The sequence below is a fragment of the Cryobacterium sp. TMT1-19 genome (genome assembly GCF_004403055.1).
GTDB classification, from domain to species: Bacteria; Actinomycetota; Actinomycetes; order Actinomycetales; family Microbacteriaceae; genus Cryobacterium; species Cryobacterium sandaracinum.
In genome coordinates this window covers 1-53186 of sequence record NZ_SOHB01000018.1, presented here as the reverse complement: position 1 = coordinate 53186, position 53186 = coordinate 1, and the positions used below count along the sequence as shown (strand labels likewise).

General features: G+C 67.7%; 48 protein-coding genes and 1 pseudogene. 21 read left to right on the top strand and 28 right to left on the bottom strand.

Features of this window, described 5'->3' with window-relative positions:
* From E3T40_RS04480 to E3T40_RS17275, 3 genes and pseudogenes are all read right to left on the bottom strand, one after another.
* Window positions 1-572: pseudogene (locus E3T40_RS04480) on the bottom strand (hypothetical protein); the annotation flags it as partial.
* A 692-nt stretch (window positions 573-1264) separates the two neighbouring features.
* The gene (gene pyrE / locus E3T40_RS04475; RefSeq protein WP_104170664.1) at window positions 1265-1813 is read right to left on the bottom strand and encodes an orotate phosphoribosyltransferase; all 549 of its coding nucleotides are present in this window, start codon (window positions 1811-1813) and stop codon (window positions 1265-1267) included.
* A gap of 52 nt (window positions 1814-1865) precedes the next feature.
* A complete protein-coding gene (locus E3T40_RS17275; protein WP_255408580.1) occupies window positions 1866-1988 on the bottom strand; it encodes a hypothetical protein in 123 nt (40 codons plus the stop codon).
* 137 nt (window positions 1989-2125) lie between these two features.
* Here E3T40_RS17275 and E3T40_RS04470 point away from each other — a divergent pair, with 137 nt between their 5' ends.
* A complete protein-coding gene (locus E3T40_RS04470; protein ID WP_134542789.1) occupies window positions 2126-3049 on the top strand; it encodes a LysR family transcriptional regulator in 924 nt (307 codons plus the stop codon).
* On the opposite strand, the gene E3T40_RS04465 is transcribed toward E3T40_RS04470, so the two are convergent.
* From E3T40_RS04465 to E3T40_RS04445, 5 genes are all read right to left on the bottom strand, one after another.
* Window positions 3046-4545 carry a CoA-acylating methylmalonate-semialdehyde dehydrogenase gene (locus E3T40_RS04465; RefSeq protein ID WP_134542788.1) on the bottom strand — a complete coding sequence of 500 codons (1500 nt, stop codon included), beginning with the start codon at window positions 4543-4545 and terminating at the stop codon, window positions 3046-3048. The two genes, E3T40_RS04470 and E3T40_RS04465, sit on opposite strands and share 4 nt — an antisense overlap.
* Window positions 4546-4601: 56 nt before the next feature.
* On the bottom strand, window positions 4602-5936 hold the full coding sequence (locus E3T40_RS04460; protein ID WP_233194020.1) for an aspartate aminotransferase family protein: 1335 nt from the start codon (window positions 5934-5936) through the stop codon (window positions 4602-4604).
* A 106-nt stretch (window positions 5937-6042) separates the two neighbouring features.
* Window positions 6043-7059, bottom strand: coding sequence for a TIGR03842 family LLM class F420-dependent oxidoreductase (locus E3T40_RS04455; protein WP_134542787.1), 1017 nt, complete (start codon window positions 7057-7059; stop codon window positions 6043-6045).
* Between the two features lie 12 nt (window positions 7060-7071).
* The gene (gene hydA / locus E3T40_RS04450) at window positions 7072-8508 is read right to left on the bottom strand and encodes a dihydropyrimidinase (protein ID WP_134542793.1); all 1437 of its coding nucleotides are present in this window, start codon (window positions 8506-8508) and stop codon (window positions 7072-7074) included.
* A gap of 10 nt (window positions 8509-8518) precedes the next feature.
* Window positions 8519-9367, bottom strand: a complete 849-nt coding sequence (locus E3T40_RS04445) for a nitrilase-related carbon-nitrogen hydrolase (protein ID WP_134416252.1) — start codon at window positions 9365-9367, stop codon at window positions 8519-8521.
* Window positions 9368-9840: 473 nt separating this feature from the next.
* Between E3T40_RS04445 and E3T40_RS04440 the strand changes: the two genes are divergently transcribed.
* From E3T40_RS04440 to cofD, 5 genes are all read left to right on the top strand, one after another.
* Window positions 9841-10626: a (S)-acetoin forming diacetyl reductase gene (locus E3T40_RS04440; protein WP_104194340.1), complete on the top strand. Its 786-nt coding sequence runs from the start codon at window positions 9841-9843 to the stop codon at window positions 10624-10626.
* 319 nt (window positions 10627-10945) lie between these two features.
* Window positions 10946-11983, top strand: a complete 1038-nt coding sequence (locus E3T40_RS04435) for a putative F420-0 ABC transporter substrate-binding protein (protein ID WP_134542786.1) — start codon at window positions 10946-10948, stop codon at window positions 11981-11983.
* Window positions 11984-12121: 138 nt separating this feature from the next.
* Window positions 12122-13144: a putative F420-0 ABC transporter permease subunit gene (locus tag E3T40_RS04430; protein ID WP_104170729.1), complete on the top strand. Its 1023-nt coding sequence runs from the start codon at window positions 12122-12124 to the stop codon at window positions 13142-13144.
* Window positions 13135-14001: an ABC transporter ATP-binding protein gene (locus tag E3T40_RS04425; protein ID WP_134542785.1), complete on the top strand. Its 867-nt coding sequence runs from the start codon at window positions 13135-13137 to the stop codon at window positions 13999-14001. Before E3T40_RS04430 ends, E3T40_RS04425 begins: the two co-directional genes overlap by 10 nt.
* Window positions 13998-14999, top strand: coding sequence for a 2-phospho-L-lactate transferase (gene cofD, locus E3T40_RS04420; protein WP_134542784.1), 1002 nt, complete (start codon window positions 13998-14000; stop codon window positions 14997-14999). Before E3T40_RS04425 ends, cofD begins: the two co-directional genes overlap by 4 nt.
* Window positions 15000-15163: 164 nt before the next feature.
* Here cofD and cofC read toward each other — a convergent pair whose 3' ends face one another.
* From cofC to E3T40_RS04405, 3 genes are read right to left on the bottom strand one after another with little or no spacing between them, the layout of a single operon-like run.
* The gene (gene cofC / locus E3T40_RS04415; RefSeq protein WP_104170674.1) at window positions 15164-15817 is read right to left on the bottom strand and encodes a 2-phospho-L-lactate guanylyltransferase; all 654 of its coding nucleotides are present in this window, start codon (window positions 15815-15817) and stop codon (window positions 15164-15166) included.
* Window positions 15814-16638 carry a coenzyme F420-0:L-glutamate ligase gene (locus E3T40_RS04410; RefSeq protein WP_198411930.1) on the bottom strand — a complete coding sequence of 275 codons (825 nt, stop codon included), beginning with the start codon at window positions 16636-16638 and terminating at the stop codon, window positions 15814-15816. Before E3T40_RS04410 ends, cofC begins: the two co-directional genes overlap by 4 nt.
* 2 nt (window positions 16639-16640) lie before the next feature.
* Window positions 16641-17642: a TIGR03557 family F420-dependent LLM class oxidoreductase gene (locus E3T40_RS04405; protein WP_134542783.1), complete on the bottom strand. Its 1002-nt coding sequence runs from the start codon at window positions 17640-17642 to the stop codon at window positions 16641-16643.
* A 200-nt stretch (window positions 17643-17842) separates the two neighbouring features.
* Between E3T40_RS04405 and E3T40_RS04400 the strand changes: the two genes are divergently transcribed.
* Entirely contained in the window at window positions 17843-18679 is an 837-nt protein-coding gene (locus tag E3T40_RS04400; RefSeq protein ID WP_134542782.1) for an exodeoxyribonuclease III, read from the top strand.
* A 453-nt stretch (window positions 18680-19132) separates the two neighbouring features.
* On the opposite strand, the gene E3T40_RS04390 is transcribed toward E3T40_RS04400, so the two are convergent.
* A complete protein-coding gene (locus E3T40_RS04390) occupies window positions 19133-19633 on the bottom strand; it encodes a hypothetical protein (protein ID WP_134542781.1) in 501 nt (166 codons plus the stop codon).
* Window positions 19634-19782: 149 nt separating this feature from the next.
* On the opposite strand from E3T40_RS04390, the gene E3T40_RS04385 reads away from it, so the two are divergent.
* A complete protein-coding gene (locus tag E3T40_RS04385; RefSeq protein WP_134542791.1) occupies window positions 19783-21150 on the top strand; it encodes a hemolysin family protein in 1368 nt (455 codons plus the stop codon).
* On the top strand, window positions 21143-22183 hold the full coding sequence (locus E3T40_RS04380; RefSeq protein ID WP_134542780.1) for a hemolysin family protein: 1041 nt from the start codon (window positions 21143-21145) through the stop codon (window positions 22181-22183). Before E3T40_RS04385 ends, E3T40_RS04380 begins: the two co-directional genes overlap by 8 nt.
* A 73-nt stretch (window positions 22184-22256) precedes the next feature.
* On the opposite strand, the gene E3T40_RS04375 is transcribed toward E3T40_RS04380, so the two are convergent.
* Entirely contained in the window at window positions 22257-22886 is a 630-nt protein-coding gene (locus E3T40_RS04375) for a TetR/AcrR family transcriptional regulator (RefSeq protein WP_370287870.1), read from the bottom strand.
* Window positions 22887-23056: 170 nt separating this feature from the next.
* Between E3T40_RS04375 and E3T40_RS04370 the strand changes: the two genes are divergently transcribed.
* Complete coding sequence (locus E3T40_RS04370) at window positions 23057-23758, top strand: DUF4386 domain-containing protein (protein ID WP_134542779.1); 702 nt, start codon at window positions 23057-23059, stop codon at window positions 23756-23758.
* Between the two features lie 48 nt (window positions 23759-23806).
* On the opposite strand, the gene E3T40_RS04365 is transcribed toward E3T40_RS04370, so the two are convergent.
* Complete coding sequence (locus tag E3T40_RS04365) at window positions 23807-26707, bottom strand: AMP-binding protein (RefSeq protein WP_370287868.1); 2901 nt, start codon at window positions 26705-26707, stop codon at window positions 23807-23809.
* Between E3T40_RS04365 and E3T40_RS04360 the strand changes: the two genes are divergently transcribed.
* Window positions 26696-27394: a CHRD domain-containing protein gene (locus tag E3T40_RS04360; RefSeq protein WP_158252160.1), complete on the top strand. Its 699-nt coding sequence runs from the start codon at window positions 26696-26698 to the stop codon at window positions 27392-27394. The two genes, E3T40_RS04365 and E3T40_RS04360, sit on opposite strands and share 12 nt — an antisense overlap.
* 225 nt (window positions 27395-27619) lie before the next feature.
* Here E3T40_RS04360 and E3T40_RS16300 read toward each other — a convergent pair whose 3' ends face one another.
* Window positions 27620-27769, bottom strand: a complete 150-nt coding sequence (locus E3T40_RS16300; protein WP_158252009.1) for a hypothetical protein — start codon at window positions 27767-27769, stop codon at window positions 27620-27622.
* 395 nt (window positions 27770-28164) lie between these two features.
* Between E3T40_RS16300 and E3T40_RS04355 the strand changes: the two genes are divergently transcribed.
* Entirely contained in the window at window positions 28165-28980 is an 816-nt protein-coding gene (locus tag E3T40_RS04355; RefSeq protein WP_104170683.1) for an alpha/beta fold hydrolase, read from the top strand.
* A gap of 124 nt (window positions 28981-29104) precedes the next feature.
* Window positions 29105-33808 (top strand): SCO7613 C-terminal domain-containing membrane protein, encoded by a 4704-nt coding sequence (locus tag E3T40_RS04350; protein WP_134542777.1) that lies wholly within the window; start codon window positions 29105-29107, stop codon window positions 33806-33808.
* 9 nt (window positions 33809-33817) lie between these two features.
* Here E3T40_RS04350 and E3T40_RS04345 read toward each other — a convergent pair whose 3' ends face one another.
* Window positions 33818-34636, bottom strand: coding sequence for a GntR family transcriptional regulator (locus E3T40_RS04345; protein ID WP_134542776.1), 819 nt, complete (start codon window positions 34634-34636; stop codon window positions 33818-33820).
* Between the two features lie 114 nt (window positions 34637-34750).
* Here E3T40_RS04345 and E3T40_RS04340 point away from each other — a divergent pair, with 114 nt between their 5' ends.
* From E3T40_RS04340 to E3T40_RS04330, 3 genes are all read left to right on the top strand, one after another.
* A complete protein-coding gene (locus tag E3T40_RS04340) occupies window positions 34751-36145 on the top strand; it encodes an MFS transporter (RefSeq protein WP_134542775.1) in 1395 nt (464 codons plus the stop codon).
* 56 nt (window positions 36146-36201) lie between these two features.
* Window positions 36202-37332, top strand: a complete 1131-nt coding sequence (locus E3T40_RS04335) for a nucleoside hydrolase (RefSeq protein ID WP_134542774.1) — start codon at window positions 36202-36204, stop codon at window positions 37330-37332.
* A 105-nt stretch (window positions 37333-37437) separates the two neighbouring features.
* Complete coding sequence (locus E3T40_RS04330; protein ID WP_134542773.1) at window positions 37438-39108, top strand: ABC-F family ATP-binding cassette domain-containing protein; 1671 nt, start codon at window positions 37438-37440, stop codon at window positions 39106-39108.
* Between the two features lie 467 nt (window positions 39109-39575).
* Here the strand turns inward: E3T40_RS04330 and E3T40_RS16295 are convergent, their stop codons facing one another.
* The 5 genes from E3T40_RS16295 to E3T40_RS04310 form a co-directional block, all read right to left on the bottom strand.
* On the bottom strand, window positions 39576-39722 hold the full coding sequence (locus E3T40_RS16295) for a hypothetical protein (protein WP_158250227.1): 147 nt from the start codon (window positions 39720-39722) through the stop codon (window positions 39576-39578).
* Between the two features lie 116 nt (window positions 39723-39838).
* Window positions 39839-40513: a hypothetical protein gene (locus E3T40_RS04325; RefSeq protein ID WP_134542772.1), complete on the bottom strand. Its 675-nt coding sequence runs from the start codon at window positions 40511-40513 to the stop codon at window positions 39839-39841.
* Window positions 40514-40760: 247 nt separating this feature from the next.
* Complete coding sequence (locus E3T40_RS04320) at window positions 40761-41474, bottom strand: GAF and ANTAR domain-containing protein (RefSeq protein ID WP_104100070.1); 714 nt, start codon at window positions 41472-41474, stop codon at window positions 40761-40763.
* Window positions 41467-42186: a GAF and ANTAR domain-containing protein gene (locus E3T40_RS04315; protein ID WP_134542771.1), complete on the bottom strand. Its 720-nt coding sequence runs from the start codon at window positions 42184-42186 to the stop codon at window positions 41467-41469. Before E3T40_RS04315 ends, E3T40_RS04320 begins: the two co-directional genes overlap by 8 nt.
* Before the next feature lie 92 nt (window positions 42187-42278).
* The gene (locus E3T40_RS04310; RefSeq protein ID WP_134542770.1) at window positions 42279-42821 is read right to left on the bottom strand and encodes a MarR family winged helix-turn-helix transcriptional regulator; all 543 of its coding nucleotides are present in this window, start codon (window positions 42819-42821) and stop codon (window positions 42279-42281) included.
* A 173-nt stretch (window positions 42822-42994) separates the two neighbouring features.
* Here E3T40_RS04310 and E3T40_RS16290 point away from each other — a divergent pair, with 173 nt between their 5' ends.
* The 3 genes from E3T40_RS16290 (at window position 42995) to E3T40_RS04300 (ending at window position 44393) form a co-directional block, all read left to right on the top strand.
* Window positions 42995-43255, top strand: a complete 261-nt coding sequence (locus E3T40_RS16290) for a hypothetical protein (protein WP_158250226.1) — start codon at window positions 42995-42997, stop codon at window positions 43253-43255.
* 227 nt (window positions 43256-43482) lie between these two features.
* A complete protein-coding gene (locus E3T40_RS16285; RefSeq protein WP_166786578.1) occupies window positions 43483-44214 on the top strand; it encodes a glycosyltransferase family 2 protein in 732 nt (243 codons plus the stop codon).
* A complete protein-coding gene (locus tag E3T40_RS04300) occupies window positions 44193-44393 on the top strand; it encodes a hypothetical protein (protein WP_146067630.1) in 201 nt (66 codons plus the stop codon). Before E3T40_RS16285 ends, E3T40_RS04300 begins: the two co-directional genes overlap by 22 nt.
* Before the next feature lie 21 nt (window positions 44394-44414).
* On the opposite strand, the gene E3T40_RS04295 is transcribed toward E3T40_RS04300, so the two are convergent.
* Window positions 44415-44945, bottom strand: a complete 531-nt coding sequence (locus E3T40_RS04295; protein ID WP_104170695.1) for a pyridoxal 5'-phosphate synthase — start codon at window positions 44943-44945, stop codon at window positions 44415-44417.
* A gap of 84 nt (window positions 44946-45029) precedes the next feature.
* Between E3T40_RS04295 and E3T40_RS04290 the strand changes: the two genes are divergently transcribed.
* Window positions 45030-45923 carry an NAD-dependent epimerase/dehydratase family protein gene (locus E3T40_RS04290; RefSeq protein WP_134542767.1) on the top strand — a complete coding sequence of 298 codons (894 nt, stop codon included), beginning with the start codon at window positions 45030-45032 and terminating at the stop codon, window positions 45921-45923.
* A gap of 45 nt (window positions 45924-45968) precedes the next feature.
* Here the strand turns inward: E3T40_RS04290 and rbsD are convergent, their stop codons facing one another.
* From rbsD to E3T40_RS04260, 6 genes are all read right to left on the bottom strand, one after another.
* Entirely contained in the window at window positions 45969-46352 is a 384-nt protein-coding gene (rbsD, locus tag E3T40_RS04285) for a D-ribose pyranase (RefSeq protein WP_104170697.1), read from the bottom strand.
* The gene (locus tag E3T40_RS04280) at window positions 46349-47272 is read right to left on the bottom strand and encodes a ribokinase (RefSeq protein WP_104170698.1); all 924 of its coding nucleotides are present in this window, start codon (window positions 47270-47272) and stop codon (window positions 46349-46351) included. The genes rbsD and E3T40_RS04280 overlap by 4 nt, the downstream gene beginning before the upstream one ends.
* Complete coding sequence (locus E3T40_RS04275; protein ID WP_104194279.1) at window positions 47269-48213, bottom strand: substrate-binding domain-containing protein; 945 nt, start codon at window positions 48211-48213, stop codon at window positions 47269-47271. Before E3T40_RS04275 ends, E3T40_RS04280 begins: the two co-directional genes overlap by 4 nt.
* 74 nt (window positions 48214-48287) lie before the next feature.
* Entirely contained in the window at window positions 48288-49259 is a 972-nt protein-coding gene (locus E3T40_RS04270; RefSeq protein WP_134542766.1) for an ABC transporter permease, read from the bottom strand.
* A 10-nt stretch (window positions 49260-49269) separates the two neighbouring features.
* Window positions 49270-50784, bottom strand: coding sequence for a sugar ABC transporter ATP-binding protein (locus E3T40_RS04265; RefSeq protein WP_104170701.1), 1515 nt, complete (start codon window positions 50782-50784; stop codon window positions 49270-49272).
* Between the two features lies 1 nt (window position 50785).
* On the bottom strand, window positions 50786-51850 hold the full coding sequence (locus E3T40_RS04260; RefSeq protein WP_104170702.1) for a LacI family DNA-binding transcriptional regulator: 1065 nt from the start codon (window positions 51848-51850) through the stop codon (window positions 50786-50788).
* Window positions 51851-52206: 356 nt separating this feature from the next.
* Here E3T40_RS04260 and E3T40_RS04255 point away from each other — a divergent pair.
* On the top strand, window positions 52207-53186 hold a 980-nt coding region (locus E3T40_RS04255), incomplete at its 3' end, for a DUF222 domain-containing protein (protein WP_166786577.1).

Below are 53186 nucleotides of genomic sequence, written 5' to 3'. Positions count from 1 at the left end.
AGGTGGGCCGGCGTTGCGGCCAGTGAAGGTGGAGTCGGGGCGGCGGTGGGCGCGGCGCGGGCCGCGGCCGAGGCCTGCGCCGCCGTCTCGGCCAGCCGTGTGCCTGCACGGGCATCCGGTTCGGGGACGGCTGCCTCCGGCGCCGGGATGGCTGCCGCGGCTAACGGGGCACCTGAGGCGGCAACAACGGCCGCGGCTCCCGCCGCAACTCGGGCCTCGGCTCCAGCGATCCCGGCGGCGTCGCGGGCCTGGCCCGCGAGAGGGGCCGGAGCCGACAGTGACGCGGCCAGTCGTGCGCGCAGACGGCCGCGGGCGGAGACCGGAGCCGGCAGCGCGACCGGCTCGGGGTCGGGAGCAGGCGGCGTGCGCCCGGCCAGCAGATCGGCGGCCGCAACCTCCTCGGCGGTCAACTCGAGCGGCGACTGCGTGAAGGTGGTCCACCACGGCGCCGGTGCGAGATCGGCTTTCTCCGAACGGATGCTGCCGCTCCGGTCAGACTCGTCCAGCCCGTTCCCGCCGGGCATCGGCAGGGGCGCGGGAGCCTCGACGGGTACCAGAGGTGCCGGTGCCAACGCGTCGGGCGCCCACGGGGCGGGCCCCGAAGCTGAAACCGAGCGTGTTTCGGCCGACGTCAGCTCCGAAGCCGAGGCATCCTTGAGCGCGGCGGACGAAGCCGCCGACCTGACAGCGGCCGAGGGCGCGAACGCGGCCGGCTGGAGCTCGGAAAACGCGGCCGCAGACGAGGACGCGGCCGCAGCCGCCGTAGCCGCCGCGACGGCAGCCGACTCAGCAGACGAAGCAGCCCCGGAAGCAGCGGCACCAACTGCAGAAACAGCACGCGCCGGGTTTGCGGGCGTCAGGACGAACAGGGCCGCGGTCGTGATCGGCACGGATCCTGTCACATTCGCTGGCCCCGCAGCCGAAGGCGTCGCTCCAGCCGATGGTGTCGCTCCCGGCGAAGGCACAGGAGCGGCAGGAGGCGCCGGAGCGGGACCAGCAGCGCCAGCCGCAGCAGCGGCGGCCCGAGCCGCGGCACCCTTGGCGAGCCGAGGGTCAGGCTGGGAGGTCGGCTTGAGCCCCCAGAGAAAGACGCCGGTATGGGTCGTCGGCTCGGCGGGTGCCGGTGGAACAATGCGGGAGGTTCTCGGCCACCGCGGCGACTGGCGGGGCGAATATTCGTCCGGCAGGGCCGGGCGCGCGCCGTCACCGAGCTGAGATGCCAGCCACTTCATTCCGTCCTCGCCGGGCACCTCGTCTGTGGGCACTAGTTCAGCCCCAGGTCCTCAAGACCGATCGCGGCGTAATAGGGGTAGCCCGCGGCTTCAATCACTTCGCGCGCGCCGGTGTTTCGGTCGACCACGACGGCGACGCCGGCGATGATCGCACCGACCTTGAGAAGCGCGTCGATCGCCGCCAGGGGCGAACCGCCCGTGGTGGACGTGTCTTCGAGCACGACGACGCGCTTGCCGGCGAGATCAGGTCCTTCGACCTGCTTGCCCCGGCCGTGGTCCTTGGGCTCCTTGCGCACGACGAAGGCGTCGTACGCGGCTCCGCGTGCCACGCCCTGGTGCAGGATGGCCGCCGCCACCGGGTCGGCGCCCATGGTCATGCCGCCAACCGCGGTGACATCCGGAATGTGCGCGATCAGGTCGAGCATGACCTGGCCGATCAGTGGGGCGACGCGGTGGTCGAGGCTGACCTTGCGCAGGTCGACGTAATACGTCGCCTTCTTACCGCTGGTCAGGGTGAAATCCCCGTGGAAAACGGCCTCGGCCGAGATGTGGGCGATGAGCTGCTGGCGTGTGTCCGTCACAGGACCAAGTTTAGGCCATCGGCCGGTCGGTGAACCTGAAGCAGGCGTTGCTCTAGAAGATACGAACGAGCTTGCGCTCGGGAACGCGGCGGAATCCGTCCTTGTGCACGTCGACGACGACGGCAACGACGGAGGAGATGACGATGAGAACAAGAACGGCGAGAAGAACAAACACGGTCGTACCTTTCGGGAAATGGGGTTGAGTGTCGGGAAGACGGAGGCACCATTGCTCGAGTTCGACGTATATAGTTCATCATCTTTAACTTTGCAGCACAATCGCATAGTTCTGCACGGAGTGTGTAGCGTTACTACATGGATGTCCAACGACTCGAACTTCTCCGCGAACTGGCCGAACGCCACAGCATCACTGAGGTTGCCCGCGCCACGCACCGCACGCCATCCGCTGTCTCGCAGCAGCTGAAAGTGCTCGAACGCGAGGCCGGCCTGCCGCTCACCGAGCGCAGCGGTCGCGGCCTCACTCTGACGGATGCCGGCCGCGCTCTGGCCCGCAGCGCGACGGATGTCGCGGTCGCCCTCGCCCGCGCCCGGGCGGTCTGGGACGAGTTCCGAAACGACGCCACGGGCGAGGTGAGCCTGGTCACCTTTCCGACTGCGGGCGAGATGCTGCTGCCGGGAGCGGTGAGAAGCATCGCCGCCGTGCCCGGCCTCATCGTCAACTGCACCGACAAGGACCCGGAACTGAGCGACTTCCCCGCGCTCACGGCGGAGTACGACATCGTGCTCGCCTACAGCCTGCGCGGCCAGCTCCCCTGGGGCGGGCGCGGACTGACGGTGGTCCCGCTGATGACAGAGCCGCTCGACGTCGGGCTGCCGGCCGACCATCGGCTGGCCTCCCGGTCGTGGATCACCCCGGCGGACGTGATCGGCGAGACCTGGATCGGCGCGCCGACCGGCTACCCGTTCGAGCGCATCCTGCACCAGATCGAGCAGAAGGCAGGCAGCCAGATCACCGTCGCCCAGCAGTTCGCCGACCTGCGGGTGATCGAAGCGTTCGTCGTGGCAGGCCTCGGCATCGCTCTGGTGCCCCGGTACACCTGGGGCGGCGACCAGCCGAGCCGCCTCGTGCTCAAGCCGCTCCGCGGGGTGGACGCCGAGCGGCAAATCGTGGCGCTGATGCGCCCCGATCGGGCCGAGCGCCTCGCCGTGCGCACCGTTCTGGAGGTGCTCCGCACCGAGGCCGCCCGCGTGCAGGCCAAGCACGCCCTCATCCCCTAGGCGTTCTGTGGGAAGCCCAGGTTGATACCGCCGTGGCTCGGGTCCAGCCACCGGCTCGTGATGGCCTTCTCTCGGGTGTAGAAGGCGATCCCGGCCGGGCCGTAGGCCTTGGCGTCGCCGAACAGGGAGTCCTTCCAGCCGCCGAACGAGTGGTAGGCCACGGGCACCGGGATCGGCACGTTGATGCCGACCATACCGACCTGCACCTCGTTCTGGAACCGCCTGGCCGCACCGCCGTCGTTGGTGAAGATGGCCGTGCCGTTGCCGTAGCGGCTGCGGTTGATCAGGTCGAGTCCCTCGGAGTAGCTGGCGACCCGCACGATGGAGAGCACCGGGCCGAAGATCTCGTCGAGGTAGACGTCCGAGTCCGTGCTGACCTTGTCGAAGAGGGTCGGGCCGAGCCAGAATCCGCTCGCGTCACCGTCTACCTCGATGCCGCGGCCGTCCACGACGACCTCGGCTCCGTCGGTCTGGGCGAGGTCGATGTAGGACGCCACCTTGTCGCGGTGTACCTTCGTGATCAGAGGTCCCATGTCGCATCCGCGCATGCCGTCGCCCACCTTGAGGCTCTTCAGCCGCGCGGTGATCTTCGTAACCAGGTCGTCAGCGACCGGTTCCACGGCCACCACCACGCTGATCGCCATGCAGCGCTCACCGGCCGAGCCGAAGCCGGCGTTGACCGCGGCATCCGCGGCCAGGTCCAGGTCTGCGTCTGGCAGCACGAGCATGTGGTTCTTCGCGCCGCCGAGGGCCTGCACGCGCTTGCCGTGGTGGGCGGCCGTCTCGTAGATGTACTGCGCGATCGGCGTGGAGCCGACGAACGAGATCGCCTGCACGTCGGGGTGCACGAGCAGGGCGTCGACGGCTTCCTTGTCGCCGTGCAGGACGTTGAGCACACCGGCGGGCAGGCCGGCCTCGGTCATCAGGGCAGCCATCCAGTTCGACGCGGACGGGTCTTTCTCGCTCGGTTTGAGCACGACCGTGTTGCCGGCCGCGATGGCGACCGGGAAGAACCAGAGGGGCACCATGGCTGGGAAGTTGAACGGGCTGATGATGCCCACCACGCCGAGCGGCTGGCGCAGCGTGTAGACGTCGACGCCCGTGGACACGTTCTCGGAGTACTCGCCCTTGCTCAGGTGCGGCATGCCGAGCGCGAACTCGACGACCTCGAGGCCGCGCGCGATCTCGCCGAGCGCATCCGAGGTCACCTTGCCGTGTTCGGCGGTGAGGATGTCGGCCAGCTCGCCTTTGCGCGCGTTCAGCAGTTCGCGGAAGTTGAACATCACGCCCTGGCGCTTGGCTTGGGATGTGTCGCGCCAGAGCGGATAGGCAGCGTGGGCGGAGGCGACGGCGGTGTCGACGTCGGTGGCACTGGCCAAAATTACATTCTTCGCGACGGCGCCGAGGGCGGGGTTGAAGACGGGCGCGGTGCGGGTCGAGGCTCCCCGGAGGGGAGCCCCGTCGACCCAGTGGGTGATGAGGGGCAGTTCGGTCATGGGCGTTCGTCTCTCTTCATTCTCTTCATCGAGTCGGGGTGAGGGTGCGCGGGGCGTCAGACAAGCCGGTCGAGGCTGAGGACCTCGTCATAGATAGTGAGCGCCTCGGCGACCTCGGCGTCGGTGACGACGCAGGGCGGCACCACGTGGATGCGGTTCTCGGCCAGGAACGGCAGCAGGTTGCGGGCCAGCAACTCCGATTTGATCCGGCCCATCACGGCGCCGCTGAGCGGCTGGCGGGTCTCCCGGTCGGAGACGAGTTCCATCGCCCAGAACACGCCGACCCCGCGCACCTCTCCGATGATCGGGTGCTTAGCCTGCAGCTCGGCGAGCCCGGGGGCGAGCACGTCGCGCCCGATCCGGGCGGCGTTCTCCACGATGCCCTCGTTCTTCATGGCGTCCAGGGCCGCCACGATCGACGCCATCGCCAGCGGATGTCCGCTGTAGGTGAGGCCGCCGGGATAGACCGTGGTGTCGAAGTCGTGGGCGATGGGGTCGGAGATGATCACACCGCCGGTGGGCACATAACCGGAGTTGACGCCCTTCGCGAAAGTGATCAGGTCCGGCACCACGTCGAAGCCGTCGAACGCGAACCAGTTGCCGGTGCGGCCGAAGCCGGCCATCACCTCGTCGAGGATCAGCATGATGCCGTACCGGTCGCAGAGGGCCCGCACGCCGGCGAGGTAGCCGGGCGGCGGCACGAGCACGCCGGCGGTGCCGGGGATGGATTCCAGCAGCACGGCCGCGATGCCCGCGGGTCCCTCACTCTGGATCACGTGCTCGAGGTGGCGCAGGGCCCGCTCCGACTCCTGCTCGGGGCTGGTCGCCCAGAACTCGCTGCGGTAGAGGTAGGGGCCGAAGAAGTGCACGTGCCCGCGGGCGAACTCATTCGGGATGCGGCGCCAGTCGCCGGTCGCGACGATGGCCGCGCCCGTGTTGCCGTGGTACGAGCGGTAGGTGGAGAGCACCTTGTCGCGGCCCGTGTGCAGGCGCGCCATGCGGATCGCGTTCTCGATCGCATCCGCCCCGCCGTTGGTGAAGAAGACCTTGTTGAAGCCCTCCGGCGCCCGTTCGACGATGCGCTGGGCGGCCTCGCCGCGGGTCAGGGTCGCCGTGGAGGGCGCCACCGTGGCGAGCCGACCGGCCTGCTCGATGATGGCCGCGGTGACGGCCGGATGCTGGTGGCCGATGTTCACGTTGACGAGCTGGCTGGAGAAGTCCAGATAGCTGCGCCCGTCATAATCCCAGACCCGGGAGCCCTGCCCGCCGGCGATCACCAGCGGCTTGAGGGCACCCTGGGCCGACCAGGAGTGGAAGACGTGCGCCCGGTCAAGGTCGTAGGCGAGCTCGTTGCGGCTGGCCGTGGCGCTTGGGGAAGTGATGTCATTCACAGATATCGGGTTCTTTCTCTCTGCGTTGAGATGGTGAGGCCGTGGATCGCCCACCTTCAGTGTGACCTCGATCGGCTTGAAGTCTGCACCATTCACCTGGATCGGGTCATTTCTTTGCCACGATGGGCTCGGTCATCGCCGGGATCACGGTCTCCCCGTAGACGCGCATCGTCTCTTCCTTGTTGTCGTGCTGCAGGTAGCCAGCGAACTGGTCGACGCCGATGGCGCGCAGGGCCTCGAGCTTTTCGATGTGGTCCTTCGCGGTGCCGAGCAGACAGAACCGGTCGACGATCTCGTCGGGCACGAACTCGGCGTGCGCGTTTCCGGCACGGCCGTGCTCGTTGTAGTCGTAATCCTGCCGGCCAATGATGTAGTCGGTGAGGGCCTTCGGCACATGAGATTCGGTGCCGTACTTGGCGACGATGTCGGCCACGTGATTGCCGACCATGCCGCCGAACCAGCGGCACTGGTTGCGCATGTGGCCCCAATTGTCGCCGATGTACATGGGCGCGGCCACGCAGAACTTGACCGCCATCGGGTCGCGGCCGGATTTCTCCGCGGCCTCCCGCACGGTCTTGATCATCCACTCGGCCACGTCGAGGTCGGCCATCTGCAGGATGAAACCGTCGCCGACCTCGCCCGCGAGCTTGAGCGCGAGGGGCCCGTAGGCCGCCACCCACACGTCAAGGGTGGAGCCGCGGCTCCACGGGAACTGCAGGGTCGCGCCGTTGTATTCGACCGACCGGGAGTTCGCGAGTTCCCGGATCACGTGCACCGACTCGCGCAGCGTCTTCAGGGTGGTGGGGGTTCCGTTGATGACCCGCACCGCCGAATCCCCGCGGCCGATGCCGCAGATGGTGCGGTTGCCGTACATCTCGTTCAGCGTCGCGTAGGTGGAGGCCGTGACCGTCCAGTCGCGGGTGCCCGGGTTGGTGACCATGGGTCCGACGATGATCCTGTCCGTCTCCGCGAGGATGCGGCTGTAGATGACGTAGGGCTCCTGCCAGAGCAGATGCGAGTCGAACGTCCAGACGTGGCTGAAGCCGTGCGCCTCGGCAAGTTTGGCCAATTGCACGGTGCGGGCGGATGGGGGGTTGGTCTGCAGCACTGCTCCGAAGTCCATCTGGGGTCCCGTCTAGATCAGGTACTGGCTCAGGCCGCGCTTGACGAACCGGCCGTCACCCTTGGAGCCGAGATAGGAGCTGTCGTCGATGATGACCTTGCCGCGGGACAGAACGGTGTCGACGTGACCGTCGATCTCGTAGCCTTCCCAGGCGGAGTGGTCCATGTTCATGTGGTGGGTCTTGCCATTCCCGTTGACGAACAGGCCGATCGAGGTGTGGCCGTTCGGGTCGTAGATCACGATGTCGCCGTCGGCGCCCGGCTGGATGACCCCCTTTTTGCCGTACAGCCCGAACATCCGTGCCGGGGTGGTCGCGGTGATCTCCACCCAGCGTTCGAGCGAGATGCGGCCGTTGACGACGCCCTGGTAGAGCAGGTCCAGGCGGTGCTCGACCGAGCCGATGCCGTTCGGGATCTTCGAGAAGTCGCCGAGGCCCAGCTCTTTCTGCCCCTTCATGCAGAACGGGCAATGGTCGGTGGAGACCATCTGGATGTCGTTGGTGCGCAGGCTCTGCCACAGGTGGTCCTGGTGGCCCTCGGCCTTCGAGCGCAGCGGCGTGGAGCAGACCCACTTCGCGCCCTCGAACCCCGGTGCCCCGAGATTCTCCTCGAGCGACAGGTAGAGGTATTGCGGGCAGGTCTCACCGAACACGTTCTGGCCGTGGTCCCGGGCGGCGGCGATCTGCTCCACGGCCTGCTTGGCGCTCACGTGCACCACGTAGAGCGGCGCCCCGGTGAGGTTCGCGAGCATGATCGCGCGGTGCGTGGCCTCCTCCTCCAGCTGCCAGGCGCGCGCGACACCGTGGTAGTAGGGGTCGGTCTTGCCCTCTGCGAGCAGCTGCGTGACGAGCACGTCGATGGCCGGGCCGTTCTCGGCGTGCATCATGGTCATCAGCCCGGTCTCGGCGGACTTCTGCATGGCGCGCAGCACCTGCGCGTCATCCGAGTAGAAGACGCCGGGGTAGGCCATGAACAGTTTGAAGCTGGAGATGCCCTCGTCCAGCAGCCCGTCCATCGCCTGCAGCGAGTCCTCGTTGAGGTCGCCGATGATCTGGTGGAACCCGTAGTCGATGGCGCAGTTTCCGGCCGCCTTCTCGTGCCAGGCCGCCAAACCGTCGAAGACCCGCTGGCCGTAGCTCTGCACCGCGAAGTCGACGATGGTGGTGGTGCCGCCCCAGGCCGCGGCCCGGGTGCCGGTCTCGAAGGTGTCGCTGGCCGCGGTGCCGCCGAACGGCAACTGCATATGCGTGTGCGCGTCGACGCCGCCGGGGATCACGTACTTGCCGGTGGCGTCGATCACACGGTCGACGGATGCGGCGAGGTAGTTCCCGAGGAGGGCCGAGCCAGGTGCCAGCACGGCGACGATGATCTTGCCGTCGATGAGGACATCCGCCTGCACCCGGCCGGTCGCGCTGACCACGGTGCCGTTCTGGATCAGGGTCGTCACGATGCGCCCCTGGCTACGGCCGGGCGATCGGGCCGTAGGAGTCGGGACGGCGGTCCCGGTAGAACTGCCACGAGTTGCGCACCTCTCGGATGACGCCCAGGTCGAGGTCGCGGATGACGACCTCCTCGGTGTCGGTGGAGGCCACCTCGCCGACGTAGTTGCCGCGCGGGTCGACGAAGTAGGAGCTGCCGTAGAAGGTGACGGCGTCGGCGCCGAACTCCTCGGTCTCGGTGCCGATGCGGTTGTTGGCGCCGATGTAGTACTGGTTGGCGATGGCGGCGGCCGGCTGCTCGAGCTCCCAGAGCCGGTTCGAGAGGCCGGGCTTGGTGGCCGAGGGGTTGAAGACAATCTCGGCGCCGTTCAGGCCGAGCACGCGCCAGCCCTCCGGGAAGTGCCGGTCGTAGCAGATGTAGACGCCGATCTTGCCGACCATGGTGTCGAAGACGGGGTAGTCGGCGTTTCCGGGGCGGAAGTAGAACTTCTCCCAGAACTGGGGCAGGTGGGGGATGTGGTGCTTGCGGTACTTGCCGAGGTAGGTGCCGTCGGCGTCGATCACGGCGGCCGTGTTGTAGAGCACGCCGGGCTGCTCCTCCTCGTAGACGGGGAGCACGATCACCATCGTGTGCTCGGCGGCGAGCTTCTGGAACCGCTCCACGAGCGGTCCCGGCACGCTCTGCGCGTAGTCGTAGTACGTGGAGTCCTGCACAATGCCGAAGTAGGGGCCGTGGAACAGCTCCTGGAAGCAGATCACCTGCACTCCCGCTTCGGCGGCGGTGCGCACGAATCCCTCGTGCTTCTGGATCATCGACTCCTGGTCGCCCGTCCACTCGGTCTGGGTGATTGCGGCCCGAACTACAGTCATCTTGTCTCCACATTCGCCAGTGACGGAACAACGTCAAGCCGAACGACAGCGTCCGGGCTTATTAGTCTTCGACGCAAACATTTGGTGCTGTTTTTCTGTGTGACTAACGCGTATATCATCCTGTCGAGCGAATCTGCCGGTGGCAAGGGTTCATGCAAACCGTTATCGTCGCGGTCGGGCACAGGGTCACTGGCCGACCGGATATCACTCGATCGCGCCTACAATGGGGGTAATGCCTCGTCAGCTGCTGGAGTTCTTAGGCAACATCGACACAGAAAACGGGGACGTCTCAGATTCACCCCGAGAGGTTCACCCTCGGGGCCACTCATCCACCGCGACGACGCCGGAAATTCTCGGTGCGCGCCGCGCTGCTGGCGCCGTGCGTATCGGATCAGTAAAACTCCTGTCCTGCTTTGACATGACGTCATCGACTCGCCGGCAGGTTGTGAATAATCGAGATTGGAATCAATACCATGACACGCACAGAAAACGGAAAAGTCGCACTCGTTACCGGTGGTGGACAGGGAATTGGTCAGGCCATCGCTGAGCGACTCCACGCTGACGGCTTCAAGGTCGCCATCGCCGACCTGAACCGTGCGACCGCAGGCGCGGTTGCCGAATCCCTGGGAGGCAAGGAGGGCGGAGCACTGGCACTGCACGTCGATGTCTCCGACCGAGACAGCGTGTTCGCCGCGGTCGAGCAGGCTGTCACGGAGCTCGGGGGCTTCGACGTCATCGTCAACAACGCCGGCATCGCCCCCACGTCTCCAATCGATGACATCACCCAGGAAAGCATCGCAAAGATATTCTCCATCAACTTCAACGGCGTGGTGTGGGGCATTCAGGCAGCCACCAAGGCGTTCAAAGAGCTCGGCCACGGTGGAAAGATCATCAGCGCTGCGTCCCAAGCCGGTCACGTCGGGAACCCCGGCATCGCGTTGTACTCGGCCACCAAGTTCGCCATTCGTGGCTTGTCCCAGACAGCCGCCAAGGACCTGGCTCAATTCGGCATCACGGTCAACACCTTCGCCCCCGGCATCGTGAAGACGCCCCTCATGGAGGAGCTCGCGAAAAAGGTGGCAGCCGACGCGGGCCAGTCGGAAGAGTGGGGCTGGGATCAGTTCACGAACGGCATCGCCCTCGCCCGCCTGTCCGAAGCGTCCGAGGTCGCGGGGGTCGTTTCGTTCCTGGCTGGCCCCGACTCCGGCTACATCACCGGACAGTCGATTCTGGTCGACGGCGGAATGGTCTTCAACTAAGCAGAGGACGAAACTGACTCTCCCCGACCCGGCGACTGGCCGCATCGTGTCCCGGGCGCGCCGGACATCCGTCCCCCATCGCCCCGCTCGCCCGGGATGGGCCGCGCCGAAGTTCTGGCCTAGGCTGAACGAAGACCGCCGGTTGGCTCTGACCGGTTGAGCCGGCCCCGACTTGGGCGGCAGGTCGCCGACACGTGCTCGGTCGCACCCTTCCTGCCCCGCAGTTCTCCCTGTGCTCGCCAGAGCGGGTGAATCGTCGCCATTGCGTGCTCATACCGACGATTCACCAGCTCTCGCGGCCCTGAACCGGATCGGTAACATGTCCCAATTACGTTCGTTCCGTGGTCCCCTGCTGGTGGTCGTTGCGGCGGCTGCCCTGCTGTCGAGCGGATGCGCTGCGGCGAGTCCCGTCGCCGCGCCCAGTGCCGCGCCCAGTGCCGCGCCGGGCGCGAGCGCCGGCACGGGTGGGGGCTACCCGATGACGATCGACAACTGCGGCACCGACGTGACCGTGGAGGCCGCGCCCGAACGGATCGTGACGATCAAGTCGTCGACGACCGAGCTGCTGCTCGCACTGGACCTCTCCGATCGCATCGTGGGCTCGGCGTTCCTCGATGGCCCGCTGCCGGCATCCCTCGAGAAGGCCGGCGCAGGCCTGTTCGTGGTCAGCGACTTCGTGCCCGGCCAGGAGGCCGTGCTCGGACTCACGCCCGACTTCGTCTACGGCGGCTGGGAGTCCAACTTCTCGGCCGAGGGCGTGGGCGAACGCCAGAGCCTCACCGACCTCGGCATCGGCAGCTACGTTTCCCCCTCCGCCTGCAAGGGCGAGGGCTACATGCCTGACCCGCTCACTTTCGACTCCGTGTTCGCCGAGATCACCGAGGCCGGCGCGATCTTCGGCGCCGAAGAGGCCGCGGCCGACCTGGTCGCCGATCAGCAGAAGACCCTCGCGGCCCTTGACCCCGCCGCCGCGGACACCACCGCGCTCTGGTATTCCAGCGGCACCGACACTCCCTACGTGGGCGCCGGCATCGGCTCGCCCAACATGATCATGGCGGCCGCGGGCCTGAATAACGTGTTCGCCGACGTGCAGGACACCTGGACCTCGGTGGGCTGGGAGTCGGTCATCGAGGCGAACCCGAGCGTGATCGTGCTCGTCGACGCCACCTGGAACACCGCGGAGTCGAAGATCGCGAACCTCGAGACGAACCCGGCCACGCAGCAACTCGACGCCGTGAAGAACCAGCGCTACATCGTGCTGCCGTTCTCGGCCACCGAGGCCGGCATCCGCAACGTCGAAGCCGCCGCGTCAACTATCGAACAGCTCGACGCGCTCGAGTCGACGACGGCCGGCTAGCGACCGGCGCCGGAGCACGACGCACGACGCAGGACACGACAGGACAGCACCAACGGGACAGACACGACGGAACAGGCGAGGCAGGTGGATCGGGTGGAGCTGCAGCAGCCGGAACGCACGGCGGCCCAGAGCCGTCGCGTGGCCGGGCGCGCGCGCTACCTGGGCTGGCTCGCCCTGTCGGTCCTGGCCCTCGTGCTCACGGCGGGGCTGGCCGTGACCATCGGTCCGGCCGACGTGAGCCTGACGGATGTCGCCGCGAGCCTCGCCGGGCACCTCGGCCTGCCGGGCGCCGCCGGGGTAGCCCCGCTGACCGACTCGATCGTGTGGCAGCTGCGCCTGCCGCGCGTGCTGACCGCGGCCGCTGTCGGCGCGGGGCTCGCGCTCTGCGGCGCGGTGATGCAGTCGGTGACCCGCAACCCGCTGGCGGACCCCTACCTGCTCGGGCTGTCGAGCGGGGCCTCTCTCGGCGCGGTCTGTGTGATCGTTCTCGGCGTCGCGGTGGCGCTGCCGGCCGCGGCGTTCCTCGGCGCGCTGGCAGCCCTCGTCGCCACGCTGAGCATCGCGCGGGTCGGCAACACGATCACGCCCGGGCGCGCGGTGCTCTCGGGCCTGGCCATCGCGCAACTGGGTGCGGCCGGTACGTCCTTCATCATCTTCTGGGCAGCCAAGGGCGACTCCTACCGGGAGATCCTCAACTGGCTGCTGGGCTCGCTGGCCGGCAGCTCGTGGTCGAGCGTCGTCATCTCGGGCACCGCCCTCGTGGTGGTCGGGGCCGGGATCGTGCTCTCGGCCACCCGTCTGGACGCGTTCACCTTCGGGGATACCGCCGCGGCATCCCTCGGCATCAACGTCAACGGCACTCGGTGGATGCTGCTCGGCGCGGTGGCGCTACTGACCGGCGCCATGGTGGCCGTGAGCGGGGCCATCGGCTTCGTCGGCCTGATCCTGCCGCACCTGGTGCGCGGCCTGAGCGGGCCCGGCCACCGCCGCCTGCTGCCGCTGACCGTGGTGCTCGGCGCCCTGTTCCTGATCGTGGCCGACACGGTCGCCCGCACGGTGTTCGACCCGCGCGAGCTGCCCGTGGGCATCATCACCGCGCTGATCGGCGTGCCCGTCTTCATCGTGCTGATCAAGAGCAGAAAGGCCGCCACATGGTCGTGATCCTCGACCGGGTGTCGTTCCAGGTCGACGGCACCCCGATTCTGACCGATGTGTCGGCGGTCGTGCCCACGGGCGCAGTGACCGGCCTGCTCGGACCCAACGGGGCCGGCAAGTCCACCCTGTTGCGCCTGATCGCAGGGCTGGAGACACCGGATGCCGGCGGCGTCGAACTCGACGGAGCGCGATCCGGCAGAGGGTCCGGTCTGTCGCGGCGCGAGACCGCCCGGCGGGTGGCGCTGCTCGAACAGAACGCCGCGCCCAGCGTCGACCTCACGGTGCGCGAGGTCGTGCTCCTCGGCCGGATCCCGCACCGCAGCCGGGTGCTCGGCAGCTTCGGCGGCGACGACGACCACCGGGCGGCCGAGGAATCGCTGGCCGTGGTCGGCGGCAGCGACCTCGCCGACCGGGCGTGGCATACGCTCAGCGGCGGCGAGCAGCAGCGCGCGCAGATCGCCCGAGCGTTGGCGCAGCGGCCGAGTCTGCTGCTGCTGGACGAGCCGAACAACCACCTCGATGTGAGCGCCCAGCTCGGGCTGCTCGGGCAGGTGCGCGGGCTCTGCGCGGGCGCGGCCGGTACGGGCCTGACCGCGATCATGGCCCTGCACGATCTGAATCTGGCCGCCGCGTTCTGCGACCAGATCCTGCTGCTGCACCACGGGCGACTGGTCGCGGCCGGCACCCCCGAGGCGGTGCTGCGGCCGGCGACCATCGCGGAGGTCTACAGCGTGGACTGCGACGTGATCCCACATCCGCGCGGCGGGCATCCGGTGATCGTGTTCGCTCCATCCACGCCGATTCCGGCCTTCCCGCCTCACCGTGAACCCGAAGTCACCCAGCATGGAAGAGCGCACAGATGACGACCATCACCGTTCTGGCCGGCGGCATCGGCGGCGCCCGGTTCACCCGCGGGCTGCTGAAGCACCTGGCGGAAACCGAGCCGGAGGCGACGGTGACGGTGATCGTGAACACGGGCGATGACATGTGGCTGGACGGGCTGCGCATCTGCCCGGACCTCGACACCGTGATGTACACCCTCGGCGGAGGCATCAACGAGGAGCAGGGCTGGGGGCGGCCCGAGGAGTCCCGCCGCGCCTCCGCTGAGATCGCAGCCTACGGGCGCGGCTGGTCCTGGTTCACGCTCGGCGACCTGGATCTGGCCACCCACATCGTGCGCAGCGACCTGCTCCGGAACGGCTCCACGCTGAGCGAGGCCACCGAGTTCCTCTGCCGCCGCTGGCAGCCCGGGGCGCGCCTGCTGCCGATGAGCGACATCCCCGTCGAGACACATGCCCGACTGGCTATGGATGCCGATGAGCACCGGGCCGGCGAGCTGATCCACTTCGAGGAGTGGTGGGTGCGCTACCGCGCCGGCGTTCCGGCGACCGAGTTCGTGCAGGTCGGACTTGAGTCCGCAGTGCCCGCGCCGGGCGTCGTCGACGCCATCATGACGGCCGACCTGGTGATCCTGCCGCCGTCGAACCCGGTCGTTTCGGTCGGCACGATCCTCGCCGTACCGGGCATCCGGGACGCCCTGCGTTCCAGCGCCGCCGCGGTGGTCGGCGTCTCGCCGATCATCGCGGGCGCGGCCGTGCGCGGCATGGCCGACGCCTGCCTGCACACCATCGGCGTCGAGACTACGGCCGAGGCCGTGGGCCTGCACTACGGCTCCCGCGCCGCGGGCGGCGTGCTCGACGGGTGGCTGGTGGACGAGACGGATGCCGGCGCGCTGCCTGCGCTGGCGGCGGCCGGCATCCATTCGGTCGCCGTGCCGCTCTGGATGCGGGATGCCGCGACAACCATGCGGCTCGCGGCGGATGCGCTCGCCCTCGCTCGCGGCACCCTCTCCGTCGTCTGAGCGGCAGTAGCACAGCCGCGGCAGCTCCATCCATAGCGGCAACAGTTTCGACTCCCTGCCGCAACGGGCGTGCACGTAACCTCGGAGATTTTTGCGACACGCCGTTCACGGCGCCCGCTCACCCGGCGTTTTGCGAAAAATCTCCGACTGTAGCGACGCGCCGATCAGCGCGCGGCGTCCGACCCCGGGGCCTTGACGACCAGGAGGGTGTGCGGCCCGACGCCGAGACGCTGCGCCACCGCAAGGTCGGCGGCGGTATCGACGTCGTGACGGATCGAAACGGATGCCGCCAGCACGAGCGGCACATGGCCGGCGGCCTCATGGGCGGCCCGAGACCCAACCCCGAACCGAGGCTCGATCGGGACTCCGGCGAGCGCGAGCAGAGTCGTGGTGCCGGTTCCGGCCGCGTCGGGCACCAAACTGCGATCGTGCGCGGCGGCGAGGTGCAGAGTGCGCTCGACATCCGCGGGCGTCAGCGCCGGCAGATCGCCGGTCAGCACGGCCAGGTTCGCCTCCGGAAATGCCCCGCGGGCAACCATCAGTCCCTGCCGGATTGCCGCGTTCAACGGGTCTGCGGGCAGGATCGATTCGCGCACCGGGGCCTCGCGCACGATGTCGACCCCGAGCTCGGCCAGCCGACCCGAAAGTTCACCGTCGCCCGTGACGACCAGCACCCGGTCGACACCATGCGCCGCCAGCAGAGCCGCGACCGTGTCGAGAGCGAAGGCATCCGCCAGCCCGGCCCGATCGGGCCGCTCGCCCAGCCGGCTCTTCGCCCCGGGGTTGCCCTTGACGGGCACGATCGCCACCCAGCTCATTCGGTGACGGAAACGACGGATGCCGCGTCGACGGCGGCAGCGGCCAGCCCCGCCGCGTACCCTTCCGAGAAACCCTCGGCGTGCGCCTCGGCGCTCCCCAGCCGGAACATGTCGTTCTCGCTCGGCCGCAGCAGCCGGGTCGCTCCGCGCGCATCCGCTTCGTCGGGCTCGCCCACGAGGCGACCGAGCCCGCGCACGACCGCGACCGGGTTGCCGCTGGTCTTGCCCTTCACCAAATCGGCCGCGCCGGCGATCTCATCGGCGACCGCGGCGACGGTCACGTCGAGGCGCCGGCCGGACGCATCGGTCGTGCCGCGCAGGTCGTCGAGAACCGTGACCCCGGCGGCGCCGATCGCGATGTCGGTCTGGCCCTCACGCCACGGGCGCCCGACGGTGTCGGTGATCAGCACGCCGAGCCGCAGGCTGGTGCGTTCGTGGAGGGCTGTGCAGAGGGCGCGCGCGGAGGCATCCGGATCGACGGGAAGGAGCAGCACGAACCCGTCGGGGGTGTTGCTCGCGTCGACGCCGGCCGCCGCCATCACCAGGCCCTGGCGGTTCTCGACGATCCGCGTCATCCCGCCGGGAAAGGTGCGGGTCGCGACGACCCGCACGGTCTCGTCGGTGATCGCCTGCTCCCGATCGGCCGCCCGCACCTGGCGGCCCTCGGCCTTGGACACGATCTTGCTTGTCACCGCGAGAATGTCGCCGTCGCGCAGGCGGCTGCCTGCCGCGTCGGCGATGAGCGCAGCGAGGTCTGCGCCGGCCTCGACCTCACCGATGCCCTCCAGCACGAAAACGTGCAGGCCGGTTGGTTCTGGCACCACTAGCGCACGAGCTTCGGCAGCACGGATGCGCCGAAAACGTCGATCCACTGGCGCTGGTTGCGGCCCACGTTGTGCAGGTATATGCGGTCGAAGCCGAGGTCGACGAACTTCTGGATGTAGGCCCGGTGGTCGTCGGGGTCGGCTGAGATGATCATGCGGCCCTCAAAGTCCTCGGGGCGAACGAGTTTGGCGATCTGCTCGAATTCGAACGGTGAACGGATATCCCCCTTCGGGAACTTCATCCCGCCGTTCGGCCACTCGACCAGGGCGTTCCGCATGGCCTCCTCGTCGGTTTCGGCCCAGCTCATGTGCAGCTGCAGCACCTTGGGCATAGCGGCCGGGTCCTTGCCGCCGTCCCGGGCGCCGTCGTCGAACTTGCCGAACAGCATCGAGATCTTTTCCAGCGGGGCTCCGACCGTGATCAGGCCGTCGGCGTGACGCCCGGCGCGCTTGGCCGTGACCGGGCCGGCGGTGGCGACGAGAATCTCCGGGGCCACCTCGGGCATGGTCCAGAGCCGGGTCGACTCGAGCTTGTAGAACTGGCCGGAGTGCTTGACGTCCTTGCCTGCGATGGAGGCGGTGAACAGCTTGGAGATGATCTCAATGGCCTCGAACATGCGGTTGATGCGCTCGGGGGCTTCCGGCCAATACTGGCCGACGATGTGCTCGTTCAGAGCTTCGCCGGAGCCGAGGCCGAGCCAGTGCCGGCCGGGGTACATCGAGGTGAGCGTCGCGGAGGCCTGCGCCACCATCGCCGGGTGCCACCGGAAGGTGGGCGCGGTGACGCCGGGCCCGAGGTCCCCCTTCGTGCGCTCACCGATCGCCGCGAGCACGCTCCAGACGAACGAGGACTCACCCTGGGCGGGCACCCACGGTTGGAAGTGGTCGGCCGCCATCACCCCGGTGAACCCGTGTTCCTCGGCGTAGGCCGACAGGGCCACCGCCTCCGCGGGCGCGAACTGCTCCAGCATCGCCGCGTAGCCGATCTGCAAATCCGTCATGGGTACCGCCCTGCCTTTCGTTGTGGTTCGATCCTGTCACTCCAGGCTCCGAGAACTCCCCTCCCCACTTAGAAACGCCCGAGCGGCATCCGCCGCGCGGGTGCTGCGCCGCTGTGCGCCCGGCACGCCACGCGCGTAACGGCGCAGCACCGGCGTGGCCGGGAATCCGTCACAGCGCATCCGTCAAATAGGCTGGAAGCATGCGCATCGCCACCTGGAACGTCAACTCCATCCGTGCCCGAGTCGGCCGGGTCGTCGACTGGATGGTGCGCGAGGACATCGACGTGCTCGCGATGCAGGAGATCAAATGTAAGCCTCCGCAGTTCCCGGCGCAGGCGTTCGAGGACGCCGGCTACGAGCTCGCCGTCCACGGCCTCAGCCAGTGGAACGGCGTCGCCTTCGCCAGTCGCCTCGAGATGGCGGATGTCGCCACCGGCTTCCCCGGCATGCCCGGCTTCCTGAAGGGCCAGGAGGGTCCCGGCCTCCCGCTCGAGGCCCGGGCGCTCGGCGTTACGGTGGAGGACCTGCGGTTGTGGAGCCTGTACGTTCCGAACGGACGCAGCATCGACGACCCGCACTTCGCCTACAAGCTGGACTGGCTGGAGCGCCTGCGCGCGCACGCCCGGGACGAACTGGCTCGCGACCCGCACCTGGCCCTCGCACTGATGGGCGACTGGAACGTGGCCCCATTCGAGCGTGACATGGGTGACCCGAGCTTCGTTCCCGGCAAATCCACTCACATCTCCGAGCCCGAGCGGGCCGCGTTCCGCGCGTTCGAGGCGGAGGGCATCTTCGATGTGGTGCGCCCGCTGGCTCCGGAGGGTTACACCTTCTGGGACTACAAACAGCTGAGGTTCCCCCGCAACGAAGGCATGCGGATCGACTTCATCCTCGGCTCCCCCGCGTTCGCGGATCTGGTGACCGCGGCGAGCATCCACCGCAATGAGCGCAAGGGTGATGCGCCGAGCGACCACGTTCCCGTGGTCGTGGAGCTGGCCCTCGAGGGCGAAGACGACGACCGCCCGATGATCTTCTAACCGGCGCACCGAGCCGGAAACGTGCCGGCAACGGCGCGTGCGAGCGCGAGCGCGAGCGCGGCGGCGCTACTCGCACAATGTCTTCCGTACCCTGGGGGCGCCACAGTATCGCCACAAGATCGCCACAAGCGCGCCCAGCGACTCTCGTCACCGTCTCCGTCACCCGCCGCGTCGAGCCGACCCGCATCTCTGAGGCCACGCGCTGGGCTCAGCGGGGCCAGGACCTTCCTGGTCATGCCCCAGATCACCCGGATGCTGCGCCCCTGGCTGCGACGGCGGCCCCCGGAGCTAGATGAGTGAGTCCGAATCGTTTGGTTGTGTCGCTTTCGCAAGGTCAGAGCTGACCGCACCGAGTGGCCTCGGTTCATCGAAGGCGGAACACTGTGCCCGGCGTCGAACCAATTCGACGGAGATTTTAGGTCAAGCACCCGTTTTTGAGCCGAGACACGCTTTCTAAAGCAAAATCTCCGTCGAATTCGTTCGGAACGAGGCGCAGGGCCTCGGACTCAGCTCGGCCGGCATTCCCTCGCTTTGTGGTCCGGAGCCGTGTTCGGCTTCGAGCGATCGATGTCGTGCTCGGCCATCGGCCGGCCGGCCGCTAGATCGGGGCAGGCAGCGCCGCGACGGCCACCACCGCGAACAGCTCCGCAGCGTCCAGCCGGAGACGAACCGGCCGAAGATGTAGGCACCACCGGCATCACGACCCCCTTGATGACGGATGCCGCCGCCACGCGTTTGCGCCCCGACCCCGCCTTGAGCAGGCGCTCCCCGTGCAACGACATGCCGAACGTCAGGAGCAGCCGCACCCAGCACGGTTTCAGCCATCGGAGTGTGAAAGAACACCCGGTTGATGGCCAGCCCGGCGCCGACGCCGATGATGCCGAGGAGCTCGACGAGATAGCCCACCAGGATCACGAATCCGATGATGGAGAAGCCGACCAGAACACCGCCCACGCGACGAGCTTAGGGAGGCCGGAACCGAGAGTTTCCCAGCCACAGCCGGGCACCGCCCGATAGTCTTACCCTCCTCATGGACCCTGATAAACCCTCGCCCATCCAGCCACGCCTCGACATCCTGTGCCCGAATCTGAGAGGGCCACATGCTGTTTGAGTGGGCGATGGTGGGGGTCGGGCTTCTCCTCACCGTCGGAACGGGCATCTTCGTCGCCGCCGAATTCTCCCTGGTCACCCTGAACCGCAACGAGCTCGAGGCCCGGCAGGAACGCGGCGAGAAACGCCTCGGCCCGACCATCAAGGCCCTGAAGATCACCTCCACGCACCTGTCCAGCGCGCAGCTCGGCATCACGCTGACCACCCTGTTGACCGGGTTCACCTTCGAGCCCGCCATCAGCTCGCTGCTGACCGGGCCGCTCACGGGCGCCGGCGTGCCCGAAGGACTCGTGCCGCTGCTCGGCACCATCATCGCCATTTCGCTGGCCACCCTGTTCTCCATGGTGATCGGCGAGCTGGTGCCGAAGAACTTCGCCCTGGCTGTGCCGCTGGGCACGGCAAAGATCGTGGTGCCCCCGCAGGCCCTGTTCACCGCCGTATTCAAGCCCGTCATCCTGCTGTTCAACAACACCGCCAACGCCCTGATCCGCCTGGTCGGCATCGAGCCGAAAGAGGAACTCTCGGGTGCCCGCAGCGCCGAAGAGCTCAGCTTCCTCGTGCGCCGGTCCGCGACGGAAGGCGTGCTCGACAACGACCACGCGGCCATGCTGCACCGCACGCTGCGCTTTGCCAACCACACGGTCGACGACGTCATGACCCCCCGGGTACGGATGTCCTCGGTCAAGGTCACCGACTCTGCCGAGAGCATCCTGGCCCTGTCCACGGCCACCGGCTACTCCCGCTTCCCCGTGATCGACAGGGATTCCGACGACATCGTCGGGGTGCTGCACATCAAGGCGGCCTTCGCCGTCGAGCTGGCGCAACGCGACCAGGTCACCGCCGACGAGCTGAAGGTGGAGGCACTGCGTGTGCCCGAGTCGATGGCCGTCGACACGCTCCTGGGCCTGCTGCGCAGACAGGGCTTCCAGATCGCGGTCGTCGCGGACGAATACGGCGGAACGGCGGGCATTGTCACTCTCGAGGACCTCGTCGAAGAACTCGTGGGCGAGCTGGAAGACGAGCATGACCGGGCGAAAGCCGGCGTCATCCGTTCGGGGCGTTCCGTGGTGTTCGACGCCGGCTGGCGGCCGGACGAGCTGTTCGATCGTACGGGCGTCACGGTTCCCGAGGACGGCGACTACGAGTCCGTCGCGGGCTTCATCGCCGATCAGCTCGACCGCATTCCCGAACTCGGCGACGAGGTCCCCGTCGACGGGGGCATCCTGCGGATCGACCGAGTCGATGGCGTGCAGGTTCAGCGCGTGCGCTACACCCCGGAAGACCCCGAGCACGATCCGAGCCTGGCCACCAGACACGACCGAATCGTCACCCGAATCCAGAAGGACCTGACCCATGAGTGAGTACTGGCCGGGCCTGATCTGGCTCGTCGTGTTGTTGACCGTCAACGCGTTCTTCGTGGGCGCCGAGTTCGCTGTGATCTCGGCCCGCCGGTCGCAGATCGAGCCGCTCGCCGCCCGCGGCAACAAGGCGGCGAAGACCACCCTCTGGGCGATGGAACACGCGACCCTGATGCTGGCGACCAGCCAGTTGGGCATCACCGTGTGTTCGCTGCTGATCCTGAACGTGTCCGAGCCGGCCATCCACGGCCTGCTGGAGTACCCGCTGGCCCTGACCGGACTCTCTGAGCGCGCGATCAGCGTGATCGCCTTCGCCATCGCGCTCGCGCTCGTGACGTTCCTGCACGTGGTGTTCGGCGAGATGGTGCCCAAGAACATCTCCTTCTCCGTGCCCGACCGCGCCGCGCTCATCCTGGCGCCGCCGCTCGTTCTCGTCGCCCGCATCTTCAGCCCGGTGATCGTCAGCCTGAACTGGCTGGCGAACGGGGTGCTGCGCCTGTTCAAGGTGCAGCCGAAGAATGAGGCGACCAGCGCATTCACCCTCGACGAGGTGGCCGGCATCGTGGAGCAGTCCACCCGAGAGGGCCTGCTGACGGATGCCTCGGGCACCCTCTCCGCCGCGTTCGAGTTCACCTCGAAGCGAGTCTCCGACGTGGAGGTGCCGATCGGCTCAATGGTCTGCCTGCCGGCATCCGCGTCACCCGCCGACATCCAGCGGGCCGTCGCCCAGCACGGCTACTCCCGGTACATCCTCACTGACGTCGACGGGCAGCCCACGGGCTACCTGCACCTGAAAGACGTGATGGACCTCACCTCCGGGAGCACGTTCACGGAGCCGGTGCCGGCCACACGCATCCGTCGCCTGGCCTCCGTGTTCCGGGGCAGCGAGCTCGAGGATGCCCTGGCGTCAATGCGGCGCCTCGGCGCGCATGTCGCCACATCGTTCGACGCTGACGGAGTCGCCACGGGCGTTCTGTTCCTCGAGGACATCATCGAGGAGCTCGTCGGCCAGGTCGATGACGCCACCACCGTGTAGGTGACGGCCGGGGCGCGGCTGCCGCGTGGAATGTCAATGGGTGCCCGTCACGTGTGCCTCATGACGCCCTCATTCATTCAAAGGCCTGATCGGTGTCTCGCATGGTCTCGAGTCCGTCGAGCATGAGGTCGAGCCCGACCAGGAATTCATCCCCATAGGAGTATCCGGGCTTCAAGACGTGGTCGGCCGTGAGTTCAGCCAGGTACGGGTACTCGCTTGTGGGCAGCTGCGCCAGCATGATCGCGGCCATCGCTGCCGTCTCTTCCGGCGTGCTGAAGGGCAGGCTCTTCTCCTGCATCGCGAACCCGTAGATATAGCTGTCGACAGCAGAGAACGCGTGGGCCGTCTTCTCAACCGAGAAACCGCCGTTGCGGAAGGTTCCGATCACCCGGTCGTGGTGCCGGAGGGTGCCCGGTCCCGGGTTCGTTCCGGAGTCACGAACGGTCGTAGCCCAAGCATGACGGGCGAGGACATCCCGGAATGAGATCGAGCGCTTTCGGATGGCCGGCTTCCACTCATCGCTGTGTGACGGCAATTCGATCTCGCTGAAGATCGCATCGGCCATGGCGTTGATGAGGTCATCCTTGTTGGCCACGTGGTTATAGATCGACATGGCCTTCACATTCAGGTCCTCGCCCAGACGCCGCATCGTGAGTGCTCCAAGCCCCTCAGTGTCGGCGAGACGAACGGCGGTAGCGATCACCCGCTCGCGGTTCAAACGAGCTCGGGGTGCGGGTGCTGCTTCACGTGCTGCTGCCAAGTTTCTCTCCTGCACTCAAGCCGTTGACAAACCTTACCACGTACATATATCTTACTTACACTATAAGCATACGTCGTAAGCTTTAGCCGCAGATACAGTAAGGATTACGAGCCATGACCACTCACCTTCACCCCGCGCCCAGCACCACAGCGCCGGCTGTCACCCTCAACCCCTTCCGCTGGGCGCAGCGAACCGGGGCCCTCGTAACGGGCACCGCCCTCACGGCCATGGTGTTCCTCTCGATCTTTGGTTATTTCATCGCCATCAACGGCCTCGTGACCGCCGGTGATGCGGAAAAGACGACCGACGCCATTTCCGCCTCGCCGGCGCTGTGGCTCGCCGGGATCGGCGCACTGTGTGTCGTCGTCGTGCTGGACGTCGTCGCCGCCGCCGGCACCTACGCGCTCTTCAAGCCCGTCAGCCGTGTTGTCTCCGCTGTTGCCGGGTTGATCAGAATCGCTTTCGCCGGGTGGTTCATGGTCGCCCTCAGCCGGCTCGTGGTCGCCTTCAACAACCTCGATACCCCGGAAGCCGCGCTGGCCGACATCGACTCGTTCTCGTCGATCTGGAACACCGCCCTGGGCCTGTTCGGGGTGCATCTCCTCCTGATCGCCTATCTGTCGATCCGCTCCGGCTTCATGCCGAAGGTCTTTGGAATCCTGATCGGTCTCGCCGGCATCGGTTACATTGCCGACCTCATCGGCCTGGTGATGGCACCCGCTTTCACCCCGACCTTCGGCCTGTTCGGCTTCGTGGGCGAGACCGCCATGATCTTCTGGCTGCTCATCGGGGGACGACGTCTCCCGCGTTCCTAACCGCACCCGACCTCGCCCCGAACTATGCCCCGCTCATCCAGCCCAACGTCACCGCCGGCGACCGGCCGACGTTCTTGTCGCGAATACGTTGGTCATAAGCGTGCGGGTTGCGACCGCGGGATGACGAGTCCACCAAGCGCTCAGTGCGGAATACCCTCGCCAGGCGAGGATACCCACCGCGAAGGAGGCAAGGGTGGCGAGCAGCGGTACGTCGTTCCCGAAAAGCGGGAAGACCTGCCAATGGACGAGATATACGAACAACGATGCCGAGGCCACGACGCTCAGCACCGGCACCAGAATCCGCGGGAGGGGCACGGCCGGAAGCCAGAGGAGAAGAAGCAGTCCCGCTATCGTGGTCGCCTCACGGGCCGGGTCGCCGAAGAAGCCCGGAACGGAGAGCACGACGACCGCCGAGCTCAGCACCCGCCGCGTGACGTCCGTGGAACGCGCGATGAGCCAGCCGAGAGCGATGAGCCAGAGCACGATCGGCAGCGAATACCGTTCGGTCGGCCCGGCCTCGACCCCTCCGGTCAGCAGCAGGCGAAGCAGAAGCGCCCCCGCAAAGAAGGACGCCGCGAAGACGAAGGGGTATCGGCGCTCGATCCGGTCGAGCTGGGGCACGCAGAAGAGAAGCGCCAGGCCGAGGATCGTCCACACGACAGATTCCAGGAACCAGTACTGCCATTGCACCGTCCAGCGTTCGTCGCCGCCGAGCAGGTTGTGCAGCATGAAGACCGTCGCGGGTTCGTACATCCCTCCAATCAGGGCAACTCCACCGATCCACAGCACGGCCGGGACGAAGATCTGGACGGCGCTGCGCAGAAGCTTCCCGAGCCGCATCGGCCGAGGTACATCGGCGAACTGGAATCGGGCCAGGTTGTAGCCCAGGATTCCGAGCAGCAGGTGAGCACCGCCCTGTATGTGGAAGAGGTTGGCGTGCGTCCCCGTGATGAGCGCGATGGCGATAGCCCGCAGCAAGACGGATGTCTCCATGCGCGCCAGCGACCGTCGAGGTCGCGCCCCGGACGGTGCGGTTCGGCGGTTAGCCAACTCCCGGGCCGATTTCGCGGGCCAGTCCCTGGGGAGCGTGCCGAGCATCTGCTCGAGCCGCACCGAGACCTCGACGTAACTGAGCGAGTCGCCGTGCAGCGCGACGAAGCTGTCGTCCAGGACCGCATCCGGTCGGTCGAGGAGGGTTGAGTAGAGCGCCCGAATATTCTCCGCCGTCACGGTCCCTCTGCGATCCACCAGCGGGACTTTGCGCTCGAGGAGCGCCGCCTCCCGGAGCAGGCTCGCGGTGTCTGGCTTGCCGCTGGACGTCAGGGGGAACTCCGCGACAAGGTGCACCCGGACGCTGTGATCGGGCAAGCCAAGCGCCTCCGCGGCGATCGGCGCGACGAGCCCGAGGGCCCACCGCTCTCGCACGAAGACCACAAGGCGTTCCTCATGGTTCACCGCCCTCGCTTCGACACCGTCGTCGTCAAGGAGCCGTTCGACCCGGTCGAGGTCGATCCGCAGGCCGTATATCTTGACGAAGCGACTGCTCCGCCCGACGATTTCGAAGAGTCCGTCGTCGTGCTGGCGGGCTAGATCGCCGGTGCGCAGATCCCCCACTGTCGGTCCAGCGGCGAGTTCCTCCGGGCTCTCCGCGTATCCCATCATGACGTTCGGCCCGGTGTACACGAGGTCACCCACCGAGTGCTCGTCGGCGTCGTCGATGCGGAACTGCCCGCCCGGTATCGGGATTCCGATGGATTCAGGCCGGGTCGCCGCCAACTCCGGCGGCAGGTAGGCCATCCGTGCGGTCGCCTCCGTCTGTCCGTACATGACGACGAAATCGAATCCACGTTCCTGCCCCAGCCGGGCGTAATCGCGCACCCGGTCGGGGCCGAGCCGGCCGCCGGCCTGAGTGATGTAGCGCAGGCTCGAATGTTGGCGCCCAGCGAATCCGGTCGAATCGAGAAGGTCGAAGGTGTAGGGAACGCCGGCGAAGGAGGTGGCCCCTGCCGCGTCGAACTCGTTCCAGAATTCAGACTCGACCACCGAACGCTCGGTGAGGAGCAGGCTCGCCCCGGAGATCAGGTGGCTGTTCACGACTGAGAGGCCGTAGCAGTAATGCATCGGCAGGGTTGTGGCCGCCCGGTCCTGCTCGGTCAGGGCGAGGTAGTCGGCGATGCTTCTCGCGTTGCTGCGCACATTCTCGCGTGACAGCCGAACGAGTTTCGGCGATCCTGTCGAGCCCGAGGTGCTGAGCAGCAGTGCCAGCTCAGGGTGCAACGTGTGCCGGCTTCCCTCGCGTCGCTCATCCAGACGCCATTCGCCGCCGACGGGCGCCAAAACCACGTCGGGGTCGTAACGCTCAAGGAGCCCGTTCCTGTTCCGCTCCTGGCTCGGCTCGTCCCCGTCGCCTGCGATGAGGAGAACTGGATGCCCCGCCGCGAGCGCGGCGAGATAAGTCACCAGGGGCTCCAGGGCGTTCGCGCACGACACCATGACAAGTCGGCGGCCGTCTCCCAATAATTCCCGCCGGTCACGGACCAGTTCGTCCAGTTCGGCGTAGTTTATGGTTCCATTCGCGGTCACAAGGGCAGTCGCGGACGGATCACCGGAGAGGAGTCGGAGGGCCTCAAGACCGCCCGCCGGGTCGCGTTGGGTGCTCCTCAGTGGTTCTACCGCACATATTTTTGCGGGCGGGAATGCATCGTATGTTTTGTCGGTGCGCACGGCTGTCTCTGGTCGAAGTTTTCCCCCGCAGTCAAACTGAGGCAAGGCTAACCTTAGTTCAAGAACCCTGTGGATGGACCGGCAAAACTGCGACCTGCTCGGATGACCGACACGCACCCGGCCTTGTCTACATGACCAAACCTCATTACTGTCCGCTCCGAACCACCCATGATCAACGGGATCTCCTCGTTGACCGCTGACCAAGGAGTAATCGTGAAACGACATTCCATCGGAATTCTCGGAGTTTCGACTGTTGCGTTGTTCGCCGCAGCCGTACTCGGGTCCGGAGCAGCTCAAGCGCAGACCACGCAATCCGAACGCACCCCCAAAACGGTGACGTTGACCGCGAACCTCACGGAACTCAACGGCTCCGGGGCATCCGGAACTGCAACCGCGACAGTTCGCAACCAGAAGATCAAGCACATTGAAGTGCACGCCTCCGGGCTGACGCCCGATGCCCCGCACGCTCAACATATTCACTACGGCAACCAGGCGATGAAGGAGTGCCCCACCATCGCACTGGACAGCAACGGTGATGGCCGCCTGAACACCGTGGAAGGGATTCCCGCCTACGGACCGGTCGTCGTCTCACTGACGACGACAGGGGACACCTCACCGGCCAGCTTCCTGGACGTCACCCGTTTCCCGGTGTCTGAGAGCGGCAGCTACCACTACAGCCGCGACAATCTCCACATCACCAAGGTGGCGGGAACCGGATACCCCGGCCCCAGCGAAACGGGAACGGCGAAAGAGATCGCTGATTCCATCCGCGAGGGCGAAGGCGTCGTCGTGATCCATGGCGTCGACTACAACGGCAACGGCGAGTATGACTTCAGCCAGGGTCCAAGCGAGCTCGACCCGAACCTGCCTGCAGAAGCAACGGATCCGGCCGCCTGCGGCATCCTGGAATAGACAACACCCTCAGCACGACTCTGGGTTGAAAGCGCCTATGGCCCATCCTGCCGGATGGGCCATAGGCGTGCCGGAATCACTGTCGCGGGGAGAATGGCCATGAGTTGCCTGGAACGGCGGGTCGGTCGGGCGCACGTTCGCGAGCGAACCGGCCAGGGTCATCCGGCTGGTCTCGGGGACAAGAGAGAGGCACCCGGTAGGGGCCCGGCGAACGTATAGTTCGTGTCAGCTGTGGGACGCGTATCGACCCTCGGTCAGGTCTGACCGAACGGTGCTCACGTATCCATTCGGTGCGAGGATGCGGCCGCTTGATTCGGTCACGTAGGTACCGACAGGAAGGACCAGGTTGGTGGTGGTCGTGATGTACGCGTTCATGGTGTTCCTCGTATATTTCGGCCACGCGAAGCGAGCAGGAGTTCGCGGGGCAACCGGGACACAAGAGTCCTCGGACTTGCCCGCTCAGTCCCGGCGCAGGTGACGGGGCATTGATGGGGGCGTCGCGCGACCCTGGGGCGAGCGCCATGGGGTTGATCCGCTGGTCCCAGGTTGTGGGTCCAATTCATGGGGCCACGTCGTGGCCCAGAGCGGCAGACAATCAACTAATCGATCGGCGTCGATATATCGAGTGTGACTCTTGCCCCGATGGATGTCAATTTGTCCACCTGCACACCCGTCACCCGGGTTGGGGTCGCCGGCATTCAACGGTCACAGATTCGTGCGCTCACGGTAATTCCCTTGCCGCGGCGCCCGCCGCACGCCTACGCTGAATCATGCCTCACCTCACCGTTCCGGGCGCGTCGCTCCACTACGAGACGGCCGGCCACGTATCGTCACCGGCACTCCTCTTGCTGCATGCCGGCATCGCCAATCTGCGCATGTGGGACCCGCAGATCGACGCGCTGGCTGCCGGCCACTTCGTCATCCGTTTCGATAGCCGCGGATGCGGCCAGACGACCACCGAGAACGTGGAGTTCTCGCCGCGCGCGGACGCCCTCGCGGTGCTCGACCACCTCGGGGTGGCGTCGGCCACGCTGATCGGGTGCTCTCGCGGAGGCGGGACCGCCATCGACCTGGCCACGGAGAGCCCCGACCGCGTGGACGGCCTGGTGACCGTGGGAGCCGGGCCCAGCGGGTTCCCCGAAGTTGAACTGACCGATCTCGAGGACGCCCGGTTCGACGAACTGGATGCCGCGTTCGACGCCCAGGACTGGCACCGTCTGGTGCGCCTCGAGGTGGCGCTCTGGGCGTTCGGCCCACTGCGCACCGAGGCCGACCTCGACCCCGAATTCGTAGCCACCGCCTACGCGCTGGGCCGTGTCAACGCCGCGCATGCGGAAGAGTCCCCGACGCCGATTCCGCTCGAGCCGCCCGCTTTCAACCAGGTCAGCGACATCGAGGTACCCGCGTTCGTCTCGGTCGGTGAGTTCGACATCACCCCGCATCTCGCCGAATATGAGTACGTCCTGTCGACGCTCCCTGACGTCACCGGCTTCACCTTCCGCGATACCGCCCACCTGCCGAGCGTCGAACGGCCGGCGGATTTCAATCGGGTGCTCGTGGATTGGCTGGCGGAGCACCGGCTCTAGTCCGGCGCTGCCGGGGCGCACGAAGGCCGCGCCGGCCGGGTTTTCCCCCGGTTGACCGCGCACGAACCGGTCGGGACGGCCGGCCAGTACCCTTGGGGGAGTTCTCATCCAGCGAGGGGCAACGATGTCACGGACCGATTCAGACGACTCCTTTGCGGAGTTCGCGGGCACTGTCATCTGGCCGCGGAGTGCGGCCGAACTCACCGATACGACCCGGTGCCCGGCGTGCCGCGCCCTGCTGCATTCCTCCGTCTGTTCGAGCTGCGGGCTCGACCTCCGGCACCCGGCCGCGGTGCAGGTGCTGACCGCATCGACGGATGCCGCCGCCTCGCTCGACCGCCGCCGGGAACTGATCGGGCGTATCCGGTTCGACCTCGCCGAAGCGCGGACGGCTGCGCAGCGCCTGGCCGACAGCGCCCCGGCTGCCACCGCAGCGCTCAGCACTCCAGTCGCTCCGGCCACCCCGGTCACCCCACCCCGGCTCGCGATCCCGCCCGCCGCGCCCACCGCGCCCACACTCACGCCTCCCCGACCGCCGGCCGGCGCGCGCCCGCCAGCCCCGGAGTCCGTTCCCGCCGCTCCGCGGCGCTCGAGCGTGCAGGTGCTGCTACTCCTGGTCGGTGTGACTCTGGTCTCGGTGGCCGCGATCTTCTTCCTCACGGTGGCCTGGATCTTCGCCGGACTCGAGGCGCGCTCGGCGATCATCGCGCTGTTCACCGTCGCCGCGCTCGTCACATCCGGCGTTCTGCGGCGCAGACGGCTCGTCGCCACGTCGGAGGGAATCGGCGTGCTCGCCGTGGTGCTCGTGCTCCTCGACGCCTGGGCGCTGCGTGCGAACGACCTGTTCGGTCTCGCCTCCGCGGACGGCCCGGCCTACTGGGGCGTCACGCTGACGGTCTGCACCGCGCTGTTCCTCGGCTGGCACGCGGTGTCCGGACTCCGGGTCGCCAGCGTGGCCGGTTTCGCCGTCGCCGCACCGGGACTCGGCCTGCTCGTCGCCGGTCTCGCCGCCGGACAGCCGGACGAAACCCGCCTCTACCTCGGGTTCCTGGGCGCCGCGGTGGGTGCGCTGCTCCACCGTTTCACCCTGCCGAGCCCGGCCGCCGTGCCGGCCGCACCGGATGCGCATACCGCACCGGCCGCACCGGCCGCTGGCGCGGGACACCGCTACTGGCCGTCGGTCGATCGTGCACCGGAGCGCCTGGCCCTCCTCGTGCTGACCGCGCTCGCACTGGTCGGTGCCGGCACCACCGCCCCGTTCGTCGACGAGGCCATCGTGCTCGCCCCGCTCTGGACCCTGGGCGCCGTCGCGGTCGCGGCCCTGCTGCACGTGCTCGTGATCCTGCCTCGGGTGGATGCCGCGGCGAGCTACCGCGGGTTCGCCTACGGCTTGGCCGCCCTCGCCGCCCTGGCCGTCACCACCATCGCCCCGATCGGGGCCGGCCGCGCCGAGAATCTGACCCTGATGCTGATCCTGCCGATCCTGATCGCGGCGGCGCTTTCGCTCGCCGCCGAACTCTACGCGCGGCGTCGTGCCGTGGGTCCGACCCGCCTGGCCGCGATCTGGGCCGGGGTGACCGCCGCCGTGGTCGCGGCAAACGCGGCGATCCTCGTCGTCGGCTATGCGGCCTGGCCGCTGGGAGTCGCACTTCTGAGCGGGCTTGCCGCCAGCGACGAGCCGATGGAAGTGAACGTGGCACACAACGCCTGGGCACTCGGCACCCTGGCCGCCGTCGGAGGGCTCACCGGTCTCACCTGGGCGCTGGGCGGCATCCTGAAACCCCGTCGAAGGGTGGTCGCCTCGCTGTTCATGGGTGTCACGGTGTTCCTGGTGCCCTTCATCGGCCCGCTCGCCGTGGTGACCGGGCTCTACGCGCTCCTCGGCACGCTCGCGCTGGTCGTGCTGCTGTTGAACCGCCGGGGTCGGCTGCCGCTCGGCACATTCCGGCCCGTGATCGTGCCCTTCCTGATCCTGGCCGAGACGTTCGGCTACATCATCAGCTGGCACAGCAGCAGCACCTGGTGGATCGGCTCCGTCTCGGCGATTCTGGCGCTGTTCGTCGCCCGGCTGCTGCTTGGTCGCGGCACGGCCGCCGTCGGCCGGGGCATCCTCCTGGCCGGGGCCACCCTGCTCACGCTCGTCGCCGCCGTCGTCACGCCGTGGGCCCTGACGCTGGCGGCCCCACCCTCTGAAACGGCCCTCATCGTCGACGGCCTGCGCGCCCTCGCACTCGCGACCGCCCTGCTGCAGCTCGCGGTGTCATTCCCCGCGGGCCGCATCCTCACCGACACCGAGCGCCGCTGGGCATTCTGGGCGCTGCTGGCCCCGACCGTGGCGGGCGTCGCCCTACCGGTCACCGGTCTCGCGGAGACCCTGCCGGCCGGCGTTCGCGCCGCGCTGCTGCTGGGCTCCCCCGCCGTGGCGGTCGTGCCCACGGTGATCCTGCTCGGCGCCATCGGAATCTGGTTGCGGCTGCACGTCTACTCCGGCACCGCACGGATCGAGCGTGTCGTGGCCCTCGGCGCAGCCGCGCCAACGCTGCTCGCGCTGATCTGGTCCGTGCGGCAGACCACGGATGCCCCCACGCCCGTGGACGGCATCGCCGTCGCGACCGCGGCATTACTCGTCTGCGCCCTCGGCCTCGTACTCGACACGGTGGGGGCACGTGACACGGCCTCGAACACCCAAGGGCGGACGGACCGGCTCGCCCTCGAGGCCGGCGCGGGCCTGATTCTGGTTCCCGGCACTCTCCTGACTCTCGCCGCCGGGAGCCCCCTCGCCTGGCTCGTGCTGCTGCTGGTCGGCGCGACCGCCCTCGTCACGGCGATCGCCCCGGACGGGCTCTTCGGCTCCCGGTCACCGCGACGCCATCTTGGCTGGCTCGCCCTGCTGCTCGGCACGGCCGGCCTCTGGGTCGGGCTGAACCACGTCGGCACCGAGGCCCCTGAGCCGTACGTGCTCCCGGTCGCCGGCATGCTGCTGGTCCTGGCCGTGCTGATCCGCCGGTTCGGCCGCACCCCTCGGGCTGCAGCGGCAAGCCCGGCCGCGGCGCTGCTCACCCTGGCCGGCCTGCTCGTGGCGATCGTGCCGCTGGCGCTCGCCTCGGCCTCCGGCTCGCCCGCGCGTCCGATCGTCATGGCCGCGGCGTGCGGCGTGCTGCTGCTGGGCTCTGCCGCCGCGCGCTGGGGGCCATCACGATCGGCGTACCTTGCCGCCGCCTGGACGAGCGGAGCAATCGGGCTCCTGGTGACCAGCATCGTGCAGCTGATGCGCGTGCTCGGCGCACCCGGCGCACCCGATGCGCGGCTCGAATGCTGGTTGTTCCCGCTCGCTGCCGCGGCGGCGGGGGCGTTCCTGATCGGCGCCCGCACCGACCCCGCGACCCTCCGTCCGCGCACCATCGCGAGCATCACGCTGCTCGTGCTGGCGCTGGCGACCGTGACGACGGCCGAGATTGCCGCCTTCACCGGGGCCGATATGACCGATGACGCCGCCGTGACCGCGGTGCGTGCATCCGTTCTCGTGCTCGCCCTCGGGGTCGTGCACGTGCTGGCCGCGTGGCGGCTGCGCGCGCCCTTGACCATGGCCGTCGGCTGGGTTGCGGCGGGGCTGGCCGGGTTCGCCCTGGTGAGCGCCGTGGGGACGCAAGCCACCGAACCGTTCGAGTTCGTGACCGTGCCGCTCGGCCTCGCTATCGTCGTCGGCCAGGTGCTCGCCGGGCGCGCGCGACCGGCCGACACCGAGGCGCCGGTCGCCGTGCGGGCCCGCTGGATCACGGCCGGACTGGCCCTGGCCCTGCTGCCCGGCGCGGTGGTCGGCGGCACGGGCGATCTCCTCCGCCCCGTGCTGGCCCTGACCATCGGCGGTGCGTCCGCCGTCAGCGGGGCGCTCCTCCTGGTCCGGCCGCGCTGGGAATCCCTCGCCTGGCCGGCCCTCGGCGTCGGCGCGCTCACGGTTGTGCTCACGGCCGCATCCCGCATCCAGCCGCTGCTCGAGCTCGCGCCGAACGGCCCCGACACCCGGCTCGAGGCATGGCTGCTGCCCTCGGCGCTGATCCTGGCGGCCGTCGGCACAGGTCTCGTCACCGTCACCCGGCGCACCGATGAGGGTACCGGCCCGGGCCGCGGCGAAGCGACGGATGCCCCCACGCTGCGCCTCGGTTACGTCCTGTTGGTCCTGGCGATCGTCGGGGTTCTCGCGGCCGAGGTGGCCGCACTCGGCTACGAGCCGCTGGCGACCATCCGGGTGATCCTGCTCGTCTGGACTTTCTCCGCGCTGCACCTGGCGGCGTTCTGGTACGACGACAGCCGACTGGGCCGGATGGTCGCCTGGGTGGCAATCGGGGCTGGCGGCGGCGCCGTGGTCGCCGGGTCCGCGTACGCGGCGCCGGCCACGGTGGAGATCGTGAGCGTTCCTCTGGCCATCGCCCTGCTGGCCACCGGTTGGTTGCACCTCGACGTCACGCCGGCCGCGCGCAGCCGGCGCTGGCTTGCTCCCGGGCTGCTCGTGCTGCTCGTTCCGTCTGTGCTGCTCGACATCACCGAGAGCCCGCTCTGGCGGGTGCTGGGCCTCGGCCTCATTGCCACCGTGGTGATCGTGGTCGGTGCCGTGCGCAAGTTGCAGGCTCCGTTCGTGATCGGCGCGATCGTGCTGATGCTGCACGCGGTCGCGCAGCTCTGGCCCTGGATCTCGCTGGCCTACGGCGCGGTGCCGTGGTGGCTGTGGCTGGGCGTGGGCGGCGTCATCCTGATCGTGCTCGCGGCCCGCTACGAGCAGCGGATCGCGAACTTCAAGGCGATCTCGATGACTATCTCGGCGCTGCGGTAGCGGCCCGGCTCAGGACTGCACCGCGTGGCTGATCGTCAGCTGCACGAAGTCGGTGTTGATCAGGGCCTTCGAGAGATAGAACGGGCGCCCGTCGTGGTCGAGAGTCTGGGTGAGGATGAGCACCGGACTGCTGGCCGGCAGCCCGAGCAGCTTGCCGCGTGTGGCACCGGGAACACCGAGCGTGATGTCGGTTTCGCCGGGCCCGAAGATCGGACCGAGCACCGCGATCAGCGCGGCGAGCGCACTGTGTCCCGCATCTCCCGCGTCACCCTGGGCGTTCGCGTCGACGCCTGCCTCGGACACGGCCGCCACCGCCGCCTCGCCGAGCCGGCTCAGGCGATCTCCCGGCACGTGCTCCTGGATCAGGGCGATGGGTGCACCCTCCCGGGTGATGACGCTCTCGAGAAACCATGAGGCCTCGTCGGTGCGGATGCCGACGGCGTCCGCAGTGAACGCGGGCGACGCGGACTGCAGCGCAGTCTGGGTGCGGCGAACGTGCACGGTCGGTCCGGTCTCGCTGAGAAGCTCCTCGATCGGACGGATCTTCTGCAGCCCGAGGTGAGGCAGCCGGTCGGCGACGAAGCGCCCGATGCCCCGGCGCGAGCGCACGAAGCGGTCCTCCTCGAGAAGCATGAGGGCCTCCCGCACGACCGTGCGGCTGACGCCCATCGCCGTGCCGAGCTCGGACTCCGATGGGAGTAGGGAGGCGATCGGCAGGGATCCGTTGCGGATCGCCTCGGTGATGCGCGAGTACACCGCCACCCGCAGCGGCAGACTTCCATTGGTCTCGAGCGGACCTGCCAGGGCCGCCTCCGTGCGTCGATCCATTCGTTCTCCCCTGGTCGGTGAGTCGAGCCTATCGTGTGATCTCACGCACTTGTATAACAAGCATGTACACTGAGCGTGTCGACCTTGTGTTTGCTCCAATGAAGGAGTCATGTCATGTTCGTGCTTTCCTCCGAAGCCGCTCCCGTAATGGGGCGCGCCCGCGCTCCCCGGGCTCCCGGGGTGTTGATCGGCACGCTGGTCCTGGCGATCCTGACGTTCCAGCTGAATGCCACCCTCCTCTCCGCCGCCTTGCCAGTCGTCGGCGCCCAGTTGGGCGAGAGCATGCAGGATGTCGCCCGGGTGCAGTCGGTGTTCTTCCTTTCCGGCGCCGTTTTCGGCATGGTCTTTTCCCGCTGGAGCGATTTCCTCGGCCGCAAGCGCAGCCTCGTGATCGTACTGACGCTGCTGCTGATCGGCACCGTCATCTGCGCCCTCGCACCGAGCCTCCCACTGCTGCTGCTCGGCCGGGTGCTGCAGGGCGCGTCCAACGCCACCTTCACGATCTCCTTCCTCCTACTCTCGGAACGCCTGAACAGCCGCCTGTTCGGCATCTCGGTCGGCATTATCACCTCGGTCAACGGCGGCCTGTTCGGCGTCGACGGCTTCCTCGGCGGCTTCGTGACCGACACCATCGGCTGGCGGTTCCTCTTCGTGATCACCCTCGGCCTCGGGCTGGTCGCAATCAGTTGCGTCGCACTCTTCATTTCGCAGGATGAGCCGCGCACCCAGGACGGGTCAATGGACTGGTGGGGTGCCGGCATCCTGTCCCTGTTTCTGGTGCTGCTCACGAGCCTGATCTCGCAGGCGTCGTCGTCAGGCTGGGCCGACCCGCTCACGCTCAGTTACCTCGTCGGGGCGGTCGTCAGCGCGGTCGTCTTCGTGCTCGTTGAGAGGCGCACCCGACGGCCGCTCATTCCCATCCACGCGCTGCGTTCCCGCCAGGTGTGGCCGCTCCTGCTGTCCACGGTGCTCACCCTGGCCGGGGTCTTCTCCGCGCTCAACTTCACCGTGGTCTTGCTCAGCCAGAACAATCAGGTGGGTTACGGGCTCTCCGCCTCGATGTCGGCGCTGCTCTACCTCACCCCGACCGCGTTCGTCGGCGTCACCGCGGCGATCTTCTCCGGCTGGATCGCCGTGCGGATCGGTTGGATCACCGCGCTGCGGCTGAGCAGCGGCGTCATCACCCTGATCACGGTCGGCCTGGCCGTGTTCGCGATGGACCGCTGGCTGGTTTTCAGCCTGCTCATCGTGATGGGCGTCTTCTACCTCGGCCTGTTCCAGAGTTCGGTCAACGGCGTCTCCGTGCTCAACTCGCCGCCCGAGGCCCGCGGGGCCCTGCCCGGCCTGAACGGCGCCTGCTTCGGCATCGGCATCGGCATCGGCATCGCCCTCGTCGCCCCGGTCGTGGCCGCGGGCACGGTCGCCGGCTTCCAGACGGCCCTGTGGATCTCCGCGGGCCTCACCCTGGCATCCTTCCTGGCCTCCCTGATTCTGCGCCCCGCCGCATGAACTCCCGCACCACTTCTGAACCCCTGAACCAGCACGATGAGAACGGATGGTCAACGATGACTCCCACGACGGCTCCCCACCCCCGCCCGATCTACCTCGACTGCGACACCGGGATCGACGATGCGATGGCGCTTGCGTTCTTGCTGGCGACACCGGGCATCCGTCTGGTCGGGATCGGCACGGTGAGCGGATGCGTCAACCCGGCCGTCGCCGCGGCGAACACCCTGAGCCTGCTCGCGACCGCCGGGCGTGACGATATCCCGGTCGCCGTCGGCGTCTGGGAGCCCGTCAGCGGGATCTCCCGGCGCGGGACCGCCCACATGCACGGCCGCAACGGGATCGGGGACGTGCTGCTGCCCCGCTCGCGGCGGCACCCAGTCGACGACAGCGCCACGGAGCTGCTGATCCGGCTGGCGCACGAGTATCCCGGCGAACTGGAGGTCATCGCGGTCGGCCCGCTGACGAACCTGGCCGAGGCCCTCTGCCTCGACCCGGAACTTCCCCGGCTCGTGCGTCGCGTCACCATCATGGGCGGCGCCGTCTTCGCGCCCGGCAACGTCGGCAAATTCGCCGAGGGCAACATCGCCGCCGACCCCACGGCCGCCGCGGACGTCTTCGCGGCCAGCTGGCCGGTGACCGTGGTCCCGCTCGACGCGACGGCGCCGCACACCTTCGACGAGACCCACCGGCGGGCACTCGCCTCGGCCTCGGGGCTGACCCAGCAGGCACTGGCCGCCATGCTCGGCACCTGCCTGACGCAGTGCGGCACGCAGTTCAGCACGCGGCGTTTCGCCCTGCATACCTCCATCGCCGCGGCCTTCGCAACCGGCGCTCTTGAGGCCGAGCGGGCGCCGACCCTGCGCATCTGCGTGGACATGAGCGCCGGCCCGCGCCACGGCCAGACCCACTTCGCCAAGGTGGAGGCGGGGGCCGGGGGGCCTGTCACCGCGGGGCCTGCCGGGCAGAATCCGCACGAGGCCCGGGTCGTGCTGTCCATCCGGCGAAACGCCGCGACGCTGCTCCTGGAACGAATCCTCACCCTCGCCCCCGCTGCGACTTCGGCTCAGGCTTTCGTGCCGGCTGCCGCTGACGCCGTTGTTGTTCCGGGTCAGGCTCAGGCTCCGTCCAGAGCCCGAGCACAGGCGCCCGCTCGGACCCGTCGGCAGGCGGAACCGGTACCAGCCTGAGCCGCCGTCTGCATCCGTCGGCACCCGTCGAGCCGCTCTTCTTGACGACTTTCGCAACACGCCGTGACGCGCGCAACCGCAGTGCCAGTCTGAGAAAATAGACGAATGACCGCAACACTCGTGGCCAAGGGCCTGACCGGCGGGTACGCGCACCGCACACTCTTCGATTCCCTCGACCTCACCGTCGCGCCCGGCGACGTCGTGGGTGTCGTCGGTGTGAACGGATCGGGCAAGTCCACGCTGTTGAGCTTGCTTGCGGGCCTGGCCGAACCGCAGTCCGGCACCGTCAGCCTCGCCCCGGCCGATGCCTTCGTCGGCTGCCTGCCGCAGGAGCACGAGCGTGTGCCCGGTGAGACCGTGGCCGGTTACATCGCCCGGCGCACCGGCTGCGCCCAGGCGACCCACGAGATAGACGACGCGGCATCCGCTCTCGGCGATGCATCACCGAGCCCGCGACCCGACGGCCTCGACCCGGCCGACGCGTACTCGGCCGCCCTCGAGCGCTGGCTGGCCAGCGGCGCCGCCGATCTCGATGAACGGATGCCCGTGGTGCTCGCCGGCCTCGGTCTCACTTTCGCCACCGAGCTCGCCGAGCACACCCTGATGACGTCTCTGTCCGGCGGGCAGGCCGCGCGGGTCGGACTGGCCGCCCTTCTGCTGTCGCGCTTCGACATCGTTCTGCTCGACGAACCCACCAACGACCTCGACCTCGACGGCCTGGAACGCCTGGAGTCCTTCGTCACCGGCCTCCGCGGCGGCGTCGTGCTCGTCAGCCACGACCGTGAGTTCCTGGCGCGCTGCGTGACGCGCGTGCTCGAACTCGACCTCGTCCAGGGGGCAAACCGGGTCTTCGGCGGCGGCTACGACTCCTACCTGGAGGAGCGCGAAACGTCCCGCCGGCACAAGCGCGAACACTACGACGAGTTTGCCGAGAAGAAGGCCGACCTCGTGGGCCGGGCCCGCACCCAACGCGAATGGTCAAGCCAGGGCGTGCGGAACGCCATGAAGAAGGCACCCGACAACGACAAGATCCGACGCAAGGCATCCGCCGAATCCAGCGAGAAGCAGGCGCAGAAGGTGCGGCAGCTGGAGAGCCGCATCGCGCGCCTCGAGGAGGTCGACGAGCCGCGCAAGGAGTGGCAGCTCGACTTTACGATCGGGTCCGCGCCCCGCTCGAGTTCGGTGGTGTCCACGCTGAGCAACGCGGTGCTCCGCCAGGGCGATTTCACCCTCGGCCCGGTGTCGCTGCAGGTCAACGCGGGTGAGCGCATCGGCATCACCGGGCCCAACGGGGCCGGCAAGTCCACGCTGTTGCGCGCGCTGTTGGGGCATCAGGTTCCGGATGCCGGCACGGCCAGCCTCGGTGCCAGCGTCAGCATTGGCGAAATCGACCAGGCCCGGGCCCAACTCGATGGCACCCGGCCCCTCGCCACCAGCTTCGAGGAACTCGTGCCCGATCTGTCCACGGCCGAGGTGCGCACCCTGCTCGCAAAATTCGGCCTCAAGGCCGACCACGTCAACCGTCCGGCCGCGGACCTCTCCCCCGGCGAGCGCACCCGTGCAGGCCTGGCGCTGCTGCAGGCGCACGGCATCAATCTACTGGTGCTCGACGAGCCCACCAACCACCTCGACCTGGCGGCCATCGAGCAGCTCGAGCAGGCCCTCGAGTCCTACGAGGGCACGCTGCTGCTGGTCACCCACGACCGACGGATGCTGGCCAACGTGCACACGGACCGGCACTGGCGGGTGGACAACGGCCAGGTGACCGAGGCGTAGGTGAGCGGACCCTATTCGATTGGTGGAGTCGCTCCCGGAAAGTCAGAGCTGACTGCACCGAGTGGACGCGGCTGAGCCCAGGCGGAGCNGACTGCACCGAGTGGACGCGGCTGAGCCCAGGCGGAGCGCCGTGTCCGGTGTTGAACCAATTCGACGGAGATTCTGGTCTGAAACTGCTTTTCGGAGTATTGCGGGGACGATTTGGGCGAATCTCCGTCGAATTCGTTCGAGGAGAGTCACTGCCAGACCGCGCGGACAACCGCCGCGAACCCAAATCCACGATCCCTCACGGCTGTCAGGCCCCTCGCATCAAGGACTCAGTAGCCGTCGACCGGTCCTACCGGGGTGGCGCCAGCGATGCTCCAGTGCCGACCGCTGTCGACTGTCTCAGCATCTTCCCAGTTTTCGTCACCGTCAGCGGCGTCTGCCAGGTGCAGGGCCGGTGGTCGCGGCGCAGACGGATTTCTTTAGTATCCCGGGCGGGTACTGCCGACGTTCTTCGGCCGGCGGCGCGACGAGCGAACCTTCTGCATCGCGGCCTTCCCCTGCGGGCTGCGCAGGTACTTGGTGACCACGGTCAGGATTACGGGGATGTACTTAAGCAGGCGAGCCATGGCGGTCTCATTTCTGTTTAAAATTTTGGGTACGAGAGTGCGGTAGCGGCTGGGCAGACCTGCGCCCGCCCAGCCGCCCGGTGCAGGTGTTGGATATGGGTGTTAGGTGCTGGACGTCAGCGGCCGAGTGCTTCGCGGTCGACGCGGCGGTGGAACCGCATTCCGGCGAGTCCGCCGACGATTGCGCCGACGAGGCTAATCAGGACGATGACGATCGCGGTGATGATGCTGCCTGCCGTGAGACCGTCCGGATTGAGCGGGATGCTGGGCAAGCTGTTCAGGTTCCCCAGAACGTTGAGTTCACCGCCGGCAATGACCCCGAGGATCCCGGCGACGGCAGCGATCACGATCGCCCAGACCCAGACCGCGATTCCCTGCTTGATTCCGTTGAAGCGGGCCATCCGACCGGCGACGTAGCCGCCGCAGAAATATGACACGAAGACCACAACCGCGAGCACAATCGCTCCGACCAGTGCCATGGTGCCGGCGTTCTCGGCAGCAGTTCCGGCAGCTTGGTCCGTGGAATCGGCCCCGCCCAGGCCGACTGCGGCTCCGACCGCAGCGAACAGGGCGGTGAGGATCACCGCGGTCCCGGTGGCGGTGAGCCAGCCGAAGAAGGCCGATCCCCACTTGATCCCGCCGAAGCGGGCCTCGTCGCGGCCGACGGCCTTATCACGGCCGGCGACCTCGTGGCGGTTGGTCGCCCCATCGCCCGCGGATACCGCAGCATCGGAGCCGTGATCGTCGATGTTTCGATTCATGTTCAAACCGGATGAGTCGTACGTTGCCATGTTGATATCTCCTCTACTGATACAGGTATGAACCTCAGAGAGTCAGGAAGACTTCGCTCAGCCGCGTCACAGGAGAATCGATGGAGTGGACGCGATCGGAGCGTGTCCCGCCGAGACAGAATCTGTCCTCAGCGAGAATCTCTTAACATGTAGTCGTATTTCAGAGGGTGTTCGTCACAGAAATCAAGCAGGGAATTTCGCGCTCCTGGAGGATTCAGGCGCTCTGAGAGGCGCGGGGGTCTCCCGGCTAGATGACAAGGGTCTGGTCGACCAGCCCCTGAGCAACCTGGGACAACAACAAGTGGTTACTGCGAGCGTGATTCCTCAGCAACGCGAATGCGTCCTCCATCGAGACTCCGCGGGAATGCGAGATCACGCCTTTGGCTTGCTCGATGAGGACTCGGGAGTTCAACGCAATCGTCAATTGCTCCCGCACCGAGTTGCTTTCTCGGAGCGTGCGTTCCTGCAGAATCCCGATCGTGGCCACATCGGCCAACGCCTGGGCCGCGCGCACATCCTGTTGACGCAGGGCGCCGGGAACAGTGGACAACAAGTTGAGGGCGCCGATGGTAGTCTCACGCAGCCGCAACGGAATCGCATGGACCGCAGCGAAACCCTGCTCCCTGGCGCTGTCCCGAAACCGCCGCCACGCGAGCGGGCTGTCCTCCACGTCCGGCAGGGACACGACCGACCCGGTAATGAAACACTCGACGCACGGGCCCGCCCGAGCGCTCAGTTGCATCACCTCGACAAGCCTGCTGGCTTCGCTGGTGGAAGCGACAACTTCGAGCTCTCCGTTTTCGTCGGCCAGGAGAATACCTGCCGCCGCAATATCGAAGAGCCCGGCGCAACTCTCCACCAGTGTCTGGAGGAGCTCCACCACGTCATAACCGGCAACCAGGGTGTCAGCTAGGGTCGCGAACGTTTCGATCAGGCGGTCTTCTCTCGTTTCATCAATCATGAGACCCTTCGATCTGGTTTTCATTCACCGCAAAAGTTAATCGCCGGTCGATGATCTCCTCCGCGATCTCCTGCACAGATCGGCTGACGGCGAAGGCATGGCCCTGGATGATCAGACGGGCGTCCAGGGCAGAAATCCCCAGTTGGGCCAGCACCATGCCTGTGGCCTGATGCACCTCACGTCGGGAGAATTGTTTGCGCGTGTCGGTTTCACCCTGAATGTCGCTCTGGGACAGCCGGATGGCACGAGCGAGAACGAGCCGGCTGACGACGGTCGCGAGGGCTGCAGTGTGCTGGATATTCAGATCACTGAGATGACTGGGCCGACTCGTGTACAGGTCGATCGCCCCGATGCGCAACGGCCCCAGCGACAAAGGAAAAGCAAAAAGCGCGCCCAGATCATCGGCGATGATTGCCTCCGAGAACGCCGGCCAAACCCGGTTCGGCCGTTCGCGAATGTTCGGCTCGAAGACCGGCGCCCCGGTTTCTAGAGCATCCCAACTCGGACCCTCGCCCAGATCGAATTGCAGCTCGTCCAGCCGCATCGATTGGGCGTCGCTCGCCGAGATTGTCTCATCAGGGAGAAAGTCACCGAACGTCGAGATTGACACCCCATCCACTGGCAGTACCCCCAGGAACGGCTCGAACAGACGGGACTCGCTACCTGCCAAAGCGGACAATGCCTTTTCGGCAACCGCGAATTGATCACGCATGGCAATCCCTCCTGCGATTCTCGCTGCTGCTCCTTTTCAGACGTGGCCAAGTCATCTACCGAACGTACCCCGCCACGTCCGAAACGGGAGGCTCAAGAAGCCTTCACAACCGATATTTGAGTTCCAGCAAGTCTTTCTTCCAGGTCGTAGCCGAGCGCCGCAGCGATATTCAGCAGCTGCGCCTCGAGCAGTTCCTGTTCAGCACACGACATTTTCCTCTGAGCTTCGCCGATCCGTGCACGAAAATCACCGTAGATGCTATCCATCAACGTCCCGCCCGTCGCAGTCAGCTCCAGGAACAGGCTCCGCCGGTCATCCGGGTTGGCAACTCGGCGCACGACATCCCGGGCGACCAACCGGTCAGAGATCGCGGTGACCGCACCCATCGAGAGATCTGTGGAACCGGCCAAAATCTTCGGTGTCACCCGGCCCGCTTCCGAAATTCGAAAAAGAACCCGTATCTCAGAACCCGTGAAGCCATCCTTCGCCGCCATCCCGGCACGCGTCTTGTCCAGCGCTCGAAGCAGAACGACCACCGCAGCAGCAACACCCTCGAGAACCTGGACGGAGCCACTTTCCTTGAACATGGTTTCCTCCCGACAACAACGAAAAGTACTCAGCTGGATCTGCGGCACATTTCCGCCTCCACCCTATCGACGACGTGCATCATCTTCCAACATAAAATAGTTTGAAATTCAAACTGATCGCTATATATTACTTCCCGACGCCAATTCTTAGGGCATCGTCCGATCTCTGCTGAACCACTACGTGGCGCTTCAGGGTCCGCTGAGAGACAGGGTCTATTTCCATGAACGAGTACCGTCTGACCGTGAATGGCGACCGTTACGTTGTCGACACCGACGATGACCTGGCAGCATGGAAAACCTCCGTGGCCGACGCGGTGCAGCGCGGTGGAGGATTCATCAATGTGATCAATTCCGCCGGGTTCTTGACTACGCTTCTGATCACCCCGAACTCGACCGTCACGCTGCAACAAGTCCGCTCACAACGACCGGAGCCCTGGACCCAGCTTCTCGCCGAGGAGGCCTTCACCTACGAGGACTTCTAGCTCTCCGAACTGGTGTCTTCGGCAACTCCTCAGCGGGCCCGTCGCGGCGTACGTTTGTAGTAACAACCCGGGGGCCAGATGCCGCAGCCGTGAGTCACACAGCTCGCACCTGGGGCTCACATGACCGCGCTCCAACCGCACCGGCACCGCCGGCATCGCCGCCAACGCGCGCTGAGCCCGCTGCCCTCCACCGGACGCCCGGGCGCCGGCTCTGTCTCTCCGTCGCCGTGAAGTTCTGGCTGTCCGTTCTGTTCGCGCTCAGCTGGACCGACGCATCCGTTTGGATCTCGCTGCCGTGGATCCAGGGCCTGACCCGCCTGACCGGCGAACCGCCGACGTGGATCATCGTCTCCCTGGTGGCATTCCTGCCTGGCTTCGTGGTGGCGTTTCTGAGCCTGTCGCTCCTGCTGGATCGCCAGCCGCCGTTCCGGGTCCCCGATCCGGTCACCCCCCTGACCATCATCGTGGCCGCCCGAAACGAGCAGGACGGTCTCCGGGAGACGATCCGCTGCATCGGCGGGAGCGATTACGCCGGCGAGGTGACGGTGATCCTCGCCGACAACGGCTCCGATGACGCTACGGCGCGGTTCGCCAACGTCGCCGCCATCGAATCCGACGTTGACCTGCTGGTCGTGCGGCAACCTGTCCCCGGCAAGTCGAACGCGCTGAACTCAGCACTGACCCACGTGACCACGCCCTATCTGATCACGGTCGACGCGGACACGCTGCTGCACCGGAAGGCCCTGCACCACCTGATCTCCCGGCTTGAATCCGCCCCGGCAGACACTGTTGCCGTGGCCGGCGCGGTTCTCGTGCGCAACTCCCGCATCAACCTGCTCACCCGCATGCAGGAGTGGACGGGCTGTTCTGGGTGCCCGGCCTCGTGCTGTTCGCCGTCTTCGGCAACACAGCCGTGGTCTCGATCTGGGCGCTGGCCGTGCTTCCGATCACCCTGGTGATCTACGGAAGTCTGCGCATGTTCCAGAGCCGCCGGGTCTTCGGTCCGCTCGGTCTGGAAGTGCGACGCAACCGGTTCGGCTACCTGGCCTATCTGCTCGGCGACCAGGTGCTGTGCTCCTACGCGTCACTGGTTGGCTATGTGCAGTTCCTCACCGGGTCCGCCCGCCGCTGGAAGTAGTCCCCCTCAGCCCCAGCGCGCTCAGCCCTCGGCGGGAATCAGGTAGCGGTGGCGCACGTGCCGGCGGCCGGGGTCGGCCTGCCAGAATTCGACCTCGACCGGGCGCAGGGCGTACAGCTGCCAGGTGGGGTTCTCTGATCCGTCGGCGCCGGGCCGTTCGGACCAGTCGGCCGCCGAGGCATCCGTCGACAACTCGGTGACCGGGCCGACCACGCGCACCTGGCGGCCCAGCGCCGACCAGAAGAAATTCATCGCGGCCAACGGATGCTCCGTCAGCTCCCGGCCCTTGCGCGACGCCCGCGAGGTGGCAAAGTGCCAGCCCTCGGCGTCGAGATTCTTGAGGATGAGCATGCGCGACGACGGCATGCCCTCGGCGCCGACGGTCGCCAGGCTGAAGGCGTGCGGCTGGGAAACCCCGGCCGCCAGGGCCTCATCAAGCCAGGACCGGAACAGTACAGCCGGGTCGAGTGGCGCCGACGCCGGGTCGAAAATCGGCAGATCGATGGGGAAATCCGGCAGGGAACGCAGCATGCTGCGGAATAATTCGCTCACCCCCACGAGCCTACTGCGCCGACTGCGCCGACTGTCAGCGTTCAGAGAGTGCCGCTAGCGTTGGAAGCGGACAAGAGGAGCGAGATGACGGTACTCATTGCAGGATGCGGGGACCTCGGCACGGAGGTGGGCCTGCGTTTCGCGGCGCTCGGGCACCGGGTGGTGGGGTTGCGCCGCAACGCGGCCGTTCTCCCCGCCGGTATCGAGGGCCAGTCCGTCGACTTCAGCGCGCACAAGCCGGTCGTGCCGGCCGACACCGAGATCGTGATCGTGGCGATCGCCGCGGGCAACCCCAGCCCCGCGGTCTACCGGGCGGCCTACGTCGACGGTCTGCAGAACCTCCTCGACGCGCTCGACGAGGCCGGCGTCACGCCCCGCCGCGTGCTGCTGGTGTCGTCGACCGCCGTCTACGACGTGTCCGACGAGAGCTGGGTCGACGAGCAGACGCCCGCCAACCCGAGGCCGGGCACCGACGCCATTCTGCTCGAGGCCGAACGGATGCTGCACGCCCGCATCCCCGCGGCCGTCGTCTTCCGCCTGTCGGGCATCTACGGCCCCGGCCGGGAGCGCCTGATCACCCAGGTGCGGAGCGGCCGCACCACCGCGTCGGCCTCGGCCCGCCACACGAACCGCATCCACCGGGATGATGCCGCGGCCGCGATCGTGCACCTGATGCTGCGGGAGGAAGCACCGGCGACCCTCTATCTCGGCGTCGACAGCGCGCCGGTGCGCGGCGGTGAGGTGCTGGCGTTCCTTGCCGAGGAGCTTGGACTGCCGGCCCCTAGGCCCGAGGCACCCGGCGCTCCCGGCGCAACGACTGCTGCGCCCACTCGGCCCGTCCCGCGGGACAGCCAGCGCGGAGGCGACAAACGCCTCCGCAACCAACTGCTGCTGGGCACGGGTTTCACGTTCAGCTATCCGACCTACCGCGAGGGCTACCGGGCCGTGCTGGCCGGCCGGGGCATCCGTCACCCGTAGCTCAACCGGGTTCGGTGTGAACCAATTCGTTCGGGAACGAGACGTTTAGAACGAGACGCCGCAGACCAGCGCCGCGTTCGCGAACGGCGTCGCCTCCCCCGAACGGATGAATAGCTTCGCCGAGGCCGACAGGTCCTTCAACTCGGCGTGGCTGATGTACTCGATCGCGTCGAACCGGTCGGCCAGCCAGACCCCGGCGGGGGCGGTTTTCGCCTCCTCCGCGGCCACGCAGCGCTGGAACACCATCTCCTCGAGCAGGGCGTCGAGCACCTGCTCGAAGCGCGGCACACCATGCACAAGCGCCAGGTCGATCACGGGAACGCCGGCCGGGATCGGCATGCCGCAGTCCGCGAGGAGAACGACATCCGTGTGCCCGAGGCGGGCCAGGGCGCCGGAGAGGTCGGCGTTCAGGATGCCGCGGCGCTTCATGCGCGTACCAGCGGCAGCTCGTCGGCCAGGGAGGGATACGACGTCTGCGTGCCGCGCGACTGCACTGCGAAGGCACCCACGCGCACGGCCCGGCGCACGGACTCGGACAGGCTCGACCCGGCCGCGAGCTGCGCGCTGAGGGCGCCGACGAATGCGTCGCCGGCGCCCGAGCTGTCCACGGCAACGACCCGTGGCGACGCCAGACTGTGGGTACCGTCCCGGTCGGCGCAGATCGCGCCCTTCGCACCGCGGGTGAGCACGACCGAGGGAACGCCCCAGTCGAGGAGCCGGGCGACGAGCTCAGCGTCCTCGGTGGGGATGACCATTTTCGGGGCGAGCTGCGCGAGCACGAGGGCAGCCTCGTGCTCGTTGACGACCAGCGGGTCGGCCCGACGGATGCTCGCGGCATCCAGTTCGATCACGGGCGCCAGGTTCAGCACCACCCGGCCGGTGGCCAGCCGCATTGCCGCCACGATGCCCTCCGCGGGGATCTCACCCTGGAGCACCACCACGGCGGCCTCCGCGATGACGGTCGCGCTGGCCTCAACGGCCTCCGCGCCCAGCAGTGCGTTGGCGCCGGGGATGATCACGATGGTGTTTTCGCCGTCGGCGGCGACCGTGACGAGTGCCAGGCCGGTCGGGCCGTCCACCGCGCGCACATTCGACAAGTTCACTCCGGAGCGGGTCAGGATCGCAGTCGCGACCTCGGCCTGCGGATCCCGGCCGACCAAGCCGACCATACTCACCGCGGCGCCCAGCTGGGCCGCCGCGACGGCCTGGTTGGCTCCTTTTCCTCCGGGGAGGAACTCCATCGACGTTCCGATGAGGGTCTCACCGGGCAGCGGGTGGCGTTCGATGGTGATCAGCTGGTCGACGTTGATCGACCCGACGACGACGACCGTGCTGGCGGAGTAACTCACTTGGCGAAGTCGCCGACATTCGTCTTCGTGACGGAGACGACCTCGACCGGAACGGTCTTCTCGATCGTGTCGCCGGCGATGGCCTTGATGGCCAGTTCAACGGCGAGCTTGCCGAGTTCGGCCGGCTGCTGAGCGATGGTGGCAACCAGGGTGCCTGCCTCGATGGCGGCGAGTCCGTCTGCCGTGCCGTCGAAGCCGACGACCGCGACCTCGGTGCCGGCCCGCGACCCGAGAGCCTGGATGGCGCCGAGCGCCATTTCATCGTTCTCAGCGAAGAGGCCGGTCGCGCCGGGGTTGGCCTGCAGCAGGTTCGTGGTCACGTCGAGCGCGGCGGCGCGGTCGAAGTTGGCGGTCTGCTTGGCAACCACGGTGATGTTCGGGTAGGCCTTCATGCCCTCTTCGAAGCCCTGGCCGCGGTCACGGCTGGCCGAGGTGCCGGAGACACCCTGCAGGTGGATGACGCTGCCCGTTTCGCCCATGGCCTCGGCGAGGGCGTCGGCAGCCTGACGGCCACCGGCCACGTTGTCGCTGGCGACGAGTGAGTTCAGGTCGGCGCCGTTGACCGTGCGGTCGACCCCGATGACCGGAATACCCGCGCTGAGGAGGTCGTTCACGGCGGAGGAGGCGGCGTCGGAGTCCACCGGGTTCACGATGACGGCCTTGGTGCTGCCGGAGGCCGCGGTGGCGAGCTGATTGGCCTGCGTGGCCGAGTCGTTCTGGGCGTCGACGATGTTCAGCTGCACGCCGGCCTCGTCGGCGGCAGCCTGCGCGCCGTCGCGCAGTTCCACGAAGAACGGGTTGTTTAGGGTGGAGACGGCCATCACGATCTTGGTGCCCGACGCCTCAGACCCGCCACCACGGCCGCAGGCCGTAGTGCCCACCAGAATCAGGGCGGCGGTGGCGGTCAGCGCCGCGATTTTGCGAAACGAGGAGGACTTCATTGTGTATTCCTTTGTGGTTATTGATGGGTGAGGAGAAAGGTAGAGGGGGTGACGGATGTCGGCCGCCGGCCTGGTCAGCTGCTGCGGGTCTTGCGGCGGAGCACGTCGACGCCCACGGCGAGGGCGATCACGAGTCCGATCACAACCTGCTGCCAGAACGACGTCACGTTGAGCAGGTTCAGGCCATTGCGGATGACGACGAGCACGAGGGCACCCACGAAGGTGCCTGAGATCTTGCCGAGGCCACCGGCGAGGGAGGCGCCGCCGATCACGACGGCCGCGATGGCGTCGAGTTCGTAGCCGGCCGCGGCCTGCGGCTGCGCGGAGTCGAGGCGCCCGGCGAGCAGGAGCCCGGCAAGTGCGGCGAAAAGTCCGGCCAGGGCGAAGACGATGACCAGGATGCGCTTGACCGGCAGTCCCGACAGCCGGGCGGCTTCGGCGTTGCCGCCGACCGCGTACATCGAGCGGCCGATGACAGTCCGGTTGAGCAGGAAGGAAGCGGCCAGGGCGGCGAGCACAAGGATGATGATCGGCATCGGCACCGGGCCCAGGTTGCCGCCGAGGAAGGAGACCTCGGCCGGCGTCGAGATCGGACGGCCGTCGGAGATGACCAGGGTCAGTCCGCGGGCCACGCTGAGCATGGCGAGCGTGGCGATGAACGAGGGCAGCTTGCCGTAGGCGTTGGCCAAACCGTTGATGGTGCCGGCCAGGGCTCCGACGAACAGACCACCCAGGAGGGCGATCCAGCCGGGGAGGCCGGCGCTGGCGAACATCCAGCCCGACGACATGGCCGACAGGGCCGCCACGGCACCCACCGAGAGGTCGATCCCGCCGGCCACGATGACGAAGGTCATCCCGAAGGCCAGCACGGCCACCGTGGACACCTGGATGCCGATGTTGAGCAGGTTCTGCGCGGTCAGGAAGTCGGGAGTCGCGATGAACAGGGCGATGCAGAGTACGACGAGGCCGACGAGGGCGCCGTTGTTGGCGAGGAACTTCTTGTAGTCGAGGCCGCGGCGCTTCATCGGCAGAGTTGTGGTGGACATGGTGGCTTCCCTATCTCTGTTCGTACTTCTCGTCGACATCGCGGGCGGCGAGTGTCATGACTGCGTCTTGGGTGGCCTCGGCGGCGGTGAGCTCGCCGGCGATCCGGCCGTCGCGCATCACGAGGATGCGGTCGCTCATGCCGAGAATCTCGGGCAGTTCACTTGAGACCATCAGAATCGCTCCCCCGGCCGCCGTGATCGCGTTCATCAGTTCGTAGATCTCGACCTTGGCGCCCACATCGACGCCGCGGGTGGGCTCGTCGAGCAGCAGCACCGTGGAGGCGGCGATGATCCAGCGGCCGAACACGGCTTTTTGCTGGTTGCCCCCGGAGAGTGCGCCGATCGACTGGTCGATGGTGTGCATCCGGATGCGCAGTTTCATGGCCACCTCGGCGGCCCGGCTGCGTTGGCCGGCGAAGTCGACCAGACCCAGCTTCGCGGTGGCGGCGAGCGTGGCGTAGCCGAGGTTGTCGTTGACGGATGCGTCGAGCACCAGCCCCTGTCCCTTGCGGTCTTCGGGCACGTGCCCGATGCCCGCTGCGATTGCCGCCTGGATGCTGCCGTTCGGCAGCTGCCGGCCGCGCACGGCGACCGTGCCGGAGGTGTACCGGTCGGCGCCTGCGATCGCGCGGATCAGTTCGGTGCGCCCCGCGCCGACCAGCCCGGCGATGCCAAGCACCTCGCCCGCCTTGACGATGAAGCTGATGTCACTGAACGAGCCGGCCGAGGTGAGCTTGTCGACCGTGAGGATCTCGGTCGCCTGGCTCATGTCGCCGGCCGACCGCGGGAAATGGTCTTCGATGTTGCGGCCGACCATCAGCTTCACGAGGTCGTCTTCGGGGGTGGAGGCCGGCACCTCGGCTATGAACTCACCGTCGCGCAGCACGGTCACGGTGTCGCCGACCTCGGCGATCTCGTCGAGGTGGTGGCTGATGAACAACATGCCCACCCCACGGCGGCGCAGGTCGGTCATCACGGCGAACAGGCTCTCGGTCTCGTGGCGGGTCAGGGCCGCGGTGGGCTCGTCCAGGATCAGGATGCGGGCGTTGATGCTGAGCGCCTTGGCGATCTCGACCAGCTGCTGCCGGGCGATGCCGAGGTCGCCGACCAGGGTGTCCACGTCGACGTCGAGGCCGATCAGGGCGAGGGCGGCACGCGCCCGATTGCGCAGGGCGCTGCGGTCGACCAGGCCGTGCTTGGTGGGCATCCGCCCCAGCATCACGTTCTCGGCGATGCTCATGGTGGGAACGAGGTTCAGTTCCTGGTGGATCGTGGCGATGCCGAGTTCCTCGGCCGCGCGGGCGGTGGGCAGGGTGACTGTCTGCCCGTCCACCACGATGTGGCCGGCGTCCGGCTGGTACACCCCCGCCATCATCTTGATCAGGGTGGACTTGCCGGCACCGTTCTCGCCCAGCAGCACCTGCACCTTGCCGGCGTAGACGCTGACGGTGACGTCTTTGATGACCGTCACCGGTCCGAAGGTCTTGCCCACGTTCTGCAGGGTGACCAGTGGTTGTTGACTCATGTCAGTTCTTCCTCGGGCTCGGCCCGGATGCGGGTGAAACGGCTGCGGGTGAATCGGGCACGCCTGAGATGGGCGCCGAGGACGACGCCCGGATGATCAGTTCGCTGGGCAGCACCACCGACTCGGGGGTGCCTCCGCCAATGACCTCGAGCAGCATCTTCACGGCGATCCGGCCCATGTCCTCGACACTGTGCGAGATGACGCTGAGCGCCGGGTCGAGCAGGGCGAACCACTCGATGTCGTCGAACGCGATCAGGGCCACGTCCCTGCCGATACGCAGCCCGCGCTTGTGAAGAATGGCGATCGCGCCCACGGCCATCGGGCTGTCGGCGGCGAGCAGGGCGGTGGGCGGCTGGCGCAGTTCGAGCAGCGCGTGCACGCCGGCCGAGCCACTGGCGGCCTGGAAGTCGCCGAAGTAGACCAGCTCGGGGTCCTGGCTGAGGCCGAACTCGGCCACCGCGCGGGTGAAGGCGGCGAACCGGTCCCGGCCGGTCGAAATGGCCTGCGGGCCCGAGATGTAGCCGATGCGGGTGTGGCCGGCCGCGGCCAGGTGTGCAACAGCCTGGCGGATGCCGGTTTCGCTATCCGTGGTCACGCTCGGCACATCAAGGCCGTCCACGGTGCGGTCCACGAAGACGGTCGGGATCTTGCGTTCGATCAGCGAACGGATGCTGCCGCTGCCGTCCCCGAGCGGTGCCACGACGATGCCGTCCACTCGCCTGGAGATCAGGGTGTCCAGGTACCGGTCCTGCTGTTCCTTGCGCTCATTCGCGTTGCCGAGCAGCGTGACATAGCCGGCAGCCAGGGCGGCCTGTTCGACCGTGTGGGCGAGGTCGGCGAAGAAGGGGTTGCGCACATCCGACACCAGCAGGCCGATGGACTCGGTGTGGGTGCTGCGCAGGGCGCGCGCCTGGGCGTTGGGCCGGTAGTCGAGCTGGGCGGCCGCGGCGGCGACGCCGGCCCGAGCCTCGGGCGAGGTGGCCGGGCTGCCGGACAGGACCCGGGAGGCCGTGGCCACGGAGACGCCGGCCAGGGCGGCGACATCCTTGATCGTGATGGCAACCATCTCTCACCTCTTCGTGTTCGTGCGGGTACCCGGCGTAGTCGTGGAATCGTTTCCATGGAAACGATTCCATATTAGGTCCTAGCGACGGCCACTGTCAACGAGCTTCGTCGCCGGCAAGCAGGACGGCCCGTGGCGACGCTGGCACATCAACGGCACCCTCATGGATGAGGGAACCTGGCGGGGCGGCACGCGCACGGGTGACTGGGTCTGCTAGAACTCGGACGGGTCCATCCGAAAGTCACAGGCCTTCCGATAGCGGACCTGTCGGCCGCGCTTCTGGACAAAGATACGAAACTGCTATCCACAAAAAGTGAGTGACACTCGCCTACATGTGCCCCTTAAGGTATCCTCATAACATGACGAACCTCGCGGATGACCTCAGGCAGGCGGCCGACGCTGTCGCCCTGCTGGGCTCCTCGAGCGCCGACCTCGCGGCTCTTCCCGACGCCGAGGCTTTGGCCGGCCAGAAGCGGATCGCCTGCGCGCGCCGTCTGCTCGACACCTATGCCGCGTTGATGGCCGCAACCATCGCCGAACGTTCCCGCCCGGAACTCGGCCACTCGGGGCTGGCCGCGCAGCAGGGGTTCCTCTCGCCCGAGGCCCTGATCCAGAAGTGGACCGGCTCGTCCAAAGGTGACGCCTACAAGCTGGTCGCGGTCGGCACGATGATGGCCGACACCGAGGCGGCCGACAAGCTGGTCGAAGAGGCACTCTCGACGCTCTCGACGCCCGACGCCGGTGCCGACGCCGATGCTGTCGACGTCGCGGCGTTTGTTGCGAGGGTGCCGTGGCAGGCCCCGATCGCCCGGGCCGTGACCGCCGGCACGCTCTCGGTTGACGCGGCCGAGTCGATCCGGGCCGGGCTCGGCCAGATCGACGCGGCAGTCACCACGGAGAAGCTCCGGGTGGCCCTCGAGACGCTCCTCACCGAGGCGTCAACGTTGAATGCCGACGAGGTCTTCAAACGGGCGAGACGGATGCGCGACCTGCTCGATGAGGCCGGCATCGCCGCCCGGGAGAAGCAGGCCCACGACGACCGCTACCTGAAGGTCTACCGGCTGAGCAATGGCAACGTGCGCCTGAACGGGCTCTTCGCCCCCGAAGACGGCGAGTTCGTGCTTTCCACGTTCGACTCGATCACGGGCCCGCGCCGCGGCGGGGTGCGATTCGTGGACGCGGAGCGGGCAGCCTGGGCAAAGAAGATGCAAGACGACCTCCGCACGACCGAACAGATCGCCGCGGACTCCCTCGTGCAGCTGCTGAAGATCGCCGGCGAGGCCGACCCAAGCCGGGTCTTCGGCGGCCGCCGCCCGGCGGTGCGCGTGATCGTGACCGA

Bases quoted from the DNA above. Each gene is read 5' to 3' on its own strand.
- E3T40_RS04470 (WP_134542789.1), top strand. From the start codon at position 2,126: ATGGATGTCCAACGACTCGAACTTCTCCGCGAACTGGCCGAACGCCAC.
- E3T40_RS04465 (WP_134542788.1), bottom strand. From the start codon at position 4,545: ATGACCGAACTGCCCCTCATCACCCACTGGGTCGACGGGGCTCCCCTC.
- E3T40_RS04455 (WP_134542787.1), bottom strand. From the start codon at position 7,059: ATGGACTTCGGAGCAGTGCTGCAGACCAACCCCCCATCCGCCCGCACC.
- E3T40_RS04445 (WP_134416252.1), bottom strand. From the start codon at position 9,367: ATGACTGTAGTTCGGGCCGCAATCACCCAGACCGAGTGGACGGGCGAC.
- E3T40_RS04440 (WP_104194340.1), top strand. From the start codon at position 9,841: ATGACACGCACAGAAAACGGAAAAGTCGCACTCGTTACCGGTGGTGGA.
- E3T40_RS04435 (WP_134542786.1), top strand. From the start codon at position 10,946: ATGTCCCAATTACGTTCGTTCCGTGGTCCCCTGCTGGTGGTCGTTGCG.
- E3T40_RS04425 (WP_134542785.1), top strand. From the start codon at position 13,135: ATGGTCGTGATCCTCGACCGGGTGTCGTTCCAGGTCGACGGCACCCCG.
- cofD (WP_134542784.1), top strand. From the start codon at position 13,998: ATGACGACCATCACCGTTCTGGCCGGCGGCATCGGCGGCGCCCGGTTC.
- cofC (WP_104170674.1), bottom strand. From the start codon at position 15,817: ATGAGCTGGGTGGCGATCGTGCCCGTCAAGGGCAACCCCGGGGCGAAG.
- E3T40_RS04405 (WP_134542783.1), bottom strand. From the start codon at position 17,642: ATGACGGATTTGCAGATCGGCTACGCGGCGATGCTGGAGCAGTTCGCG.
- E3T40_RS04400 (WP_134542782.1), top strand. From the start codon at position 17,843: ATGCGCATCGCCACCTGGAACGTCAACTCCATCCGTGCCCGAGTCGGC.
- E3T40_RS04380 (WP_134542780.1), top strand. From the start codon at position 21,143: ATGAGTGAGTACTGGCCGGGCCTGATCTGGCTCGTCGTGTTGTTGACC.
- E3T40_RS04370 (WP_134542779.1), top strand. From the start codon at position 23,057: ATGACCACTCACCTTCACCCCGCGCCCAGCACCACAGCGCCGGCTGTC.
- E3T40_RS04365 (WP_370287868.1), bottom strand. From the start codon at position 26,707: ATGTCGTTTCACGATTACTCCTTGGTCAGCGGTCAACGAGGAGATCCC.
- E3T40_RS16300 (WP_158252009.1), bottom strand. From the start codon at position 27,769: ATGAACGCGTACATCACGACCACCACCAACCTGGTCCTTCCTGTCGGT.
- E3T40_RS04355 (WP_104170683.1), top strand. From the start codon at position 28,165: ATGCCTCACCTCACCGTTCCGGGCGCGTCGCTCCACTACGAGACGGCC.
- E3T40_RS04350 (WP_134542777.1), top strand. From the start codon at position 29,105: ATGTCACGGACCGATTCAGACGACTCCTTTGCGGAGTTCGCGGGCACT.
- E3T40_RS04345 (WP_134542776.1), bottom strand. From the start codon at position 34,636: ATGGATCGACGCACGGAGGCGGCCCTGGCAGGTCCGCTCGAGACCAAT.
- E3T40_RS04340 (WP_134542775.1), top strand. From the start codon at position 34,751: ATGTTCGTGCTTTCCTCCGAAGCCGCTCCCGTAATGGGGCGCGCCCGC.
- E3T40_RS04335 (WP_134542774.1), top strand. From the start codon at position 36,202: ATGACTCCCACGACGGCTCCCCACCCCCGCCCGATCTACCTCGACTGC.
- E3T40_RS04330 (WP_134542773.1), top strand. From the start codon at position 37,438: ATGACCGCAACACTCGTGGCCAAGGGCCTGACCGGCGGGTACGCGCAC.
- E3T40_RS16295 (WP_158250227.1), bottom strand. From the start codon at position 39,722: ATGGCTCGCCTGCTTAAGTACATCCCCGTAATCCTGACCGTGGTCACC.
- E3T40_RS04325 (WP_134542772.1), bottom strand. From the start codon at position 40,513: ATGGCAACGTACGACTCATCCGGTTTGAACATGAATCGAAACATCGAC.
- E3T40_RS04320 (WP_104100070.1), bottom strand. From the start codon at position 41,474: ATGATTGATGAAACGAGAGAAGACCGCCTGATCGAAACGTTCGCGACC.
- E3T40_RS04315 (WP_134542771.1), bottom strand. From the start codon at position 42,186: ATGCGTGATCAATTCGCGGTTGCCGAAAAGGCATTGTCCGCTTTGGCA.
- E3T40_RS16290 (WP_158250226.1), top strand. From the start codon at position 42,995: ATGAACGAGTACCGTCTGACCGTGAATGGCGACCGTTACGTTGTCGAC.
- E3T40_RS04290 (WP_134542767.1), top strand. From the start codon at position 45,030: ATGACGGTACTCATTGCAGGATGCGGGGACCTCGGCACGGAGGTGGGC.
- rbsD (WP_104170697.1), bottom strand. From the start codon at position 46,352: ATGAAGCGCCGCGGCATCCTGAACGCCGACCTCTCCGGCGCCCTGGCC.
- E3T40_RS04275 (WP_104194279.1), bottom strand. From the start codon at position 48,213: ATGAAGTCCTCCTCGTTTCGCAAAATCGCGGCGCTGACCGCCACCGCC.
- E3T40_RS04270 (WP_134542766.1), bottom strand. From the start codon at position 49,259: ATGTCCACCACAACTCTGCCGATGAAGCGCCGCGGCCTCGACTACAAG.
- E3T40_RS04265 (WP_104170701.1), bottom strand. From the start codon at position 50,784: ATGAGTCAACAACCACTGGTCACCCTGCAGAACGTGGGCAAGACCTTC.
- E3T40_RS04260 (WP_104170702.1), bottom strand. From the start codon at position 51,850: ATGGTTGCCATCACGATCAAGGATGTCGCCGCCCTGGCCGGCGTCTCC.